This window comes from Romboutsia sedimentorum (assembly GCF_030131845.1).
GTDB lineage: Bacteria > Bacillota > Clostridia > Peptostreptococcales > Peptostreptococcaceae > Romboutsia_D > Romboutsia_D sedimentorum.
Genome location: NZ_JASKYM010000004.1, coordinates 173,014 through 230,684, shown reverse-complemented (window position 1 = coordinate 230,684; position 57,671 = coordinate 173,014). Strand labels below are relative to the sequence as shown.

At 26.7% G+C, this 57,671-nt stretch carries 57 protein-coding genes and 1 riboswitch (2 of these 58 only partly in view); of the genes, 47 read left to right on the top strand and 10 right to left on the bottom strand.

Going from position 1 to position 57,671, the window contains the following annotated elements; genetic code table 11:
• Positions 1–328: the 5' portion of a permease gene (locus QOZ84_RS10505; RefSeq protein ID WP_284132913.1), read on the bottom strand. 152 nt of this gene lie to the left of the window's left edge; 328 of the gene's 480 nt are visible here — the first part of the coding sequence; its start codon is at positions 326–328; the stop codon falls past the left edge of the window.
• A 157-nt stretch (positions 329–485) separates the two neighbouring features.
• On the opposite strand from QOZ84_RS10505, the gene QOZ84_RS10500 reads away from it, so the two are divergent.
• Both QOZ84_RS10500 and nagE read left to right on the top strand, forming a co-directional pair.
• Positions 486–713 (top strand): hypothetical protein, encoded by a 228-nt coding sequence (locus QOZ84_RS10500; protein WP_284132912.1) that lies wholly within the window; start codon positions 486–488, stop codon positions 711–713.
• Between the two features lie 196 nt (positions 714–909).
• Positions 910–2,340 (top strand): N-acetylglucosamine-specific PTS transporter subunit IIBC, encoded by a 1,431-nt coding sequence (nagE, locus tag QOZ84_RS10495; RefSeq protein WP_284132911.1) that lies wholly within the window; start codon positions 910–912, stop codon positions 2,338–2,340.
• A gap of 38 nt (positions 2,341–2,378) precedes the next feature.
• On the opposite strand, the gene QOZ84_RS10490 is transcribed toward nagE, so the two are convergent.
• A complete protein-coding gene (locus QOZ84_RS10490; RefSeq protein ID WP_284132910.1) occupies positions 2,379–3,611 on the bottom strand; it encodes an LL-diaminopimelate aminotransferase in 1,233 nt (410 codons plus the stop codon).
• Positions 3,612–3,820: 209 nt separating this feature from the next.
• On the opposite strand from QOZ84_RS10490, the gene QOZ84_RS10485 reads away from it, so the two are divergent.
• Positions 3,821–4,675, top strand: coding sequence for a DUF4438 domain-containing protein (locus QOZ84_RS10485; RefSeq protein WP_284132909.1), 855 nt, complete (start codon positions 3,821–3,823; stop codon positions 4,673–4,675).
• Positions 4,676–4,795: 120 nt separating this feature from the next.
• Here QOZ84_RS10485 and QOZ84_RS10480 read toward each other — a convergent pair whose 3' ends face one another.
• Complete coding sequence (locus tag QOZ84_RS10480; protein WP_284132908.1) at positions 4,796–5,971, bottom strand: DEAD/DEAH box helicase; 1,176 nt, start codon at positions 5,969–5,971, stop codon at positions 4,796–4,798.
• Positions 5,972–6,161: 190 nt separating this feature from the next.
• On the opposite strand from QOZ84_RS10480, the gene QOZ84_RS10475 reads away from it, so the two are divergent.
• The 6 genes from QOZ84_RS10475 to QOZ84_RS10450 all read left to right on the top strand — a co-directional run bounded on the left by QOZ84_RS10475 (position 6,162) and on the right by QOZ84_RS10450 (position 11,628).
• Positions 6,162–7,106 (top strand): L-lactate dehydrogenase, encoded by a 945-nt coding sequence (locus QOZ84_RS10475; RefSeq protein ID WP_284132907.1) that lies wholly within the window; start codon positions 6,162–6,164, stop codon positions 7,104–7,106.
• A gap of 245 nt (positions 7,107–7,351) precedes the next feature.
• Positions 7,352–8,167 (top strand): ZIP family metal transporter, encoded by an 816-nt coding sequence (locus QOZ84_RS10470; RefSeq protein WP_284132906.1) that lies wholly within the window; start codon positions 7,352–7,354, stop codon positions 8,165–8,167.
• Between the two features lie 65 nt (positions 8,168–8,232).
• Positions 8,233–8,405, top strand: a riboswitch (cobalamin riboswitch).
• Between the two features lie 160 nt (positions 8,406–8,565).
• Positions 8,566–9,471 (top strand): ABC transporter substrate-binding protein, encoded by a 906-nt coding sequence (locus QOZ84_RS10465; RefSeq protein ID WP_331496559.1) that lies wholly within the window; start codon positions 8,566–8,568, stop codon positions 9,469–9,471.
• A gap of 105 nt (positions 9,472–9,576) precedes the next feature.
• Positions 9,577–9,708 (top strand): hypothetical protein, encoded by a 132-nt coding sequence (locus QOZ84_RS10460; protein ID WP_284132905.1) that lies wholly within the window; start codon positions 9,577–9,579, stop codon positions 9,706–9,708.
• 218 nt (positions 9,709–9,926) lie between these two features.
• The gene (locus QOZ84_RS10455; RefSeq protein WP_284132904.1) at positions 9,927–11,000 is read left to right on the top strand and encodes a lysylphosphatidylglycerol synthase transmembrane domain-containing protein; all 1,074 of its coding nucleotides are present in this window, start codon (positions 9,927–9,929) and stop codon (positions 10,998–11,000) included.
• 10 nt (positions 11,001–11,010) lie between these two features.
• Positions 11,011–11,628, top strand: a complete 618-nt coding sequence (locus QOZ84_RS10450; protein WP_284132903.1) for a methyltransferase — start codon at positions 11,011–11,013, stop codon at positions 11,626–11,628.
• 81 nt (positions 11,629–11,709) lie between these two features.
• Here the strand turns inward: QOZ84_RS10450 and QOZ84_RS10445 are convergent, their stop codons facing one another.
• A complete protein-coding gene (locus QOZ84_RS10445) occupies positions 11,710–12,264 on the bottom strand; it encodes a CD3072 family TudS-related putative desulfidase (protein ID WP_284132902.1) in 555 nt (184 codons plus the stop codon).
• A 188-nt stretch (positions 12,265–12,452) separates the two neighbouring features.
• Here QOZ84_RS10445 and QOZ84_RS10440 point away from each other — a divergent pair, with 188 nt between their 5' ends.
• Positions 12,453–13,031: a CD3073 family putative ECF transporter S component gene (locus tag QOZ84_RS10440; RefSeq protein WP_284132901.1), complete on the top strand. Its 579-nt coding sequence runs from the start codon at positions 12,453–12,455 to the stop codon at positions 13,029–13,031.
• 71 nt (positions 13,032–13,102) lie between these two features.
• Here the strand turns inward: QOZ84_RS10440 and QOZ84_RS10435 are convergent, their stop codons facing one another.
• Both QOZ84_RS10435 and QOZ84_RS10430 read right to left on the bottom strand, forming a co-directional pair.
• Complete coding sequence (locus QOZ84_RS10435) at positions 13,103–14,032, bottom strand: SpoIVB peptidase S55 domain-containing protein (RefSeq protein ID WP_284132900.1); 930 nt, start codon at positions 14,030–14,032, stop codon at positions 13,103–13,105.
• Between the two features lie 251 nt (positions 14,033–14,283).
• Entirely contained in the window at positions 14,284–14,496 is a 213-nt protein-coding gene (locus tag QOZ84_RS10430) for a cold-shock protein (protein WP_284132899.1), read from the bottom strand.
• A 152-nt stretch (positions 14,497–14,648) separates the two neighbouring features.
• Here QOZ84_RS10430 and QOZ84_RS10425 point away from each other — a divergent pair, with 152 nt between their 5' ends.
• From QOZ84_RS10425 to QOZ84_RS10395, 7 genes are all read left to right on the top strand, one after another.
• A complete protein-coding gene (locus tag QOZ84_RS10425; RefSeq protein WP_284132898.1) occupies positions 14,649–14,903 on the top strand; it encodes a hypothetical protein in 255 nt (84 codons plus the stop codon).
• 173 nt (positions 14,904–15,076) lie between these two features.
• Positions 15,077–16,606, top strand: coding sequence for an alanine/glycine:cation symporter family protein (locus tag QOZ84_RS10420; protein ID WP_284132897.1), 1,530 nt, complete (start codon positions 15,077–15,079; stop codon positions 16,604–16,606).
• 231 nt (positions 16,607–16,837) lie between these two features.
• Positions 16,838–17,335: an RNA polymerase sigma factor gene (locus QOZ84_RS10415; RefSeq protein ID WP_284132896.1), complete on the top strand. Its 498-nt coding sequence runs from the start codon at positions 16,838–16,840 to the stop codon at positions 17,333–17,335.
• A gap of 10 nt (positions 17,336–17,345) precedes the next feature.
• Positions 17,346–18,206 carry an anti-sigma-V factor RsiV gene (gene rsiV, locus QOZ84_RS10410; RefSeq protein WP_284132895.1) on the top strand — a complete coding sequence of 287 codons (861 nt, stop codon included), beginning with the start codon at positions 17,346–17,348 and terminating at the stop codon, positions 18,204–18,206.
• Between the two features lie 315 nt (positions 18,207–18,521).
• Entirely contained in the window at positions 18,522–18,839 is a 318-nt protein-coding gene (gene trxA, locus QOZ84_RS10405) for a thioredoxin (protein ID WP_284132932.1), read from the top strand.
• A 154-nt stretch (positions 18,840–18,993) separates the two neighbouring features.
• Positions 18,994–19,215, top strand: coding sequence for a hypothetical protein (locus QOZ84_RS10400; RefSeq protein WP_284132894.1), 222 nt, complete (start codon positions 18,994–18,996; stop codon positions 19,213–19,215).
• 181 nt (positions 19,216–19,396) lie between these two features.
• Positions 19,397–20,416, top strand: coding sequence for an aldehyde ferredoxin oxidoreductase N-terminal domain-containing protein (locus QOZ84_RS10395; protein ID WP_284132893.1), 1,020 nt, complete (start codon positions 19,397–19,399; stop codon positions 20,414–20,416).
• Between the two features lie 86 nt (positions 20,417–20,502).
• Here the strand turns inward: QOZ84_RS10395 and QOZ84_RS10390 are convergent, their stop codons facing one another.
• Complete coding sequence (locus QOZ84_RS10390; protein ID WP_284132892.1) at positions 20,503–21,021, bottom strand: hypothetical protein; 519 nt, start codon at positions 21,019–21,021, stop codon at positions 20,503–20,505.
• A gap of 292 nt (positions 21,022–21,313) precedes the next feature.
• Here QOZ84_RS10390 and QOZ84_RS10385 point away from each other — a divergent pair, with 292 nt between their 5' ends.
• The 6 genes from QOZ84_RS10385 to mobA all read left to right on the top strand — a co-directional run bounded on the left by QOZ84_RS10385 (position 21,314) and on the right by mobA (position 28,288).
• Positions 21,314–21,475 (top strand): hypothetical protein, encoded by a 162-nt coding sequence (locus tag QOZ84_RS10385; protein WP_284132891.1) that lies wholly within the window; start codon positions 21,314–21,316, stop codon positions 21,473–21,475.
• A gap of 123 nt (positions 21,476–21,598) precedes the next feature.
• Positions 21,599–22,231: an endonuclease/exonuclease/phosphatase family protein gene (locus QOZ84_RS10380; protein ID WP_284132890.1), complete on the top strand. Its 633-nt coding sequence runs from the start codon at positions 21,599–21,601 to the stop codon at positions 22,229–22,231.
• A gap of 93 nt (positions 22,232–22,324) precedes the next feature.
• Complete coding sequence (locus QOZ84_RS10375; protein ID WP_284132889.1) at positions 22,325–23,566, top strand: VanW family protein; 1,242 nt, start codon at positions 22,325–22,327, stop codon at positions 23,564–23,566.
• A 151-nt stretch (positions 23,567–23,717) separates the two neighbouring features.
• Complete coding sequence (locus tag QOZ84_RS10370) at positions 23,718–24,692, top strand: hypothetical protein (protein ID WP_284132888.1); 975 nt, start codon at positions 23,718–23,720, stop codon at positions 24,690–24,692.
• A 203-nt stretch (positions 24,693–24,895) separates the two neighbouring features.
• Entirely contained in the window at positions 24,896–27,586 is a 2,691-nt protein-coding gene (fdhF, locus tag QOZ84_RS10365; protein WP_284132887.1) for a formate dehydrogenase subunit alpha, read from the top strand.
• 84 nt (positions 27,587–27,670) lie between these two features.
• Entirely contained in the window at positions 27,671–28,288 is a 618-nt protein-coding gene (gene mobA, locus QOZ84_RS10360) for a molybdenum cofactor guanylyltransferase (RefSeq protein WP_284132886.1), read from the top strand.
• 45 nt (positions 28,289–28,333) lie between these two features.
• Here mobA and QOZ84_RS10355 read toward each other — a convergent pair whose 3' ends face one another.
• The 3 genes from QOZ84_RS10355 to QOZ84_RS10345 form a co-directional block, all read right to left on the bottom strand.
• Positions 28,334–30,097 carry a DHHW family protein gene (locus tag QOZ84_RS10355; RefSeq protein ID WP_284132885.1) on the bottom strand — a complete coding sequence of 588 codons (1,764 nt, stop codon included), beginning with the start codon at positions 30,095–30,097 and terminating at the stop codon, positions 28,334–28,336.
• A gap of 49 nt (positions 30,098–30,146) precedes the next feature.
• Complete coding sequence (locus QOZ84_RS10350; RefSeq protein WP_284132884.1) at positions 30,147–30,920, bottom strand: GDSL-type esterase/lipase family protein; 774 nt, start codon at positions 30,918–30,920, stop codon at positions 30,147–30,149.
• 262 nt (positions 30,921–31,182) lie between these two features.
• Positions 31,183–31,383, bottom strand: a complete 201-nt coding sequence (locus QOZ84_RS10345; protein ID WP_026900796.1) for a cold-shock protein — start codon at positions 31,381–31,383, stop codon at positions 31,183–31,185.
• Between the two features lie 263 nt (positions 31,384–31,646).
• On the opposite strand from QOZ84_RS10345, the gene QOZ84_RS10340 reads away from it, so the two are divergent.
• The 24 genes from QOZ84_RS10340 to QOZ84_RS10225 form a co-directional block, all read left to right on the top strand.
• The gene (locus tag QOZ84_RS10340; RefSeq protein WP_284132883.1) at positions 31,647–32,237 is read left to right on the top strand and encodes a hypothetical protein; all 591 of its coding nucleotides are present in this window, start codon (positions 31,647–31,649) and stop codon (positions 32,235–32,237) included.
• A 121-nt stretch (positions 32,238–32,358) separates the two neighbouring features.
• Complete coding sequence (locus QOZ84_RS10335) at positions 32,359–35,133, top strand: PAS domain-containing sensor histidine kinase (RefSeq protein ID WP_284132882.1); 2,775 nt, start codon at positions 32,359–32,361, stop codon at positions 35,131–35,133.
• Between the two features lie 377 nt (positions 35,134–35,510).
• Entirely contained in the window at positions 35,511–36,935 is a 1,425-nt protein-coding gene (locus tag QOZ84_RS10330) for an oxaloacetate decarboxylase subunit alpha (protein ID WP_284132881.1), read from the top strand.
• Positions 36,936–36,953: 18 nt separating this feature from the next.
• Positions 36,954–37,241, top strand: a complete 288-nt coding sequence (locus tag QOZ84_RS10325) for an OadG family protein (RefSeq protein ID WP_284132880.1) — start codon at positions 36,954–36,956, stop codon at positions 37,239–37,241.
• Positions 37,242–37,300: 59 nt separating this feature from the next.
• Positions 37,301–37,645, top strand: coding sequence for a biotin/lipoyl-containing protein (locus QOZ84_RS10320; protein ID WP_284132879.1), 345 nt, complete (start codon positions 37,301–37,303; stop codon positions 37,643–37,645).
• A 36-nt stretch (positions 37,646–37,681) separates the two neighbouring features.
• Positions 37,682–38,812, top strand: coding sequence for a sodium ion-translocating decarboxylase subunit beta (locus tag QOZ84_RS10315; RefSeq protein WP_331496557.1), 1,131 nt, complete (start codon positions 37,682–37,684; stop codon positions 38,810–38,812).
• Positions 38,813–38,907: 95 nt separating this feature from the next.
• Positions 38,908–39,861, top strand: a complete 954-nt coding sequence (gene nadA, locus QOZ84_RS10310) for a quinolinate synthase NadA (protein WP_331496556.1) — start codon at positions 38,908–38,910, stop codon at positions 39,859–39,861.
• A 4-nt stretch (positions 39,862–39,865) separates the two neighbouring features.
• Positions 39,866–41,170 (top strand): L-aspartate oxidase, encoded by a 1,305-nt coding sequence (locus QOZ84_RS10305; RefSeq protein ID WP_284132878.1) that lies wholly within the window; start codon positions 39,866–39,868, stop codon positions 41,168–41,170.
• A complete protein-coding gene (nadC, locus tag QOZ84_RS10300) occupies positions 41,148–41,987 on the top strand; it encodes a carboxylating nicotinate-nucleotide diphosphorylase (RefSeq protein ID WP_284132877.1) in 840 nt (279 codons plus the stop codon). The genes QOZ84_RS10305 and nadC overlap by 23 nt, the downstream gene beginning before the upstream one ends.
• Positions 41,988–42,216: 229 nt before the next feature.
• Positions 42,217–42,918, top strand: coding sequence for a ferric reductase-like transmembrane domain-containing protein (locus tag QOZ84_RS10295; protein ID WP_284132876.1), 702 nt, complete (start codon positions 42,217–42,219; stop codon positions 42,916–42,918).
• Between the two features lie 247 nt (positions 42,919–43,165).
• Positions 43,166–43,483, top strand: coding sequence for a hypothetical protein (locus QOZ84_RS10290; protein WP_284132875.1), 318 nt, complete (start codon positions 43,166–43,168; stop codon positions 43,481–43,483).
• 25 nt (positions 43,484–43,508) lie between these two features.
• Positions 43,509–44,033, top strand: coding sequence for a DUF2815 family protein (locus QOZ84_RS10285; RefSeq protein WP_284132874.1), 525 nt, complete (start codon positions 43,509–43,511; stop codon positions 44,031–44,033).
• Positions 44,030–45,943: a DNA polymerase gene (locus tag QOZ84_RS10280; protein ID WP_284132873.1), complete on the top strand. Its 1,914-nt coding sequence runs from the start codon at positions 44,030–44,032 to the stop codon at positions 45,941–45,943. Before QOZ84_RS10285 ends, QOZ84_RS10280 begins: the two co-directional genes overlap by 4 nt.
• 76 nt (positions 45,944–46,019) lie before the next feature.
• Complete coding sequence (locus tag QOZ84_RS10275; RefSeq protein ID WP_284132872.1) at positions 46,020–46,238, top strand: hypothetical protein; 219 nt, start codon at positions 46,020–46,022, stop codon at positions 46,236–46,238.
• Between the two features lie 76 nt (positions 46,239–46,314).
• Complete coding sequence (locus tag QOZ84_RS10270; protein ID WP_284132871.1) at positions 46,315–47,838, top strand: virulence-associated E family protein; 1,524 nt, start codon at positions 46,315–46,317, stop codon at positions 47,836–47,838.
• 679 nt (positions 47,839–48,517) lie between these two features.
• Entirely contained in the window at positions 48,518–49,360 is an 843-nt protein-coding gene (locus QOZ84_RS10265) for a DUF5677 domain-containing protein (protein ID WP_284132870.1), read from the top strand.
• Positions 49,361–49,426: 66 nt separating this feature from the next.
• Positions 49,427–49,657 (top strand): NUMOD4 domain-containing protein, encoded by a 231-nt coding sequence (locus QOZ84_RS10260; protein ID WP_284132869.1) that lies wholly within the window; start codon positions 49,427–49,429, stop codon positions 49,655–49,657.
• Entirely contained in the window at positions 49,624–50,640 is a 1,017-nt protein-coding gene (locus tag QOZ84_RS10255) for an HNH endonuclease (protein ID WP_284132868.1), read from the top strand. Before QOZ84_RS10260 ends, QOZ84_RS10255 begins: the two co-directional genes overlap by 34 nt.
• Positions 50,641–50,927: 287 nt before the next feature.
• On the top strand, positions 50,928–52,631 hold the full coding sequence (locus QOZ84_RS10250; RefSeq protein WP_284132867.1) for a hypothetical protein: 1,704 nt from the start codon (positions 50,928–50,930) through the stop codon (positions 52,629–52,631).
• Positions 52,631–53,161 carry an ABC-three component system middle component 1 gene (locus tag QOZ84_RS10245; protein ID WP_284132866.1) on the top strand — a complete coding sequence of 177 codons (531 nt, stop codon included), beginning with the start codon at positions 52,631–52,633 and terminating at the stop codon, positions 53,159–53,161. The genes QOZ84_RS10250 and QOZ84_RS10245 overlap by 1 nt, the downstream gene beginning before the upstream one ends.
• Positions 53,151–55,841 (top strand): AAA family ATPase, encoded by a 2,691-nt coding sequence (locus QOZ84_RS10240; RefSeq protein ID WP_284132865.1) that lies wholly within the window; start codon positions 53,151–53,153, stop codon positions 55,839–55,841. The genes QOZ84_RS10245 and QOZ84_RS10240 overlap by 11 nt, the downstream gene beginning before the upstream one ends.
• 343 nt (positions 55,842–56,184) lie before the next feature.
• On the top strand, positions 56,185–56,460 hold the full coding sequence (locus QOZ84_RS10235; protein ID WP_284132864.1) for a hypothetical protein: 276 nt from the start codon (positions 56,185–56,187) through the stop codon (positions 56,458–56,460).
• Between the two features lie 134 nt (positions 56,461–56,594).
• Positions 56,595–56,975, top strand: a complete 381-nt coding sequence (locus QOZ84_RS10230) for a hypothetical protein (RefSeq protein ID WP_284132863.1) — start codon at positions 56,595–56,597, stop codon at positions 56,973–56,975.
• Positions 56,976–57,398: 423 nt separating this feature from the next.
• On the top strand, positions 57,399–57,671 hold the 5' portion of the coding sequence (locus tag QOZ84_RS10225) for a hypothetical protein (RefSeq protein ID WP_284132862.1). Its footprint extends 24 nt past the window's final position; the window shows 273 of its 297 coding nt (coding positions 1–273); the start codon lies at positions 57,399–57,401; the stop codon falls past the right edge of the window.

Genomic DNA, 57,671 nt, shown 5'->3' with positions numbered 1-57,671 from the left:
AAACTTGAGCTATTCCTGCACCACTTCTTAGTAAAGAATCTCCTGTAGAAAAGGCTACGAAAGTTGGCATCATAGTAATAGAACCTACGATAGATGATAAGAGTATTCCTAAAAAATTAGATTCTGGTCCAATGAGTTTTGATATAATAATAGGATTTACAACACAAAGAACAATGCTAATTATAATCATTATAAAAAGAAATTGAGGCATTATATTTTCAAAGGACTTTAAACCATTTTTAATACCTATTTTAGTTTTTTCTTTATCTTTAAAAAATGAAATTATAATAACTATAATACAAATACTATAAATAATATAAGATGTCATCAAATCCCCCCTTGATTAATAACATAATATGAAAAATGACTAGTATTAGTTAATTTAAAATATTTATATTAAAAAATTGTATTATATTAAAAAATTATAAATATTTTTAAATGATTTGGTAAAAGATAAGATATATAATTTTTAAGGAGGAAAAAATATGAGTCTTATAAAAAAAGAAATGGAAAGCTTAAAGGATGATTTACAAAAAGGAATGAAAAAAGCAGAATTTGTAATGAAAGATACAGTAGAGGATATAAAAGATGATGCACAAGGTATAAAAGCAGGTATGGAAATAAAAAAAGATGAGATGGTGGAAGAATACGAGAAAAAGAAATTCTCTAAAGAATTAGAAAATCAAATGAAAAAAGAACAACAATTTAAATAAATAGTAACTAAGTAACCCTATATAATCAAAAAATTATTATATAGGGTTATTTTTTATAAAAATACAAAAAAATGAATAAAAGATATTGCAAAAGAAAACGTTTTTTGATAATATATTGGTATAGACCAAAATGGTATAGACCAAAGAGTTTATAAAGCATTTAAAAATGAAATATATAACAAAGGGAGGAAATTATATGATTAAATTTTTACAACGAATAGGTAAGTCACTTGTATTACCTATAGCAGCACTACCTATAGCCGGAATAATGCTTAGATTAGGACAGAAAGACGTAATAGACGCATTAAAACCTCTATTACCTTTTATGGGAACGATATTACCATTCTTTGGTGCAGCAGGTAGTGCATTATTTGATAACCTACCTTTATTATTTGCACTAGGAGTTGCAGTTGGATTATCTGATGATCAAAACGGAGCTTCAGCTTTAGCGGGTGTAGTGTCTTATTTAACATTAACTAATGTTACAGCTAAGTATTGGGAGATAAACATTGCTAAGAATATAGCTGAAACATTAAACATATCATTCTTAGGTGGTATATTAGCAGGTATAATTGGGGGATTAGCTTACAATAAATTTAGAAAAACTAAATTACCTGAGTTCTTAGCATTCTTTGGAGGAAGAAGAGCAGTACCTATAATGGCAGGTCTTATATCAGTAGTAGTAGCAATACCTCTTGCTATGGTTTGGCCAAGTATACAAGGCGGACTTTCAACTGTATCTGCAGGAATAGCAGGAATGGGTGCCCTAGGAGCAGCATTATATGGATTCTTTAATCGTTTATTATTACCAATGGGCCTACACCATGTTTTCAATTCATTCTTCTGGTTCCAATTAGGAGAGTTCAATGGCAAAGCTGGAGATTTACATAGATTCTTTGCAGGAGATCCAACAGCAGGGCATTTTATGGCAGGATTTTTCCCAATAATGATGTTTGGTTTGCCAGCAGTAGCTCTTGCAATATATTTTGCAGCTAAAAAAGAAAATAAAAAAGCAGTAGCAGGTATGCTTATTTCTCTTGCTCTTACATCATTTATAACAGGCGTTACAGAACCACTAGAATTCTTATTTATATTCTTATCACCGGTATTATTAGTAGCTCATGCTATACTTACAGCAATATCAATGTTTGTAACAGATGCATTAGGAGTACTTCATGGCTTTACATTCTCAGCAGGTGCGATAGACTACTTTATGAACTTTAATTTAGCTACTAAACCAGCATTGATATTGTTAATAGGCTTAGGAATAGGCGTGGCATATTTCTTCGTATTTTATATATTGATAGTCAAATTAAATCTACCTACTCCAGGTAGAGAAGATGATGAAGAGTTTATGGCAAATAATATATCTGTAGCATCTTCAGATGAAGAACTTGCTAGACAATATATAGAAGGTTTAGGTGGAGCAGAAAATATAGTTAAGGTAGATAACTGTGCTACTCGCTTAAGATTAGATGTTTTAGATAGTGATAAATTAAATGAAAAAGTATTAAAATCTATAGGAGCAAAAGGTGTTGTTAGATTAAACAAAACTAGTGCCCAAGTTATAGTTGGAACAAACGTAGAATTTGTTTGTGATGGAATTAAAAGTATTATTAATAAATAGCAAAAATGGTGTGTAATTTTTTACACACCATTTTTTCATTAAAACTCTAAATTTAATTTTAAAAATCTATTTTTCAACTCATTCATTATAGTTATTTCATCATCTAGAGTAGCTGCATCATATGTTGCAGAAAATCTTAAAAAGCTTCCACAATCATCCCAAGGTACTGTTGATACCATTGCTTTAGAAAGAATATATAAGGACGCTTCTTGTGCATTTTCAAACTTAATTTCACCCTTAACTCCCTTAGGAATAGGTACATATATATAAAATCCACCCTTAGGTTTTTTAGCATCAAAACCTATATCCCTTAAAGTACTCTCCATTAATTCTAACCTTCTAGAATATCTTTCACAATTTATGTTTACTAGATTGTAATTATCAAGTGCATAAGCACCTGCTAATTGAATAGGTCTAAATTGACCAGAGTCAGCATGAGATTTTGCACTAGCGTAGAGTTTAATAACTTCCTCACTTCCAACTAAAAAAGCAAGTCTCCATCCAGTCATGTTAAAAGATTTAGAAAGTGAATGAATTTCAACACAAACATCCATTGCACCATCAATACTTAAAATACTAAGAGGCTTATAACCATCATAAGTTAAATTACCATAGGCTGCATCACATACTACTAATATATTGTTTTTTTTCGCAAACTTAACGACAGACTCATAAAATTCAATAGTTGCAACTTGTCCAGTTGGGTTATTTGGATAATTCAAATACAACAATTTAGCTTTTTTTAGTATGTCAGTAGGTATACTTAAAAGATCAGGGTAGAAATTATTTTCTATACAAAGTGGTAAGTCATAAACTTGACCCCCTAAAAACTTAGTATAAGTTGCAAGTGTAGGGTAGTTAGGTTGTGGCATTAAACATATGTCCCCAGGATTTATAAAACACAAAGGTAGTATTGATAAAATTGATTTAGAACCAATTCCATGCATTATATTATCTTTATTAATATTATTTAAATTATATACATTACTTAGATATCTACATGCAGATTCTTTAAACTCATCTATTCCATTATCTGCATAAAGCCTATTTTCTTTTTTTCTAGCCTCTTTATTTAAAACATCAACAATTGACAAATCAGCCATTTGATCAGGTTCGCCTACTCCCATATCAATAAGCTTTATATTAGGGTTTTTTAATTTTACTTCTTTAGTTAATTTTTTTATTTTTTCAAATTTGTATAGTTTTTTATCTCCTTCAAAAAAAGAGGAACCACCTAATCTGCTAGAAACTAAATTGTCCAAAAACTTCATTAAAATCCCTCCAAAAAGATTAGTATGCTATATTGTATTAAAAAAGTAGATGATTCGATACAAAATATATAGAAATTTAAGTAGATATTTATATTTTGTTAAAATCTTTAAATCAAGTAAACAATAATAAGATATATGTGGTGTTGCTAATGAATCCAACTTACAATACAATTAATTTTAATAAAGATAGTTTAGGGAGGAATACATTTATGATAAAAACTAACAAAGAAAAAGTAGTGAAATGGTCTGCACAAGGAAAAATACACCATCCAACAGGAGGAAATTATAGAATAAGTCATAATGGGGAGCCTATGATACTTCCAGCAACAGGAGGTATTTCATATAATGTAGCAATAGGAGATTGTGCGTTTGGATGGGAAGGAGATCATGTAGAACCTGGAGTATCTATTAGAAATGAGAATAGTTCAGAAAATGCGGCTTTAATGACATTTGCATGTATAGGAAATGAAGCAAAAATAATATCAGGAGATGCAAAGGGCAAAAAGGGATATGTAACTGGTATGCATGGAGGAATTGACCATGTATTAATTCATTTTGAAAAAGATATATTAGAAGATTTAGCAATTGATGATAAAATACTTATAAAAGCATACGGTCAAGGTCTAAAGTTAGTAGAAAATGAAAATATACGTATAATGAATATAGACCCAGATTTATTTGAAAAGTTAAATATAAAAGAAGAAGAAGGCAAATTAAAAGTAAATGTTGTAGGAAAAGTACCAGCATACTTAATGGGTTCTGGGATTGGCTCAAAGAGTGCAGCAACAGATGGTGACTATGACATAATGACAGCTGATATGCAAGAAATAAAAAGATTAGGATTAGATAAATTGAAGTTTGGTGATTTGGTATTATTACAAGACTGTGATAATACATATGGAATTGGATATTTAAAAGGTTCAGTTAGTATTGGAGTTATAGTACATAGTGACTGTATAAAATCAGGACATGGACCTGGAGTTACTGTTATAATGACGACTAAAGAAAGTATTATAGAGGGTGTAATAGATGAAAATGCTAATATATCAAACTATATAAAATAATCAATTTTAAAGTTAATAATAAAAACTAGTTTTTAAAGTTAATAATAAAGATTAGTATAACAAAAAGAGCTATTTATATAAAATAGCTCTTTTTTATTTGATAATATATTTTAAAATTTATTATTTTTGTTTTTTATTGTTAGCACCTTGAGAACTTACGAAGTCTACAAGTTTACCTTCTTTTAATTCTTTAGCTTTTATGCTTATATTAAATTCTCTTTTATAGTCTCTTATTGTAGCTAAATTTTGACTTGTAACTATAGAAATAGTATCACCTTTTCTATTTCCTCTAGCAGTTCTACCACTTCTGTGGATATATTCATTTTTACTCTTTGGGAAATCTAAGTTAAATACATGAGTTATATCTACTATATCTAACCCTCTAGCTGATAAATCTGTAGAAACTAATATCTTAGCTTTTCCTATTTTAAAAGCATTTAAAGCATTTTTTCTATCTTCTTTAGCCATTTTACCAAATATACCAACAGCTTTATAATCGTGGTGGTTTAATTTAGAAGTTATAATTTCTATACTGTCTTCATCATTAACAAATATTATAGCTCTTTTAGGATTAGTAGCAGCTATAGATTTTCTAAGTAATGTGAATTTTTCTCTTTGCTCTCCGTATAAATACATATGGTCTATGTTAGGGTTTATAACTAATTCACTTTTAGTTTTTATTATTTGAGGCTCTTTCATAATAGAATTACATATATCTATTGTATTATCATTTAAACTAGCTGAAAAACCTAAAACTTGTCTGTCTCTTAATGTAGTTTTTATTATACTTTTAACTGTAGATACATTGTTTCCACTAAGTAAACTATCAACTTCATCTAATATTATAGTTTTTATGTTATGAGCTTTTAATTTCTTTTGTTGTATTAAATCTAAAACTCTTCCGCAAGTTCCAACAACTATATGAGGCTTTATAGCTTTAATATTTTTTATTTGTTTTTGAATGTTTACTTCACCTATTAAAGAAAAAGCAGTTACATCCATATTTGAATTTGTAGATAATATTTTAGCTTGTTCTACTATTTGCATTACTAATTCATGTGTAGGTGCAAGTACTAAAACTTGAGTTTCTCTTTTAGTAGAATCTATTTTTTCAAACATAGGTAATAAGTAAGCTAGTGTCTTTCCACTTCCTGTTTGTGCGTTAACTAATAAGTCTTTGTGCTCTAGTATTTTTGGTATTGCTAAAGTTTGAACCTCTGTAGGTTCGTTTATGTCTTGTTTTTTAAGTCCATCTATTGTATTAATATTTAAATTTAATTCGTTAAATGTTGTCATTTATTATCTCCTTTTTTTATATAATGATAAATTAGTGCATTTTTTATTATACACTTAATATTGAAATTTTAACAGAAAACAATTCAAATTTGAAAGCAAAACTTAAATATATGATAATAATTTAAGTTTATAGATTTAAAAATTGGGAAAATTAATATAAAAGGGAAATATCAAAATTGGAGGAACAATAATGAAAAAAAATAAAGTAGCAATAGTAGGTACAGGTATGGTTGGAATGAGTTACGCTTATTCTATGTTAAATCAGGGAACTTGTGAAGAACTAGTATTAATAGATTTAAATAAAAAAAAGGCGGAAGGAGAAGCTATAGATTTAAATCATGGGCTTAGTTTTGCACCTAGAAAAATGAAGATAACAGCAGGGGAGTATAGTGATTGTAGTGACGCATATATTGTATGTATAACAGCAGGTGCTACTCAAGTAGAAGGAGAAACTAGACTTGATTTATTACATAAAAACACTAAAATAATGAAATCTATTATTAATGAAATAAAAAAATCAGGATTTAGTGGAATACTATTAGTAGCAACAAATCCTGTCGATATAATGACATATGTTTGTTGGAAGTTATCGGGATATGAAAAGTCTAAAGTAATAGGATCGGGAACAACTCTAGACTCAGCAAGACTTAGATATACACTAGGTGAAAGGTTAGATGTAAATCCAAAGGATATAAATAGCTATGTAATGGGTGAGCATGGAGATTCTCAATTTGTAGCATGGAGCTATGCTCTTTCTGGAGTACAGCCAATATATCAAATAGCATCTAGAAATAATAGTAAAATAGATTTTGATGATTTAGAACAAATAGAAGATGAAGTAAGAAACATAGCCTATAAAATAATTGAGTGTAAAAAGTCTACTTACTATGGAATAGGTATGGCACTAACTAAAATAACCACAGCTATACTTGAAAATGAAAATAGTGTATTAACAGTATCATCTTATTTAAATGGAGAATACAACCAAAATGATGTTTATATAGCTGTTCCAAGTATAGTAAACAAAGATGGTGTAAGAGAAGTAATACATTTGGCACTTGAAAATACTGAAAAAACTAAGTTAAACAATTCTATAAGAATAATGAAAGAAAATATAAATAAGTTAGATATATAGTCTAAAACAAAGAAAGTCCTTTATTTAAGGAGCTTTTTTATTACAAAATATATTAATTATTATAATAAGGTAAAATAAAATTAAAATATAGAATGCATAGCCCATTAATTTAGATAAATAAAAATCTACTGTACATATGATTAAATTATATAGTAGATTTTTTTGCTATAGATAGTAACCTAAAGTTATTTATGTGAATATATTTATTATACAGACAACAATATTAAATATATGGGAGGGTCATTATGGATTGGTTTTTGGGATTATCGCCGGTAATACAGGCACTTATAGCGACAATTTTTACATGGGCAATAACAGCTTTAGGGGCAGCTGTAGTGTTATTTTTTAAAACAATAAATAGAAAAGTACTAGATTGTATGTTAGGGTTTGGAGCAGGTGTTATGATAGCTGCAAGTTTTTGGTCACTATTAAACCCTGCGATACAATTATGCGAAGATATAGGAGTTAGATATGCATGGTTTGCACCAGCAATGGGGTTTTTAGCAGGAGGGCTATTTATTGTAGTATCTGAAAAGTTTTTAGATAAGTTTTATTTTACTAAATGGAAAGATAAAAAAGATTACGAAAAAGGGGCAGACTCTGTAAAAAGAAGTTTGTTATTAGTTGCAGCAGTTACTATTCATAACATACCAGAGGGGCTTGCAGTTGGAGTTGCATTTGGTGGAGTAGTAGCAGGTGTAGATGGAGCTACTGTGCTTTCAGCAATGTTACTTGCACTAGGGATAGGGCTTCAAAACTTTCCAGAAGGTGCAGCCGTATCACTTCCTTTAAGAAGAGAAGGATATAGTAGACAAAAATCATTTTTGTGCGGGCAGGCATCTGGAATGGTTGAGCCAATAGCAGGTGTGCTAGGAGCATTTGCGGCAATGACAATGAGAAGTATGTTACCATTTTTACTAGCATTTGCAGCAGGTGCTATGATTTCAGTTGTATCATCAGAACTTATACCAGAGAGTGCAAGTGAAAATAAAAACTTGGCCACTATAGGAGTTATACTAGGATTTATGGTAATGATGATAATGGATGTAGCATTAGGTTAAAAAATATTATAATTTTATTGCATATCAAATTATAATAAGTTATCATAATGGTAAGATATAATTTAATAAAATAATAAGTATTAGGTGTCGATTAGACTTAATAGGGAATTAGATGTAAATTCTAAGCTACCCCAGTAACCGTAAAACTGACGAAATCTTAAAAACCACTGAGTAATTGGGAAGGTAGGAGAGTAGAATGAAGTTGAGCCGGGATACCTGCCAATAACTTAAAGCAGATATCTTCTGAGGGTTGGATATAGCGCTAAATAATAGATAATTATAAGCATACTCTTAGAGTATGCTTTTCTGATTTAAAAAGGGGGATTAGAATCTATCAAATTAAATAAGGGCGCTAAGAATAAAAAATAAAAGAAATTATAAATAGGAGAATAATACAAATGAAAAAAATAACATCAATATTAGCTATAATATTAGTAGCTATGTTAGGAATAGCTGGTTGTAGCCCAAAAGAAAAGATTATAAACGATAGGGAAGGAAATGAAGTAAAACTTCCAACTAAAATGGATAGAATAATATCAACAGCACCTTCAAATACAGAAGTGTTAGTAGAATTAGGATTAGCAGATAAATTAGTTGGAGTAGATACATATTCAGGTGATATAGAAGGTATAAATAAAGATATAGCAAAAATAGACTTCTTAAAACCAGATGCAGAAGCAATAATAGCTCTAGACCCAGATATAATAATAGCATCAGGACACAATAAAACTGGAAGTAGTGAAGATCCATTCAAACTTATAAAAGAAGCTGGAATAAGCGTTGTTTACATACCAAGTAGCGAAAGTATTCAAGGAATATATGATGATACAATGTTTATAGCAGATATTACAGATAAGAAAAAAGAAGGTCAAAAAATAGTAGATGATATGAAAAAACAAATACAAGAAATAAAAGCTATAGGAGACACTATAACTGACAAAAAGAAAGTGTACTTTGAGATAGCACCTGCACCAGGTTTATATAGTTTTGGAAATTCAACTTTCTTAAATGAAATGGTAGAACTTGTTGGAGCTGAAAATATATTTAAAGATCAAAAATCATGGATAAGCCCAAGTGAAGAAGCGATAATAGATGCTAACCCTGATGTAATATTGACAAATGTTGATTATGTAAAAAATTCATTAGAATCAATAAAAAGCCGTAAAGGTTGGGAAAATATAAATGCAGTAAAAAATAATAATGTATTTTTAATAGATAAAAATGCATCATCTCGCCCATCTCAACATGCAGTTAAAGCATTAAAAGAAATGGCAACTGCTATTTACCCTGACAAATTCAAATAAGAATTATAAAAAACTGGTAGCTTTTAGCTGCCAATTTTTTTATGAAAAAGATAGATTAATAGGAAAATGTGAACTGTTGATGTTAAGTATAATAGAAAAATTTATTTGTTTAGAAAATTAGGAATACCATTTATAATAGCAAGTAAAGATTATACAAAAATTATAGTAGATAAGAATATGGTGAAAATTATAGAAGTAGATGCTATAAAAGAAATAAGTGAAATAAGTATGAAATAAGTATAAGAATATTAAATTTAATTTTTACTTACGAGAAAATAGTCAAAAGTATTGCACAGAAGTTATAAAATAGTATATGATGTAATAATGGTTAATAAAAAAGTGTTTTATAAAAAAACTTAAAGAAATAAATTTTTTGAGCATGGATTTTAAAATTATATTTATGAAAAAATTTAAAAAATAATTTATCATGTGCTATAAAAAATAGGAGAAGATTTATGACAAAAATAACTAAGAAGAAAAAAGCTTTTGTACAATATGGATTTTTATTGTTTCTAATATGCCTTACAACTTACTTAGTATCGACGACTTTAGATATTACATTGATACCTCATATACTAGAAATAGTTAATAAAAAATATATAATGCTTGGAGTTATTTTAATGATGATTTATATATTATTTGAATCATTAATAATTCATATAATAATAAACTCAATCCAAAAGACTAAGATGAAATTTATAGGATTTAAAATAGCCACAATGGGACTTTATTATAATTTAGTCACACCCTTTGCATCAGGTAGCCAACCAATACAGGTATATAGTCTAACAAAGTACAATATAAGTATTAGTAAATCGATAGCTATAATAACTAATAAAACTGTGCTATTTCAAACCGTAGTAACTATTTATGGTGGATACTTTATAGCAACAAATATGGAACTTTTAAAATCAGAAATGCCTTCTATAATGTTACTAATGAGTGCAGGAATATGTATGAACATAATGTTATTATTTACAGGGATTTTAGTTGTATTTAGCCCAAATAAAATAAAATTTGTTGTTGATTTTATAATAGACATACTAGCTAGATTTAAGATGTTTAAGGGAATAAAAAATAAAAAATATACTATAAACATATATATAGATGAATATAGCCAATCTATAAGATTATTTATAAAAGATAAAAAAGCTTTAATTTTAAGTTTAGCGTTAACTGTAATACAACTTAGCGCCTTTTTTAGCGTCGCATATTGTGTGTACAAAGCATTTAATTTAACTGAATTGGGTTATTTTGATATATTAACACTTCAAGTGTTTTTATATATGGCAGTATCACCAGTACCAACTCCAGGTAATATAGGTGCTAATGAAATCGCATTTTTAACTATATTTGCAAATGTATTTCCAAAGGAAATTATGGGATATGCAGTATTTTTATATGGAACATTTATATATTACTTTATGGTAGTAGTTTGTGGTTCGTTTACAGTAAATACTCATTATCAAATTGGAAAATACAAAAAAAGAATATTAGAGATAAAACAAAAGAGTAAGATTAGTATTTAAAGGAGCAATAATGCAAGCACAGACATATGAAAAATTATTAAATATAAACACAAGTGGAGAAGAGTTGTGGAGTGAAAAGATAAATCATTATCATCCATATCAGGCTACGTCATATCAAGCCTTAGAGTTATTATTCAAAAACTACAAAATCAAAGAAGAGGATTATGTAGTTGATTTTGGATGTGGAAAAGGAAGACTTAATTTTTATATAAATTATATATTTAAATGTAGTGTAGTGGGAGTAGAGATGGATGAGAACTACTACCATGATTGCCTTTATAATAAGCAAACTTATTTAGAAAAACACAAAAGAAGAAGTAGTAATAAAATAAACTTTAAATGCTGCTTTGCACAAGATTATAAAATAGATAAGTTAGAAAATAAATTTTATTTTTTTAATCCTTTTTCTGTAGTAATATTTAGAAAAATTATAGATAACATATTAAATTCTTTTTATGAAAATCAAAGAGATATTGAATTGGTTTTATATTATCCAAGTGAAGATTATATATATTATTTAGAAAATGAAACACAATTTGTTATAAAAGACGAAGTAATACTAAATGATTTATATAATAAAGATAGCCAAGAAAGATTTTTAATTTATCAATTATCATATATAAAATAAATGGGAGTGTAGATAGATTTGTGTAAAAACAAATTTACCTACACTCTTTTTAGTATTTAAAACTGGTGAATTTGGAATAATTTAAATATTAAGATTATTTAATATATCATTTATACTTTCTTGTAAAGTACTTTCATCAAGACATAGTATAGGGATGTTTAGATTGTTACTTTCAAGCATACTTACAAGCTGCTTCATAAATACACCCATCTCATCAATGCACTTAACATCACTTAATTTCTCATCTAAATTAGTACAGTTACTTAGCTCACCAGACCATAGAGAAGAAGAACAAGTTTTTTTATATCCACAGCTAGGACTTCCCTCTATTGATATTAAACCTTTTATGTTGTATCCATTTTTAATATAGTTATCAAATTGCATAATATATGGTTCTAACATATTTTTACATTGAGTTTTGTAAAATGGGTTATCAAATTGCTCTTTAGTGTGTCCCCATCTTTTAATACCATAAATCATCATTTCAGGGCAAGGTAATTGGACTATACCTATACCATTATCAATTAGTTTTTTAGTGAAATCTAGGGCACCTCTATATTCTGATAAACCCTCGACCTTTGAATTACAATTTAATATACAATGGCAAACTACAACTATATTTTTATCTCTTTTCATATTATCCATCCTTAGTTTTAAAGTTATAAAACAATTATACAATGTAAATTGATTTATAACTTATAGAATGTATCTATGTGATTGAAGTGTAATATATATATTTAATATTTTAAAAATATATATTATTGATGTACAATCATAGAGGAATTACTAAAAAGACAATCTTAATTGACAAAAAAGGAGATTTTATGAAAACTAAAATATTAACATTTAGTGCTATGTGCATAGTTGTGAATATAGTATTTGGTATGTTTGTAGATATGTTAAATATACCATTTTTATTTTTAGACACAGTAGGAACAATTTTAGGAGCAGTGACTCTAGGCCCGCTTTGGGGAGCCTTAATAGGAGGATGTACTAATCTTGTATTAGGTGTAATAACTGGACCTACAAATATTCCTTTTGCCTTAGTAAATATAGTATTAGGACTTGTAGTAGGATATGTAGCAAAGAAAAAAGAATTTGGGTATAAAGAAGCTGTAATAGTAGGTATTATGCTAGCTGTGATATGTCCACTTGTAGGAACTCCGATATCTGTTTTAATGTTTGGGGGAATAAGTGGTAGTGGAGCTGACTTATTGGTTGGATTTTTTATGAAAACAGGTCAAAGTATATTTACATCAGCGTTTATTCCTAGAATTATCAGCAATATAGTAGATAAGCCACTTTCTTGTATAATGGTAGTATTTTTCTTAAAATCAATGCCAAAAGGATTTATACAAGGATTTAGGGATAGTTCTAAAATTAAATCTTTAAAAGGCTTATAAAAAGCTAATTTAGCATTATATATTTAATAAAAAAACGTCCAGATATTTGGGCGTTTTTTGTTAGATTTATTTTAGTTTAAGTTAATACCTAACATACTGTGAATATTAGATATATGACCTTCTTTTGGATTTGAAATATTAGTAGACCTTACACCGCCTACAATTTTATTGTTTTGAATAACTGGGGAACCGCTCATGCCTCTTACGATTCCACCTCTAAACTTTATCAAAGACTTGTCTAATACTTTAATAGAAGATAAATCTTTATTAACTTTTGTTATTTTTATTTTGTGTAATTTAGGTTCACTAGTTATAGAATCACTACATAAAATATATGCGATACCAACTTTAGGTTTTGATATAGATAAAGCCTCATTTGGATTATATTTAAAATTATTATAATTTCCTTTAACACCAAACTCACTAACACTAGTAATCTCACCTAAGAACCCACCAATATCATTTGCAACTAAAAATCCAATATCATCTTTAGAAGATTTTTGTTGTTGTATAAAATTAGTTTTATATATATCTATTTTTTTAAAACCAACATTATCTTTAACGCAACCTAATTCGTGAGCAAGACCTATGAATTTACCGTTTTTATCAACAGCTGTTATAGTACCTATAGCTCTAGAGACACAATCTAATTTATAAAGTCTTAACTCATCGGATGTCATAGACTTAGTTTTATGTTTACCACTTCTGATAAACTCTACTTTGATTTTTTCATTTTCTATTTTCATAACATTTCTCATATCTTCTAAATTACATACTTTTCCTTTTGATTTAGAAGTTATAGATAATAAAACATCTTCATTTTTTAGAGTTTTACAAGTTTTGCTTAAAACATCTTCAACAACGGGGAAATTCAAATAAGATTGCATATAAATAACTTCTCCAGCTGGTGTTAGTTTAATTTCATCATCACAAAATGCCACGCAAGTACTGAGGCACATGGTTAATGTCAATACAAAAAATAATTTTTTGAAATACCCCATGATGTTTTCTCCTTTGTTGACTAAATTTTTATTATTGTATGAAGAATTCTATCATATATACATTAAACAGATAAAAAAGTGTTAAGATAAACTATTAAAAACTTATAAAAATTTAGCAAAATAAGTGAAGAAAACAAAATAGATTATATGATGGGATAAAAGAACTTACTAAAGAGGATTTTTATAACTAATAACATGATTTCTATATAACACAAAAATCATATTATTAGTTAAGCAAATCTTTTTAAATATTAGTTGAATTTTTGAACATTAATAGCAGATGGACCTCTATCAGCCTCAACCGTATCGAAAGTAACTTCTTGTCCTTGATGTAAGTCCTTATTATGTCCTTCCTCTTTTATGTGAGAAAAGTGTACAAAAATATCTTCACCGCTATCAGAAGTTATAAATCCATAACCTCTATCACAATCAAACCATTTAACTACTCCATTATAATTAGCCATATAAATAATACTCCTTTTAAACATATATTTAAAAATATCAATATATTTTCTAATATAGTATTTGCATATATTTAAATATTAATAATACTATTTCTGTTATTATAACTAGTGATATAATAAAAGAAACTAAAATAACTAATATAGGAGAAAATATGAAATATTCAAAAGAGCAAATGGAATTAATGGAAGCTAAGATAATAGATTTATTAAAAGAAAATGGCGAAATGAGATTTGGGAAAATAGCAAAATCACTAATACACTCTGGTATGGCAGAATCTAGTTTTATAGTAGGTGTGATATTAGAAAGTGGATGTAAGGAACACAAAAACTGTAAAGACAAAGACTTATTTACAAGTCCAAAAACAGGAATGTGGAGATTATCAGATAGTATAGAATTAACTAAATAAATTGTATGAAGATATAGATAAACTTACTTTTAAGTAAATTTATCTATATTTTTTTGTTTTATAAAATTATCTAAATATAAAAATGAATTTGAAACTTTGGTTAATAATCCTATTTTCAAATCATACAATATATAAAATATGTTTTATATGAGTATAAAGGGGGAGGAGTTTGTTTGGAACAATTATTTAGCAGTGTAAATAGTTTTTTTGACTTCATAGTGCCTATATCAGATTTTATGTGGAATTTCCCCACGAATTTCAAGTGGTATGCTAATATACCTATTTTAGGGAACTTCGCATTTTCTATATTACTACTTGTTGGAACTGGAATTTATTTTACTTTTAAAACAAAATTTGTACAAGTAAGACGGTTTAAAACAGGGCTTAAGACTATTATCAAAAAAAAATCAGGGGATGTTGGAGTTAGCCCTTTTGCAGCATTTTTATTAAGTTCAGCCATGAGAATAGGTCCAGGAAATATTATAGGTGTAACCTATGCCGTATCTGTAGGCGGTCCAGGGGCTATATTTTGGATGTGGGTATCAGCTTTCTTTGGAATGTCTATAGCATTTTCAGAAGCGGTTCTTGCTCAATTATTTAAAGAAAGAAAAGATAAGGAATTTGTAGGTGGTCTTCCATTTTACGGAAGAAAAATATTTGGAAATAGATATTGGGTAGGAGTATTACTTTCAACGATATTTATAATTTATGCATTGTTTAATCTGCCAGGTCAAACATTTAATTTGTACACATCTTTAGGTTCTGTTGCAGAAAATTTAACAGGTCAAACATTTGGCAGACAGTCAATAGTTTATTATGTAATAGGTATAGCAATAATACTTTCAGTAGCTTTAACAGTATTTAAAGGTTTAAGAGGAGTTACTAGAGTAACTGATAAATTAGTTCCTATAATGGCAATTGTATACGCAGGGATAATAATAACGTTAATATGTATAAATTTCAAATTAATACCATATTTCTTTGTATCAGTATTTAAAGGAGCATTTACACCTGAGGCAATATTTGGAGGTGGCTTTGGTATTTGTTTAGCTCAAGGAGTTAAAAGAGGCTTAATGTCTAATGAGGCAGGTCAAGGTACTATAACTATGGCAGCTGCTATATCTGAAAATGATCATCCATGTGAACAAGGATTTATACAAGCAATAGGTGTATTTTTAGATACTATGATAATTTGTACAATGACAGGATTTGTAATAGTTATGGCAAGTGTATGGAATGGGGACGCTGGAGTTGTATGGGACGTTATAAAAGAGTCTAAACTATCAATATATACAGCATCAGTAGCTTATTTAGTTCCAGGTGTTTCACTAGATAATGCAGTGAACTCAATATTATCATTATGTTATGCTATGTTTGCATTTACAACATTAATAGGCCTTGTATTGTTTGCAGAAATATCAGTAAACTGCATAACAAGAGATAAAAAAGCTATAATGGCTATAAGAGGATTAGGTGCAATAGTATTTGTTCCATTTGGAGTGTTGTCGGTACTTGCGGGGTTAGAACTTGGAAATGTATGGTACATATCTGATATGGTAAATATAATGGTTGTATTTTCAAATGTTCCGATATTAATAGTTGGAAGGCATATAATTTTAAAAACTCTAAATCACTATGAACACTCTAATGGTGAAAAATTTGTATCAAAAGATATTGGAATAGAAACAGAATACTGGAAATGATAAATGGCACTAAAAATTTAAAAAATATTGTACTAAATTAAAAATAATGATATATTAAATAATTATAAATAATGTTTTATTACTTTAAAAAAATAAAGGAGTATCTCAAAATGAATTAATCATTGTAGAGTTACTCCTTTTTAGTGTAAAAATTTACTATTTGAATTATAAAACTTTTTATCAACTACATACGTCTATATATGTGTAAGAAAAAAGGAGGACCCTAGACATATGAAATTACTGAACTTGGGTAAAAAAATAAAAGAAAAAACTTTTAAAAATTATATAATAGAAAACAAAAATTCATTTTATAGGATTGCATATAAATATGTAAGAAATGAACAAGATGCACTAGATATAGTCCAAGAATCTATATTAAAAGGTTTATCCAAAATTGATAAGTTAGAAAATGTAGATTGTATTAAGCCTTGGTTTTATACAATACTTATCAATACATCCATAGATTATACAAGGAAAAGTAAAAAATATACTCAAATTGTAGAAAAGATATCAACTGATACATATATAGACCGTGATATTGAAACAGATATAGATATACAAATGGCACTAGATAATTTACCCAAAGAATATAAAACAGTAGTTATGTTAAGGTATTTTGAAGATATGAAAATATCTGACATAGCAAAAACATTAGATGAAAATATAAACACTGTTAAGACAAGGCTTTATAAAGCCTTGAAATTATTGAAAATAGAAATAGATGAATAAGGAGGAGCTTATGAACGACAAAGAAAAATTGCAAAAGCTAAAAGAAAACTATAATAATATTGAAATACCTTGTGAATTAGAAGGTATAGTAAACGATGCTATATATAATAAGAAAGATGATAATAAAGTAAGTTTAATAAAAAGTTTGTCATTAGTAGTATCTATTGTGGCAGTATTTGTAGGTAGTGTAAATATGAGTCCATTAGTTGCTAATGCATTAGATAATATACCTGTAATAGGTAAATTGGTAAAAGTGGTAAAACTTTCTAATTATAGCTTGGATAAAAATGGATTAGAAGTATCTGTAGATGTAGCTAAGGTAGAGGGATTAAAAGATAAAAAATTAGAAAAAGACTTAAATGAAGAACTAGAAAAAGAAGCTAAAGCTTTGTATCAACAATATGTAGAACAATCAAAAACACTAGAAAAAAATAATAAACGAGGTCATCAAATGCTAAGATCATCATATGAAGTTAAAGCAAATAATGAAGATATACTGTCATTGGTTGTTTCTAACTATGAAGTTCAGGGTTCTTCTGATACAACTAGAAAATTCTATAATATAAACAAAAAAAGTGAGGAGTCAATAACACTTAAAAGTATGTTTGAAAATGTAGATTATATAAATATCATAAGTGAAAATATAAAGTCTCAAATGGAAAAGCAAATGAAATTAGATTCTGATATTTTTTATTGGATAAATACTGGGCAAGATGATGATTTTAAAACTATAAAGGAAAATCAAGGATTTTATATAAATGAAAAAAATGAGTTAGTAATATGTTTTGATAAATATGAAGTAGGGCCAGGTTCTATGGGAGCAGTTGATTTTACAATACCAAATGAAGTTTTAAAACTAAATTTAAATTAAGACAAACGGAAAGGCACCTATCAAAGATAGGTGCCTTTATTTGGGCTAGCGTATATTTATGCGCGATGCATAAATGCCACTAAAATCATTATAATACAAAATAAAGTTTATGTAAATAGTAAATTATAAAAAAAAGAGAAAAAAATATAAAAAACAATTAAAATATAGAAAAATAAGGTAATAACAAGTATTATAGTAATATAAAATAAAGAGAAATAAAAAAAATTAAAATGTAAATAATAAAAATAAGATAAAATATATGAAAGGGAGAGACTATTCAAGTTTGTTTTGAATAGCAAAAATAAAATGGAAAATATTATTAAAATATTAAATGCAGAAGAATTTAATTCTACTATAGAAAATGGAAGTGGAGTAGCTGTAGTAGACTTTTTTGCAACATGGTGTGCTCCTTGCAAAATGTTAGCGCCAGTATTTCAACAAGCAAGTGATGAAATGGGATCTAGTGCAAACTTTGTAAAAGTAGATATAGATCAAACTATGGATATAGCAAGAAAGTATAATGTAAGTACAGTTCCAACAGTTATGATATTTAAAGATGGAAAACCTGTAGAGATATTAGTTGGATTTATGCCAAAGGAAAGTTTAATATCAAAGGTTAATAATCATTTATAAAAATTATAGTATGATGATTTAATTAATATTATTAAATTTAAAGGCTAGGAAAATATCCTAGTCTTTTTGATGTAACAATATAAAATATAGATCATAAAATAGATGAAAGGGTAGCAATAAAAATAAATATAGTAATTAAGGAGGTAAAATATAGATGGGAAAAAAAGCTGAAAAAGTAGTTAAAAAAGTAACTGACCCAGTAGAAAAAGTAGGAAAAGAAGTAGTAAATGGAGTAGGAAATGTTGCAAAAGAAGCAATACAAGGAACATTAAATGTAGGTAAAGAAGCGGTAAAAACTGGATATAATGTAGGTAAAGAAACTGTAAATACTGGTAAATCAGTAGGTAAGGCTGTTAAGAAAAGTACTAAAAAGTAGTTTGATGTAGAACAAAAACACCTTAGTTATAAAAATATCAACTAAGGTGTTTTTTATTTATTTAAATAATGCATAACGATAGTAAACGATTTCTTAATTGAAATATAAATTAAATACATTGAAAAAATAGCAAAAAAAAAATATATTTGGTGATATAATATAGATTGAGGAGGGAATGCTGATGAAAAAAATACTGTACATAAATCTTAATGATAGGAAAGCAAGAACAATCAATCAGTACGACAAGTGTAGAATCAATTTAAATGCTGATAATTTAGTATTTGAAGCGCCACCTTTAGCTGGATATGGAATTGTAGGATTAAATAGATTAAGTGTGTATGATAAAAATTCATTGTCAACAAGTGGAAGTCATTTTGCACATTTTATGAAATGTAATGGATACGACTATTTAGTATTTGAGGGAGAAAGTGATATTCCTGTATATGTGTATATAGACAAAGAAAACATAAGCATAAATGATGCTACTCATTTGTCTGAAGCAGATTTTTTAAGCACACAAAAAATACTTAAAAAAGAATTACATGTTAATAAAATAGAGATTGCATTTGTAGGGATAGCGGGGATGAATAAAATAGACTTTGCAAAAATTATGCTTAGAAATAACAAGTCTTGTGGAAGCGATGGTCTTGGTAAATTAATGGCTAATAAAAATTTAAAAGCTATAGTGCTTAGACATCAAGAAAATTTAATACCCTATGATAGTGAAACATTTAAAAAGTATAATCAAATTATTGCAAACAGAATAACTAGTGATAATAAAAAAGATTGGTATGATGAAAATAATAACTGTTACGGATGTTGCTTAAATTGTAAAAACACTGTAGTAGATAAAATAAAAAAATATGGATTTACTATAGCAGAGTCTGAAAATATAAACAAAATATCTAATTTTTACGGAATGGACAGCATAACTTTAGCTAGAGGAATAAATAAGTATAAAAATGATTTTGACACCGAAATAATAGATTTGCACCATTTTGTACAAAATATAATAAATAATTATGATTATTACAAACCTTTATTTATAAATGAAAACAAAAGAATAAATGAACTAAGCAAAAATAGTGATGATGAAGAAAAACTAGGATTTTGCAAAATATTATTAGAAAAGAACATTTTAACTGATAAAGAAAAAAAAACTTTAATAAAATCTATATTGGGCTTAAGTATGGCTATATAAGATTTTATTACCTGGATATAATTTATAGCAAAGCTATTATCTATAAATTAAATAAAAATAGAGCTAAGAAAAACTTAGCTCTATTTTTATTTAATGTATTCAGTTCCGTCTATAAGTAAAGAATAAGGTTTATTCTCTTTTAAAATCATATCAAAATCTTTATTTTCTTTTTTCTTTAAAGAAATATTTCCCTCAGCATAAACAGATTCTCCATTTTTATGCATACTATCAGTAGCTACCTTGTCTTTGGAACCTAAAGTTAATATATGTCTAATCTCATTTTCTACTATCTTAGAATAAGATGAAAATTCAGAATTGGATAATGAGGAACTTGAGGAATTAAATCTAGGCTTATTTCTTAATAAATTATTATCTATAAATGAAAGTAGAAAAAAAAACATAACCAAGAGTAAAATTATTAAAAGAGGTTTATTGTTTTTTATAAGTTTGATGCTCTTTTCTTTCTTCTTCTTATATTTAGGATACGGAATGACTTTAGAAGAAGTACTAGAATTATTATTTTTAATCTTATACTTTGAAGTTTGTTTTTTCTCATCATATTCCTTCTGTTTGAATATAATCGTTTTATTTGCCGTAGTTTTCATATATTTACCTCCTTTAACTTATATACTTTGCTCTATACCATAATAGTAATACTATTAGTGCCAATATACAATAAAAGTAAAACATAATAATCTTACAAAAATAAATAAATTTCTTCAATTTGTAACAAAACAAAAATTAGTTAACGTTTACTTAATATAAATACCTTCTTACTTTAAGTGTTAATATATAAACTAAGTAAATGTCATATAGTATAAAAAAAAATAAAACAGTAATAATTCTAATAAAAGGAAAATATAATAAAATATAAAAACTTTAAAAGGAGTGTTACTAATGATTAATAAAACTAGAAAAATACAAGATATAACTTTAGTTAATTTAATAGATGGTGAAGTGACTTTAAGAGAGTTAGATGAAATATATAGAAAAATGGGATTTGCATTTGTTGGAAATAAAGGAAAGTTTACTAAAATAAAAAAGGAAATCAAACATTAATAAAATGTATAAATATAATAAAACACTTTCAAGAGATAACCTAGCTTAGTAAAGCAATTATATACTGAGCTGGGTTTTTTGAATATAATGATAAACTAAGTTAATTTTATGGAGGTCAGTAAAATGAAAATGATAACATATAATATTCATAAAGGAATGGATAGTAATGATAAAATTACATTATCAAAGATAAGTAAATATTTAATACAATCAGATTGTGATGTTATCTGTTTACAAGAAGTACTTTATCCTCAATTTGCAAAATTAAAACTAGAATTAAATATGGATGGGGTATTTGCAGCTAATGTAGCTACATCATTTATGATGTATGGAGTTTGTACTTTTTCTAAATGTGAAATTGAAGATCATAGCCATGTTTTCTTAACTAGTTTAAAAGAACAAAGGGGCTTTTTATATACAAATATATTTTCAGATTGTGGGAAAATAAATGTTATCAATACCCACTTAGGTTTAGATTGTGATGAAAGGAAAAAGCAAATAAGTGAAATCCTAGATTACACAAATGATTTAGATGGTAGGAGTGTAATATGTGGAGATATGAATGAAAAAAATATAGGTATAAATACTTTTTATGATGCAGCAGTTTTTACACATAATCATAAACTATGTACTTTTGAAAAAACTGATGCAAGGATAGATTATATATTCGCAGATAAACTAGTAACTATAGATAATTACTGTGTAGATTTCGTAAAATATTCAGACCATTTTCCGGTTAAATGCAATCTAAGGTAAAATGTAACAATAAAGTTACATATCCCCTATAAAACTTGTTTTAAAAAAATTAATCCCCTATAATTTAGATAGTCTTGAAAATGAGGTGGGGGAATGAGTAAAAAAATATCAAAAAAAAATGGTATCATTTGTGCTGTAATAATAATATTTGCTCTATGTCTTATGGTTAGTCATTTTAACCAAACATACATATATAGTAATAATATAGCAAAAAATATATTTATAGAAAATGTAGATGTATCACAAATGAATAAAAAACAAGCTATAGAAGCGGTTAAAAATAGCTATAGCCCAAAGAGCATACATCTTTCATATGAAGGAAAGAAACATGAAATATCGCCAGAAGATATTGACTTAAAGTACGATGTAGAAAAAGCGGTAGAAGAAGCTTATAACTATACAAAAACAGACAAGTACTTTGAGAATATAAAAAGATATTTTTCTCTTAAAAATAATAAAAAAGATATGAAAATTAAGACTTCTTACAATGAAGCAAAGCTTAGTGAATCTATACAAAAGATATCTAAAGCAGTTGATGTAGATATGGTAAATGCTAAGGTATATGTAAGTGGAGGATCAATTGGTCATAAGCCATCTGTAACTGGAAAACAATTAGATGTAGGGAATACTTTAGAGAGCGTTATAAAAGCTGTAGGTGATAAAGACTATAGTGAGATAGCTTTAAAAGTAAATGTAAAAGAGCCAGAGGTAAAAACAAAAGATGCACAAAGTGTAGATACTTTACTTGGTCAATTTACAACAAAGTTTTCAACAAATTCATCAGCTAGGACTCATAATATAAGAACTGCAGCTAATAAAAGTAGTAATGTATTATTAATGCCAGGTGAGGAGTATTCATACAATAATTTAACGGGAATGAGAAATAGATCAAATGGATACAAAGATGCACCTGTTATAATAAGAGGTAAATTAGAAGATGGTCTTGGTGGGGGAGTTTGCCAGGTATCAACTACATTATATAATGCTGTTTTAAGTTCAGGAATGGATTTAGTTTCAATAACTAATCATTCAGTAGCATCAAGTTATGTACCACTTGGTAGAGATGCCATGGTAAATGATGGAGGAACAGATTTTAAATTTAAAAATCCATACCCACATCCTGTATATGTAAAAAACTGGGTTGGAAATGGAACTGTAACTTGTGCAATATATGGAAGTTCACAAGATAACCCAAATGTAGATATCGTTGTAGATACATTTAAAGAAGGCGGCTTAGATGCAGCTAATACATATAGAATATTTAAAAACTCTAATGGAGAAGTAATAAAAAAAGAACACGTAGATAAAAGTGTATATAGAAAACTTAAAAGATAAAAAAATGACTACTATAAAATTAGATAATATCTAATGATATAGTAGTTTTTTTATTTGAATGTTTTTAAAAAGACTTTAAACTTTAATTATATTTACCCAAATTAATCAATATACTATTTAAGAGAATGTTAACAGGAAAGGGGGGGAAATATTGAAAATTAAAAAAGTATTTATAGTTTTGAGCATTACAATATTAGTGGGGATAGGTGTAGTGTTTGAAAAAAGTAAAATAAATTCTGGAAAAATAGTAATGGGAGCAAATTACATAAAAGAAGTACATGAAGTAGATGATAAAGAAGTGGATAATGTTGATGAGGATTATAGTTTAGAAAAGTTTTTTAGACCATCAAAGTCACCAATTTTAAATGACAAAATAGAAAAATCTTTATATGATAGTTATGGAAAAAACCAAAATGAAATAAATTTACCAAAAGAACTTTTAAAAACACCTAATGATACTATCCTAAATTACTTTAGTGTACTAAGAGACGCTGCAAATCCACTAGATGAAACTAATACAGGTTGTGGTACTATGGGAGATGCTAGGGGTCCATATCCAGTAGCTTATAATTTTTTATCAAATTCTTATAAAGAAAGACTTACATATAAAAAATACTTAAAATCATTTGAAAATAAATTACATATAAATCTAGTTAAATTAAATGAAGTAGTACCAGATAAAGATAGACCAAATGATTTAAAGTACTTTGTGGAAATAGAAGTAATAGAAGGAAGTAAAGAAAAGAAAGGACTATTTGCATATTACTATGGATATATTTATTTAGATGAAGAAGATGGCGTATATAAAATTAAAGATATGAATTATACTCCAGAAAATTATTTATGTGCACCTTATCATGGGTGGTCATACGATGCAAAATCTTTTGTAGAAATAGAATATGGAGATTGGTGTTCTTTGATAAAAGGTGATGTAGTTGTAGAAAGTGATGGTTATGAGAAAAAGGCATATTTTAAAGACAAAGATAATAACGAGTACTATGTACTTTTTTATACATTAACTAATGGCACTGATATAAAGATAGCCGATTATAAAAAAAATCAAGATGGAAAATGGGAAGTAATATATATTGAACCTAAAAACTGCTTAGATAAAAATAAAAATTAATTGAACTATCGAAATAACGTATTTAAGAAGGAATAATACTATTAAAAGTCGAAACTATAAAATAGTTAACTTAAAAATTATTGATAAATAATTTGTAATACCAAGAGGGCTAAATACAGGTTTAGGTAAATTACTTATTTGGCCCTTATTAGTTTGTCACAGTTATGCAATAAGCTAAAAAAATTGTTATAGGGGGGAAAACGTTGATAAATATAACAATAAACAATAATAAGCTTTCTGTAGAAAAAGGAACCACTATATTTTCAGCTTGTAAAAGTATCGGAATAGAGTTGCCAAACTTTTGCAATGATGAAAGGTTAAATCCTAGTGGGCTTTGTAGAATGTGTATAGTTGAAATCCAGGGGGCAAAAAACTTAGAAGTAGCTTGTGGTACTTTTGTAAGAGAAGGTATGCAAATATACACAAATAGCCCTAAAGTAAGAAATGCAAGACGTGAAATACTAGAACTTATGGTATCAGACCATCCTCTAGAATGTACAACATGTGCAAGAGGAGGCTCTTGTAAGTTACAAGATTATGCAAGTATGTATTTACATAATTTCAAACCTAAGTATGAAAATACTTCTAAAAAATTACCAATAGACGATAGCAATCCTTTTTATTATTATGACCCAAACAAATGTATATTGTGTAAAAAATGTGTAAGAGTATGTGATGAACTTCAAGAAGTAAGTGCAATAGCGGCTATAGAGCGAGGTTATGACACAGAAATAACACCATTTTTTAAAGAAAAATTAAATGATAGTAGTTGTGTATCTTGTGGAAATTGTGTTTCGGTTTGTCCAGTAGGAGCTTTAGTTCCTAAAGACGCAATGTTTTACAATACTAAAAAAGTAAAGACAACTTGTTCATATTGTGGAGTAGGATGTCAGTTAGAACTATCTGTTAAAGATGGTCAAGTAGTAGGAAGTCAACCATTAGAAAATAAAGTTAATGATGGATTATTATGTGTAAAAGGTAAATTTGGATATAAATTTATAAATCATAAAGACAGATTAAAAAGTCCATTGATAAAAAAAGATGGAAAGTTTGAAGAGGTAAGTTGGGAAGAAGCATATGAATATATAGCTAAAAATTATGACAGAATTAAAAATAAATTTGGTGAAGATTCAATGGCAGGATTATCTTCTGCAAGATGTAGTAATGAAGAAAATTACTTATTCCAAAAGATGATAAGAGGAGTCTTTAAAACCAACAATGTAGACCACTGCGCTCGACTCTGACATTCCTCAACAGTTGCAGGTCTTGCAACTACACTTGGAAGTGGTGCTATGACAAATAGCATAGAAGAAGTAAAGGATTTAAAATCTGTATTTGTAATTGGTTCAAATACAACAGAAAATCATCCAGTAATAGGAATAAAAATAAAGCAAGCTGTAAGAAAAGGTGCAAAGCTAATAGTAGCAGATCCTAGAAGAATAGAACTAGCAGATCGTGCAGATGTATTCTTACAAATAAACCCAGGAACTAATGTTGCTCTTTTAAATACTCTGATGAATGTAATAATAAATCAAAACCTTCAAGATATGGACTATATAAAAGAAAGAACAGAAAACTACGATGCATTAGTAGAGCTAGTAAAAGATTATACACCAGAAGAAGGAGCAAAAATCTGTGGTGTAGATAAAGAGGATATAATAAAAGCTGCAAAGATTTATGCACAGACTAAAGATAGTGCGATATTTTATTCAATGGGTATAACTCAACATTCAAAGGGAACTCAAAATGTAATGAGTATATCAAATTTAGCACTTCTTTGTGGTAACATAGGAAATGAATTTGGTGGTGTTAATCCACTTAGGGGACAAAACAATGTTCAAGGTGCTTGTGATATGGGAGCACTACCTAATGTGTTTACAGGATATCAAAGTGTAATTAATGAAGAGTTTGTATCTAAATTTGAAAGAGCTTGGAATACTAAATTACCTACAAAAGTAGGATTAACAGTTCCAGAAATAACTCATGAAATTGGTGAAGATAAAATAAAATTATTATATATAATGGGAGAAAACCCAATGATATCTGACCCTGATATAAACCATATTACAAAAGCTTTTGAAACTCTAGATTTTTTAGTAGTTCAAGATATATTCTTAACTGAAACTGCACAAATGGCAGATGTAGTATTACCAGCGGCATCTTTTGCAGAAAAAGATGGTACATTTACTAATACAGATAGAAGAATTCAAAGAATAAGAAAAGCAATAGAACCTGTAGGAAATTCTAAACCAGATTGGGTTATACTTATGGAAGTTATGAATAAATTAGGCTATGATAAAAAATATGAAAGCCCTAAAGAAATAATGGATGAAATAAGTAGCTTAACTCCTTCATATGGTGGAATAAACTATGATAGAATAGAAGAAAACGGAATACAGTGGCCTTGTCCAAATGTAGACCACCCAGGAACTAAAATACTCCACGTAGACAAGTTTGCAAAAGGAAGAGCAACATTTGTACCATGTGATTATGTTTTAAGTTTTGAGGGGCTTAGCGAGGATTATCCATATACACTTGTAAATGGAAGAATGCTTTATCACTATCACACAAGAACTATGACAGGAAAAGTAGATGGGTTAAATGAAAAAGCACCACATTCATACATAGAAGTAAACCCTATAACTGCTAAAAAGCTGCAATTTGAGGATAATGAAAAAATAAAAGTTTCTTCAAAACGTGGAGAAATAGAAACATTCGTTAAGATAACAGATATAGTAGATGAAGATGTATTCTTTATGCCTTTCCATTTTGCAGATGGGGCAGCGAACTACCTTACAAATACAACTCTTGATAGTATAAGTAAGGTTCCTGATTTAAAAGTTTGTGCTATACAAGTTGAAAAGATTAAAGTATTAGAAGTATCAAATGCATAGAATGTTAATATTGTAAAATAAATTTAAAAATAAGGATATAAACACTTTAGTTTATATCCTTATTAAAAGTTAGGATGTAGATGAATGGACAATTTTAAAAGCGCAGTAATTCTAGCTGGTGGTAAAAGTTCTAGAATGAAATTTGATAAGCAATGTTTGGTTATAAACGAGAAAAAGCTTATATTTGAGATATGTGAAAGATTAGAAAAGCATTTTGAAGATATAACAATAGTAAGCAATAAAAAAGAGTACTACAAAGATTGTAAGTATAAAGTAGTAAGTGATGAAATTAAAGATGTAGGTCCACTAGGAGGTATGGCAGTAGGACTAGGGGAAAGTATAAGTGAGTATGTTTATTTTATAGCTTGTGATATGCCACATATTGATGATAAGTATATAAAATATATGAAAAGCAAGATAGAAAAAGATATCGAAAATAATGTTGGATTTGATATGTACATATGCAATGTTGGAGGGAATACACAGTTTTTCCAAGGATTTTATAAAAAAGATTTAGAAGATTGTATAAACAACTATTTAATTTATGGAAGTAGAAGATCAATAAAGAGTTTTTGTGAACAAAGTAATAAAAAAATTAAGATTATAGAAGAAGATGAGTTTAAGAAACAAAATTTTAAAGAAGATATATTTATAAATTTAAATACACAAGTCGATTTGAACTTATATAAAAATAATTTATAAAAAAACTGGATTTTAAGTCCAGTTTTTTTATTGTAAATTAAGTTTTTATTTATTAAGAAGCTTAGCTAAAGAATTATCACAGAAGAATGTATTTGCATTATATAAAAATAAAATATCGCTAAATTTACCATTATCTATAAGTTTAGATAAATCACCCTTGTAATACATAGGATCAATAACAACTATCTTACTATAATTGTCAGTTAAAAAAGGTACAAAAGTATTAGCATAAGAATCCTTTATTAAAAGAAGTTGTCTTTGAGTGTTAGTAGTAGTATTTATTTCAACTATTGGATGATTGCCATCTAAAAAGACATCGTATTTATTTTCAGCATTTAAATTTTGTGTATTATATAAAGAAGTTGTTTTCTTTTTATTATCTAAATAATCTACAACAACGCTACTTTTGTTGCCCTCTGGGATATAGATATCTATATCATCTCTTTGATTAAATCTAAGTCCACTTTCCAAAGATAGTGAACCATTAAAATCGTTACTTACTTTTTTTATATCGTAGTAAGCATTACTATCTAATTGCATTTTTTCGCTAATTTTAAAGAATGAAGTATAAGCTCCTAGAGTTGTTAGATGATTATCTGTCTTATAGTATATATACTTATCCTTAGCGTCATTTAAAGCTTTATATGTATCAATATACTTTATGTTTTTATTTAAAGAAGAACTTAAATTTTTAAGATACTTTTCTTGATCTTTAGAAGGTGCGAATTTAGGTAATTTGTTTTTTAAAATACTTGCAGAAGTAGGCATTACGCAAATATAAGTTTTTGTATCTTTGTGTTTATTAGAAAAATCATTTAAAGATTTTATAGTATTATTAATAGTTTTATCGTCACTTGGAGCGAAGTTTTTCAAAAGATATCCATCAGCACCTAAATAAACATTATTAATATCTTTTTTTCCAAGCAATAAATCAGTAGATGTTTTTACATATGTAAAAAAGTTTTCTTTGTGATTATAGTTATCACTAACTAAATAAGATACTGATAAAAACAATATAAGCACATTTAATAATATAGTAGACGTATTACTTTGTAATTTATTAAATCTTTTACTTAAATATGGAGTAGCACATAGAGTTAATATTACAAATGATATAATATTTGTATATAAATAATAGATTGAAGCACTATCTATTATAGAATTTCCTGACATAAAAAACATCACTTTAAGATATTGACCTACCATAGATAAATTATCTAAACTAAACAATACCCATCCAATCATTACAATAAGCATTGTATATATATGAGCTACAAAATTTGGGAGATTATCTAGTTTTTCTTTTAGGTAGAATTTTTCAATTAATAAAATTACTGAAAAATAGATTCCCCAAAGTAAAAAGTTCCATATACCACCACTAAAAAAAGCTATTAATATCCAAACAATAAAGAAATCTATAAATTGATTTTTTAGATAGTGTTTATTACCTTCAAATGATATATAAATATATTTTCTAAAATAATCTCCAAGAGATAGATTCCATCTTTTAAAAAACTCTGTAATACTTTTAGACATGTATGGATAATCAAAGCTTTCTAAAAGATTAAGACCAAACATCTTTGAAATACCAATCGCCATATCGTAGTATCCACTAAAATTAAAGTATATCTTAAATGTAAAAGCTATTATTCCAATCCAAGCTGTAAGTACTGATAAATTTGAAGTATTTAAAGAAGATATAGTAGTCCACAAAAGACCTATATTATTAGCAAGTAGTACTTTCTTAGCTAAACCAATTAGAAATTTCTTAGAACCTTCTGTAAAATTATTTATATTATTAAAAGTCATATCAAAAACCTCTTTTTCTATTTTATATATATTTAAAAATTATTTAAAATTACAAATTCGCAGATTGCTTTAAGCTATTTAGCCATGCAGGGTAGAAGATAGGTTTTAAGTGCATCCCGTCATTAGCATAAAGACTTTCGTTGTCTTTTAATAAATTTGTAGTATCAATAAAAGTTATATTTAAATCTTTACACATTACTTTTAAAGACTTATTGTATTTATCAACGTTATTATAAACAGATTTTTTATTGCTTTCTTTAATAGGTAATACAGAATTAACAAATATTTTGCTTTTAGGTAATGTTTTTTTTATTGAATTTATTAAAGAAGTATAGTCCTTTATAAATGAAGGTATATCTTCTTGATAAATTAATAAATCATTCATGCCATATAAAGTGAAAACATTAGATGGGTTTAAATTAGAAAGATTATTCATATTAGATTTGGCATTTTTTAAATTAGAGCCTCTAGAACAAATAACAGATGTAGAACTTAGCATGTTATATGTTATTAATCCTTCAGCTTGAGAATCTCCCATAACAACACAATTTTTAAAGATATTCTTGTAATCTATCTTTCTTGAGTTTTTATCTAAGCCGTAGTAGGATGATTGAACCTTATTTATTTCCTTTTGAATTTTATCTAAGTTACTTTTCTCTAAATTATTAATAATAGATATATTATTAGTAATTTCTTCGTTTTCTTTATTAGTGATGTCTCTTTTAGTTGAATTACTTGTCAAAGAATATGTAGCGATAGCTGGTACAAATATAAGACACATCATTAATATTAGAAGAACGAAGCTATTAGATTTTTTTTTCATTTGACAGCTCCCCTTTGAAATATAAAATTTAGATTGAAATATAGCAATCTAGGACTATATATTATATTATAGTTAAAAATATATAATACTTAAAATCCAAAATATAAAGATTACAAAATATTAACATATAACTAAATATTAACATATAAATGGAATTAATGTTGAGTTGATATAGGATTGATAAAAGATATGTTTTATTGCACAACAAAAAAAAGAGCATAAGCTCTTTTCTTTGAAATAAAAATATATATATTAAATATAATTATATTCTATTTACGTTTTCAGCTTGAGGTCCTCTAGCTCCTTGAGTTATCTCAAAGCTAACCTTTTCGCCTTCTTCTAAAGTTTTGTATCCGTCACCTTGTATAGCTGAGAAATGTACGAAAACATCTTCTCCACCGTCTACTGATATGAATCCAAATCCTTTTTCACTGTTAAACCATTTTACTATTCCGTTTTTCATTAGAAAAAACCTCCGTGTATTTAAAAAATCCAGACTTAATAACTAAGTCTGCTCTATAAGTATAATCCAAAAAAAAAATAAAATCAAGGATAAATTAAAAAAATATTGAAAAATATTAAAAAAATACAAATATGTAATAATATTACATATTTTTTACTTGTAAAAAAAGAATATGTTTTCCTAAAAATTAAAATTAAGCATAATAAAAGTAATTTTACAGATAATAGTATAGTCAAGTATTATTATTTATATAGGAGGAAGTCATGAAATTTAAAAGAGCAATAACATTAAGTTTATCATTAGCTATAGCTATGGGAGCAGTAGCATGTACTAAAAAAGAAGTAACACAACCACCAACAACACCACCAAAAACAGAAAGTACTTCTTTAGATCCAAATTATGTAAAAAAATATTCTAAATCATATGAAGATTATATCGTTGGTATAAAAGATTACCAAATATATTCAACTCCTGAGAGTATAAACGAATATTATAAAACTAATGAATATCCAGGAAATGAAGTGCATTTAACTAATATAAAAAATGCATACAAAGAAAGTAAAACAAAAATACAATCATTCATAGATGTATTAAAAAATGATGCAAAAACAAAAGATACAGAACTTGAAAAAATGAATAATGAATTAATAGCAGAAGGTGAACAGGCTATAAAAAATATAGATGCTAGAATGGCAAAATTAGATAAACTTCCAGCAGATGCTATTGATAAGCCAAAAGAAGAATTCATGAAACTTGTAGATGAAACAATAGTTATAAAAGACGAAACTCAAAGTAAATTTAAACAATTCCTTGATAATATGAATGAAAAACTAGGAATAACTAATAAAAAATAGAATTAAGAAAAAAAAGAACATATTAATATGTTCTTTTTTTTCTTTAAATTCATAAAATGACAAATTTTTCTTATTTGAAGTGATATTATAGGTATATATTATTAGAAAAGTGGGGAATTTTATGTTTTTTAAAAGTATTAGCCTGCATAATCGAAATCAAAGAATTATAACTCTTACAAGAGAGTACAACATACCTATAATTATAAATTTAATATTTATAATTATAGGTATATTGGATATAAAGCATTATCTTATTGCTATAAACTTGTCTAGGATGACACTATTATGGATATTTTTATATACAATATCTCATAATTTTGAATTAGAAGATATGAATTTTTCTAAAATGATAGCAATGAGCAATATTATACTTATAGTCATGTGTGGTTTAAGTTTAATTGAAATTTGTGAATTTAAAATACATACTTGTTTATTTTCTATTACTTTTATGAATGTATGTAATTTTTTATATTTTCAATATGAACAAAAAAACAAACAAATATTAAGAGATAGTATGATTTTTTATTTTATAACAATTTTGGTATTATATTTACTTTATCAAAAAGTAGGAGCGGATAATATAATTTATATTTTAGCCATATTTAATATAATAATGGCATCTTATAACTTATTTTTTTATAATGAAAAAAGACTACCGCACTACAAAATAATAAAAAATTTATCTGTTTACAACTTTATTATAAGCATAACAATAATTGTGATTATATTTTACAAAGATATTTTTGATATGAAATTTTTAGGTGATTTATTATTATTACTTTTTTTCAATCACACATATTGTGGATATAAATACACTATAAAAAAAGTAGTAAATAACCCTTATTTTGAATTGAAATCTAAAAATGAAAAATTAAATTTTAACTCACAACAATTAAATAAGCTTAATGAAATAATCAATAAAGAAATTTCAATTAAAAATCAAATAAAAAAATACATTACTCAAAGAAAAGAATTATTAAATCAATCATTAGATAATGTGCCTAGTATGTGGATTATTATAGATTGTAATTTAAATATAATTTATAAAAATAATGAATTTATGAAAGTTTTAGGAACAGGCGTACGTAGTTTTACAGAAATATTAAACCTAATTGCTAAGACTGATGAAGAAATATTATATTATCTAGAGTGCTTAGAAGATAAAAAAAATATTGATGATAAAATAGTATTTTTAAGTAAAATTCCTTATTTGCTTAATATAAAATATAATGATTTTGATGATACTTACTTGATAAGTCTAAATGACATTGAACATGAATTTAATATGGAAAAAGAACTTAAAGATAAAAAGGATGAATATGAAAACATAGTAAATAATATACCATGTCCAATAATGATAAGAAATGTTGAATCCAATTTAGATCAAACTAAAATAATAAGCATAAATAAAGCATTTGAAAACTTATTTGGGTATAGAGCAGATGAAGTAGAAAATATAAATTCAATAGATTATTATAAAAAATTTAATATAGATTTTTTTGATAGTAAAAGATATAGGAAATTAGATATGCCTATTGAAGAAAAAATAAGGCTTATAGACAATGAAAGCCATAGTAACTACATTATGAATTGTATAATGACAGATAAAAATAAAAATAAACATAATTTAGAGGTAAATATAGAAAATTACCAAGAAAATTTAAATTCAAATAAATTAAAATTATTAACTTTTACAGATAAAACAGAAGAGGTAAGTATATACCAACAAATACAAAAGCAAAATCAAGTATATTGCAAGATATTAAACTCCATTCCAGAAGGGATAATAGTAAAATCGCTTGATGATGATGGGATTGTATACGCTAATAAAAAATTTAAAAAAATATTTAAGATACAGGATAGAGTAAAGAAAACTTTAATACGAAAGTATAATGATAGACTAGAAACTAAGTATCTATATAACCTAAATAATAATGATTTAAATAAAACAATATATATGGTAAATGAAGAAAAAGTAATAAAAGAATTAAAGGTTAGAGCCCATACATGGAAAATAGAAAATTCAAAGTATAGAGTTAAAATAGTTGAAGATTTAGCACAACAAAGACAATATGAAAAAATGAGAACAATATTAATGGAACAAAGAAAATACGACAAGCTTAAGATGGAATTTTACGCTAATATATCTCATGAGCTAAAAACGCCTTTAAACAACATATATAGTTCTACACAACTTATTGAAAATTTTAATAAAAATAATAAAATAAAAGATACTAATGGACAGCTTAGTTATCATGTGAAAATAGTAAAACAGAATATGTTTAGGTTAATGAGATTAATTGACAATATAATAAATATAGCACAAGTTAAATCAGAGGTATATAAATTAAAATCAGTGAATTTTGATATTGTATATTTGGTAGAAGAAATAGTTATGTCAATAAATTCTTATGCACAGTCAAGAAACTTAAATTTAATATTTGATACTAATGAGGAATATTTATTAGTAGGGCTAGATCCTGAGGCGATAGAGAGAATAGTTCTTAATCTATTATCAAATGCTATAAAATTTACTGAAACTAAAGGTGAAATATTGGTAGGGGTCTATAAAATAAAAAATAAAGTTCAAATAAAAGTTACGGACAATGGTGTAGGAATAGATGAAGATAAGCTAACTGATATATTTGATAGATTTAAACAAATAGAAAATGGAAAAATCAACAATGAGTTTGGAAGCGGTATTGGTCTTTACTTATCAAAGTCATTGGTTAAAATTCAGGATGGAACTATAAATATAAAGAGTAAAATAAATGTAGGGACAGAGGTTACTATAGAATTCCCAATAAAAGAAGTTATTGAAGAAGATGAAGATATAATAGAATATGGTGGAAATATAGAAAAATTCAAAATAGAGTTTTTTGATATATACAAATAAGAAAATAAAGTTATAATATATTAAGAAAATGCTATAGTCGATATTACGGGCTATAGCATTTATTTTTTTATAAACATTGAAGATATTTGTAATATATAGGTGTTGTATTTTATACAAATATAAGTAAATGTGACTAAAAATATAAAAAATTGAAATAAATATAAAAAATACTATAAAAATTAGAAGGGTATTTAAATGATTTATAGAATTAATTAAATGAAAAAGGTAAAAATAGATTAATTTTTTAGGTGAATCAATTACAAGTGTTAAATAAGTATGATTGTAGACAATAAATTATCAATCAACTAATTTATAAAAATTAGCTATGTTTATTGCCAAATAAGAAAAGTTAATTTCAAAAGGGGAGTGAGATTTAGATGAACAAATTGAAAATAACTGAAACTGCACTAAGAGATGGTCATCAATCTTTAATTGCAACTAGGTTAACTACAGATGAAATAATACCTATACTTAAAACTATGGATGAAGTAGGGTATTATTCATTAGAGGTATGGGGGGGAGCTACATTTGATGCGTGCATACGTTTTCTAAATGAAGATCCTTGGGAAAGATTAAGACTTATGAGAAAAAATGTTAAAAATACTAAACTTCAAATGCTTTTAAGAGGTCAAAACTTACTTGGATATAGAAACTATGCAGATGATACTGTTGATAAATTTATAGAATTATCTATAAAAAATGGTATTGATATAATAAGAGTATTTGATGCTTTAAATGATGTTAGAAACATAGAAGCTTCAATGAAGGCTATTAAGAAATATAATGGTCACTGTCAGTGTGCAATCTCTTATACAACTAGTGATGTTCATACTACAGAGTACTATTTAAATTTAATAAAAACTATGGAAAGTATGGGTGCTGATTCTATATGTATAAAAGATATGGCTGGGGTTTTAACACCATATAATGCATATGACTTAGTTAAGAGTATAAAAGAAATAACAAATTTACCAATAGAATTACATACTCACTGTACAAGTGGTATAGCCGATATGATATATATGAAAGCTGTAGAAGCCGGAGTTGATATAATAGATACTGCAATTTCACCATTTAGTGGAGGAACTTCTCAACCACCAACTGAATCATTAGCTGTAACTTTTGCAGGAATGGAGAGAAATCCAGGATTAAATATGGACAAACTATTAGAAGTAGCAGATTACTTCAAACCAATAAGAGATAAATATATGAATGAGGGAATATTAAATCCAAAAGTATTATTAACAGATCCACAAACATTAAAATACTTAGTTCCAGGTGGAATGCTTTCAAACTTATTATCTCAACTAAAGCAACAAAATGCATCTGATAGATATGAAGAAGTTTTAAAAGAAGTACCTAGAGTTAGAAGTGACCTAGGATATCCACCACTTGTAACACCTATGAGTCAGATGGTTGGAACACAAGCATTATTTAATGTATTAAGTGGAGAAAGATACAAATTAATACCAAAAGAAATAAAAGATTATGTAAGAGGTAATTATGGAAAATCTCCAGCTGTAATAAGTGAAAAAATAAGAAAAAAAATAATTGGAGATGAAAAAGTAATAACTGTTAGACCAGCAGATTTAATAGAACCTGAATTTGAAGATATGAAAAAAGAAGCAGGGAACTTAGCAAAATGTGATGAAGATGTATTAACATATGCACTTTTCCCACAAGTAGCTCCAAAGTTTTTAGAAGAAAAATATAATAAACATAAAATTAAAGAAGACGCTAAAACAAATATAATAGAAAAAAAATCAGAAAACGAAATAAAATATATAAACGTAACTATGTAGAAAATAGGTGATAATATTATGGGAAATGAAATAACAATAGGTGAAGCTTTATCTATAACTGTAATAAGTATGAGTATTGTATTTTTAACTTTATTTGCAATTTCACTTGTATTAAGTTCGTTTAAAACTATCTTTAAGGAAAAAGTAGAAAATGAATCTAAAAAAGGTGGAGATAAAGAATTAGCATTAACTCATGAAGAAGATGAAGAAGAAAAAGTAGTAGTAGCACTGGCAGCATCAATAATGGCAGGGGAAGGAATACTAAATCCAAATCTTAGAATAAAAAGTATAACTAGAATAAAGTAGATATAAATTTAAAAAAAAGATACATAAAAATATAGTATATAAAGAAAAGGGGATTTAAAATGAACGCTAAAAAATACCATATAACATTAAATGGAAAAGTATATGAAGTAGAAATAGAAGAAGTATCAAGTACAAATCAAGCAGTAAAACAAGAAATAAAGCAAGAAATAAAGCCAACACCTAGTCAAAATAGTGAAAGTATAACAGCACCAATGCCTGGAACTATAATAAATGTATTAGTTAAAAAAGGACAAGCAGTTAAAAAAGGAGAAGTAGTGGCAATACTTGAAGCTATGAAAATGGAAAATGAGATAGTTGCACCAGTTGATGGAGTAGTTGAAGCTATAAGCGTAGATAAAGGACAAAATGTAAATCTCGGAGATGATTTATTAGAGATAGCATAAAAAATAGCGAAACGAAAGTTTTAGGGGGAATTTAACATGGGAGAAACGATAATTCAATTTATCACAGAATCAGGATTTGCAATGATGACTTATAAAGAAGCTATAATGATAGCTATAGCTTGTATATTTTTATATTTAGCTATAAAAAAAGGATATGAACCTTATTTATTAATACCAATATCAGTAGGTATGCTACTTGCAAACATGCCAGGTGCAGATTTGATGAAACCAGAAAATGCACAAGTTACTGGAGGACTTTTCTATTATTTATATCAAGGAGTTAAGCTTGGGATATTCCCACCTTTAATATTCTTATGTATAGGAGCTAGTACTGACTTTGGACCAATGATTGCAAACCCAAAAACTATGTTACTTGGGGCTGCTGCTCAGTTTGGAATATTCTTTGCATTCTTAGGAGCAATATTCTTAGGATTTAGTGGACCTGAAGCTGCATCAATCGGAATAATAGGTGGAGCAGATGGACCAACAGCAATACAATTAACAGGTAAACTAGCACCACACTTATTAGGAACTATAGCACTAGCAGCATATTCTTATATGGCGTTAGTTCCAGTTATTCAACCACCAATAATAAGATTATTAACAACTAAAGAAGAGCGTAATATAAAGATGGAACAATTAAGACCAGTTTCACAAAAAGAAAAGATAATATTCCCAATAGTTTCAATGATAATTGTTATAGGATTATTACCAACAGCAGCTCCTCTTATAGGAATGCTTATGTTTGGTAACTTATTAAAAGAATCAAAAGCTGTGCCTAAGTTAGTAGAAACAGCACAAAATTCATTGATGTACATAATTACAATAATGCTAGGACTTACAGTAGGGGCTACAGCTAATGCAGATACTTTCTTAACAGTACAAACTTTAGGTATAACTGCAATGGGACTTGTAGCATTCTCAGTAGGGACTGCATCAGGAGTTTTATTTGGTAAATTAATGTGTAAGTTAACTGGAGGAAAAGTAAACCCAATGATAGGTGCGGCTGGAGTATCGGCAGTTCCAATGTCAGCTAGAGTTGTTCAAAAGGTTGGGAGAGAAGAAAACCCAAGTAATTTCTTACTTATGCATGCGATGGGACCAAATGTAGCAGGAGTTATAGGCTCAGCAGTAGTTGCTGGTATACTTCTTAAATTCTTTGCTTAAAATTAATAATATTAGAATATGCACTTAGTAGATAAAACTACTAGGTGCATTTTTTTATTAAAAATGCTACAATATCATTACAGGTGTAAAGACACATGTATATAAATGAACTTTACAATAAAGAAAGTGGTGTAATTATGGATCAAACTTTAATAAACAAAATACAAAAATTAAAAAAAGAAAAGAATGCAATAATACTGGCTCATTATTATCAACCAGCAAATATACAACAAATAGCTGACTTTGTAGGGGACTCTTATTATTTAAGTGAAATAGCAAGAGATAGCAAAGAAGATGTTGTAGTAATATGCGGAGTAAAGTTTATGGCAGAAAGTGCCAAGATATTATCTCCTCAAAAGACTATACTAATGCCAATATTAAATGCAGGATGTAAAATGGCTGATATGGTAGATGAAGAAGGAATAATAAAATTAAAAGAAAAATACAAAGATGCATACACTGTATGTTATATAAATTCAACTGCAAAAGTAAAATCTCATTGTGATGTAGCAGTAACTTCATCAAGTGCAATAGATATATTAAAAAACATAGAAAGTAATCAAATAATATTTTTGCCTGATAAGAATTTAGGAAGCTATATATCAGAATTTTTCAAAGAAAAAGAGTTTATACTTTGGGAAGGATATTGCAAGTATCACAATGATATAAAAAAAGAAGATGTATTAAAGTTAAAAAAAGAACACAAAGATGCAAAAATATTAGTACATCCAGAGTGTACTAAAGAAATAAGAAGTCTTGGTGATTACATAGGAAGTACAACTGGAATAATAAATTACGCTACAGAAAGTGAAGATAAAGACTTTATAATATGCACAGAAGAAGGCGTATTATATGAATTAAACAAAAGAAATCCAAACAAAAACTTCTTTATACCAGGTGGCAAAATTTCTTGTACAGACATGAAAAAAACAACGCTACAAAGTTTATATGATACCCTATTAAATATGGAAAATGAAGTAATAGTAGATGAAAAAGTAGCCAAAGGTGCTTTAACTTGCTTAGATAATATGCACTCTTTAGCAAAGTAGAGATATGAACAAAATAGTAGATGTATTAATTATAGGGTCGGGGGTATCTGGTATATACACTAGCTTAAATTTAAAAGATGATATAGATGTTTTATTAATAAGTAAAGGGAAATCACATGATACTAACACTAATTTAGCTCAAGGTGGAATATCAACGGCAAGAAATGAAGAAGATATAAAATTGTTTATAGAGGACACTTTAAAAGCAGGAAAATATAAAAATGATTTAAGTGCAGTAAAAATACTAACAAAAGAATCTATAGACAATATAAAAAATCTTATAAAATTAGGAGTTAATTTTGATAAATGTGATGATGAATTAATATACACTAGAGAAGGTGCTCACAGCGTAAATAGAATAGTACATACAAAAGATAATACAGGCGAAAGTGTTCAAAAGGCACTTATTAATGAATTAAAACAAAGAAAAAATATAACTGTTTATGAAGATACTTATTTTGCAGATATAATAAGTGAAAACAATAAATGCATGGGAGCAATAATTATAAAAGACAATAAGCAAATAAATGTATATGCTAAATGTGTAGTATTAGCAAGTGGTGGGATAGGTGGAGTATTTAAAAATTCTACAAATCAAAAGATATTAAATGGAGATTCAATAGCAGTATCTTTAAAAAATAATATAAAACTAGAAAATCTAAATTACATACAAATACATCCAACAGCTTTTTATGAACAAAACTCAAATCAAAAAAGATTTCTAATATCAGAAGCTGTAAGAGGTGAAGGTGGGATACTTTTAAATTCAGACAATAAAAGGTTTGTAGATGAATTATTACCAAGAGATATAGTTTCAAAAGCTATATATGAACAAATAAAAAAAAGTAAAGTGCCCTATGTAAATTTGGATATAACTTTTATGAAAAAAGACTACATAATGAAGAGATTCCCATTTATATATGAAGAATGTTTAAAAAGAGGAATTGATATTAGCAAAGAATATATAAAAGTATCTCCTGCTCAACACTATTTTATGGGAGGAATAAAAGTAGATTTGTATTCAAAAACTTCTATGGAAAATTTATATGCAGTAGGTGAAACTAGCTGTACTGGAGTGCATGGTAAAAATAGATTAGCAAGTAATTCACTATTAGAGGGATTAGTATTTTCAAAGAGATGTGCAAATAACATAAATGATTTTATACATAATATAGATATTAAAATTATAGATACAAATATAATAACAACAAATTTACAAACCCTAATAAATAAAAATAGAGAGATGGTTATAAATATTATAAAAGAAAAGTGTGGGGATTATTACGATGAATTACTTGACTGTAGATAAAATAATAAAAGAAGCTTTAATAGAAGACGTACCAAATGAAGATATAAGCACAAACGCTATAATAAGTGAAGATAGCTTATCTAGTATAGAGTTGTTGTGTAAAGAAGAAGGCATAATAGCTGGACTAAAGGTTTTTAAAAGGGTATATGAAATACTTGGAAATGTTGAAGTGATTTTATACAAAAAAGATGGTGATAAAATATATCCAAAAGATAAACTAGCTTTCTTAAAAGGTAGCACAAGAAATATTTTATTAGGTGAGAGAGTATCCCTTAATTTAATACAAAGAATGAGTGGAATAGCTACTTTGACAAACTTGTTTGTAAGTGAGTTAGAAAATAGTAATACTAAATTATTAGATACTAGAAAAACAACACCAACTTTAAGAATACTAGAAAAATATGCAGTAAAAGTAGGTGGAGGTGATAACCATAGATTTAACTTATCTGATGGTATAATGCTAAAAGACAATCATATAAGTGCATGTGGTACAATAGAAAAAGCAGTAGATATTGCAAGGGAAAATATCTCCTTTGTTAGAAAAATTGAAGTAGAAACTGAAAATTTAGATATGGTAAAAGAAGCTATAAAAGCTAATGTTGATATTATAATGCTTGATAATATGGATTTAGAAATGGCAAAGGAAGCTGTAAAAATTATAAATAAAAAAGCTATAACTGAGTTTTCTGGGAATGTATCATTACAAAATATAAAAAAAATAGCACAAATAGGTGTAGATTATGTTTCCGTTGGAGCAATAACTCATTCTTTTAAAGTGCTAGATTTAAGCATGAAAAACTTAAATAGAATAAACTAGAGTACGAGCAATAAGGCTATGAATACTAATTCATAGCCTTATTTTTATATAAAATTATTCTATTTAAATTAATTATCGTAAGATTTAAGAATGGAATTGAACAAATATTTAGAATTAATTGATATTGAAAATTAATATCAATTAGTATTGACAATATGAAATTAATGGAATACAATAAAAATGAAATTCATTATCAATAAAAAATAAATAGATTGAAAGGAGACTTATAATGAGATTAGTATATTCATTATTATTCGTAGTTGCATTTGCACTACTTTTTACATCAAGTATAAAAAAGCATTCTAAATTTTATTACTCTATAGCTACAGCAATAGCTGGTATAACTATAGCTTATGAAATTTATAAGTTAATAACAGACACAAAGTTGCAAGGATTTATAGGGGCACTTGAAAAAGCCTTTATGAAAGGTAATGTTTCAATAGGATTTTTAATACTAGTGATGTTTGCAGGAGCATTATATCCTAAATGGAAAATAACAAAGAAATTATTAAGCATAAGAGCAGAAGCGGCCATATTATCATGCATTCTTTTAATTCCACATTGTGTTATGTATTTTGTTGGTTTTATTATGCATATAGACCAAATATTATCATACAAGCCTTTACCAATACTTTATATATCATACGTAATTATAGGATTAATAGCATTTATAATAATGATACCACTGTTCATAACATCATTTAAAAAAGTTAGAGCTAAGATGACAAATAAAGAATGGAAAAAGCTACAAAGATGGGCTTATCCATTTTACTTCTTAACTTACGTACATATAGTAATTGCGCTTCTTAATGATGATAAGGTTGATATGATGAAGTTAGGTATATACACAGTACTTTTTGTAGGGTACTTTATATTAAAATTAATAAAAATTTCGAATTCAAAGAAAAAGAAGCATATAGGAGCAATGTAGAAGATAGAATAAATAACATGTATTTAGAATTAGATAAGCTAAATAAAAAAATAATGTGAAAAGATATAAACTTTCAGACTATGATTACTAAATCATAGTCTTTTTTTAGTTTAAAAAATAAAAATTATAAAATAAAAAAGAACGTATGTTTCTAAAAAGATGTTGACTTATCGAACGTTAAATAATATCATTATAGTAAACGAAGCACTAATAAAAACTTAAAAAATATATAAAAGGGGGAAGTAATATGGAAATAAAAATAGATATAAACTTAAATCTACAAAATATAAATCAGATAATAGATAAGCTCTCAGGTCTAATCAACAAAAACATACCAAACACATCAATAGAGGATAAATCTGATTTTAAATCTTTAAATAATAAAAGCATAGAAAATCTAAGTATTGATGATATAAGAAATAAAATATCAAGTTTATCTCAAATAGGAAAAGTATCAAAAGCAAAAGAAATACTATCAAAATACAACGCTACTAAAGTATCACAGATAAACAATCAAGACTATGAAAAAATATACAATGAGCTAAACTACGAATTAAGTAACTAATCTAAATAAAGTCAAAGGGGAGAATATGAAAGTTATAACAGGAAAAATTAGAATGAACTATACAAACTTATTTACACCAAAGAAGTTAGAAGAAAGCGACGAACTAAGATACTCACTATCAATACTAATACCAAAACATGATATAGAAACAATAGAAAAGATTAATGAATCAATATTTAATGCAAAGCAAAAAGGATTAACTATATGGAAAGAAGTATCAGATGAAATAAAAACACCTCTAAGGGATGGGGATTTAGAAAAAGGTGATAATCAAATATACAAAAATCACTACTTCTTAAATGCAACTAGCAAATATAAACCAGGAATAGTTGATAAATCATTAAATGAAGTAAAAAACCAATCAGAAATTTATGCAGGATGCTATGGAAGAGTTAGTATAAACTTCTATCCGTTTTATAAAAATGGTATATGTGGAATAGGATGCGGTATAAACAATGTACAAAAGATAAGTGATGGGGACTTAATAATAACAAACTCAAGACCAGAAGATGATTTTAGCATAATATTAGATGAGGATATATTATCATGATAATGAGTATAGATATAGAAACTAAAAGTAGTATAGGCCTTACCAAATGTGGGGTATATGCTTATAGTGAGGACAAAGACTTTGAAATACTACTTCTTGCCTATGCGTTTGATGATGAAGAAGTAAGTGTAGTAGACTTAGCAAATAATCATCCATTATCGAGTAGCATAAAGGATGCTATTTTAAACCCAAACATAATAAAATATGCTTTTAATGCAAACTTTGAAAGAGTATGTTTAAGTAAATATCTTAATACTAAATTAGAAATAAAAAGCTTTAGATGTAGTCAAGCTATGGCACTTAGACTTGGACTAGCACATGGGCTACAAAATGTAGGTGAAATACTAGATTTAGAAATTAAAAAAGATAAAGTAGGCAAATCATTAATAAAATATTTTAACACTAATAAGCCAAGTGATGACTTAGTTAAATGGGAACAATTTAAAAACTACTGCAAAACGGACGTTATAGTAGAAAGAGATATAAGAAAAAAGCTAGATAAATATGAAATAACAAACTTTGAAAAACAACTATATACACTAGACCAAAAGATAAATGATAGAGGAGTTTTTATAGATACTGATTTAATAGACAAAGCAATAGATCTAAATTTATATAACGAAAAAATATTAAAAGATAAACTAAAAGATTTAACCAATATAGATAATATAAAAAGCCCAGCCCAAGTAAAAAAGTATCTAAAAGATAAACATGATATACAACTAAATAGCTTATCTAAAGAAAATGTAGAAAAACTCATAAAATCAAGCACAAACCAACAACTAAAAGAAATACTAATCCTAAGACAATCATTAAACAAAACATCCATAAAAAAATATGAAGCTATGAAAAGAACTATAACAAAAGACAAAACCATAAAAGGATTGTTCCAATACTATGGAGCAAACAAAACGGGAAGATGGTCAGGTAGACTTGTTCAAGTTCAAAATCTACCACAAACAAATTTAAGTAATATTGATTTACCAAGAAATATACTAAAGCAATATAAAACAGAAGATGCACATGAATTATTGGAAATATTATATGATAACACAGGAAATATACTTTCAAATCTTATAAGGACATCATTTGTACCAAAACAAAATAAAAAGCTAATAATATCAGACTTTAGTGCAATAGAAGCAAGGGTACTAGCATATATTGCAAATGAAAAATGGAGAATCAACGTATTTAACTCACATGGGAAAATCTATGAAGCTAGTGCAGCTAAAATGTTTAAAGTAGATATAGACAAAATAACTAAAGATAGCCCACTAAGGCAAAAAGGTAAAATAGCAGAACTAGCACTTGGATATCAAGGAAGTGTAAATGCACTTTTGTCTATGGGTGCAGACAAGATGGGACTAAGCAATATAGAAATGCAAAACTTAGTTAGAAACTTTAGAAGTTCTAATACTAATATAGTGAACTTTTGGAAAAATATAGACATGGTAAGTATAAACGCCATAAAGCATAAAAAGAACATAAAACTAGGTTTTGTAGAATTTATATATGACCCAGACTATTTGTTTATAAAATTGCCATCAAATAGATCTCTTGCATATTACAAACCACAAATAGAAATAGATAAAAACTTCAATAAGGAAATAATCACATATAAAAGTATAAATCAAACAACAAAGAAATTTGAAAAAAACTACACTTACGGGGGTAAGCTCACAGAAAATATAGTACAAGCAATAGCACGGGATATATTAGCCACAAAAATGCTAGAACTAGACGAAAAAGGCTTTGACATAATAATGCACATACACGATGAAGTTGTACTAGAAGTTGATGAAAGTGTAAATATAGAGGATATAGATGAAATAATGGAGAGGGAAATACCATACCTAAAAGGACTTAATTTAAAAGCAGATACACAAATAAGTTATTATTACAAGAAATAAAATCAAATTCTAAAAGGTTTTCCCGGGGAATAAAACAAAATATTAAGAAAATTTAAAAATAAAACGGGGGATAAGGATGCTAAATATAGCAATTTGTAAAAATAGGAAAGATAAAGTATATAAAAATCAGGAAATATCATTTGAAAATCTTATAGAAAAACTAAAAACAACAACATATACAAAAGAAACTTATAAAGAATACTTAAATCTCCCAAAAGAACACCAAGATAATATAAAAGATGTAGAATTTAGATTTATACATATAAAGAAGGCTCATCTTATGGAGGACTTATAGTATATGAAGATTGTTTGTTTGCATACTCACATCATAGCACTGATCCTTGTTGTAATAAATTATGTAATGCTTTGACTTGGTTAAAAATCATAAATTTAAAGAATTAGAAGAAGAAAAAGCCTTTGAAAATATGGTAGAGATAGTATCAAAAGATACAAACGTCATAAAAACCTTAGGAGAGGAAAGCCTTAAAATTGCTGTATCTGAATTTAGCATACCTGAGAATGAATCTAAAAACACTGTTACAGATGTTGATAAACAAAACGAAACGAATATATGGGTAACAAAACTTGAAGTAAATAAAAAAGGGATATATACAAGCACTATAGATAACATAGTTTTGATAATGGAAAATGATGAAAACTTAAAAGGAAAAATAGCTTTAAATGAGTTCTCTCACCAAATAGTCATAAAAAAGAACTTACCTTGGAGGATAATTAAAAATCAACAATCTGGAGATAGTTGGTGTGATAATGACGATAGTAATCTTAGACACTATATAGAAAGAGTATATAAGATAAAATCTCAACAAGCTGTATATGATGGCATAAGTGTAGTAGCTAATAAAAACTCATATCACCCTATAAAAGAATATCTAAAATCTGTAAAATGGGACGGTATAAAAAGAGTTGATAATCTATTTGTAGATTATTTAGGAGCTAAAAAAAGTAAATACACAACAGCAGTAACTAGAAAAATTTTAGTAGCTGCTGTTAGTCGTATATTTAATCCAGGAGTTAAATTTGATAATATGGTTGTATTTGTAGGAAAGCAAGGACTTGGAAAAAGTCACTTTCTTGATTTGATAGGTAAGGACTGGTACTCAGACTCTATAAATACCGTAGTAGGAAAAGAAGCTTATGAACAATTGCAAGAAGCGTGGATAGTTGAGATGGCAGAACTATCAGCAACTAAAAAAGCAGAAGCAGAAAGTGTAAAACACTTCATATCTAAAAGAGAAGATGTGTATAGAGTTGCTTATGGAAGACGAGTTGAAAAGTTTAAAAGACAATGCGTGTTCTTTGGTACTACTAATGACGATGAGTTTTTAAAAGATAAAACAGGTAATAGAAGGTTTTGGCCTGTCAAAATCGGAGTAAATAAGATAGAAAAATCTATATTTAAAATGCTAAATGATTATGAAATAGATAATATATGGGCAGAAGTTGTTAAAATTTATAAAAATGGAGAAAGTTTGATACTTGATGAACAAGAAGCTAGTATGGCTATTAGATGCCAAGAACAACATCTAGAGGTAAGTCCTAAGGAAGGTATGATTAGGGAGTACTTGGAGATGTTACTTCCACATGGTTGGGATAAGATGGACATTGCTGCTAGGAGGATGTATGTTCAAGGCGGAGAATTTACTTCTTTTGAAGAATGTAGTATAAAGAGGGAGAGAGTTTGTGCTATGGAGATTTGGGTTGAACTGTTTAGTGGTGATGCTAAGGCGCTTACTCCTTTTAGTGCTCGTGAGATTAATGATATTTTGAGAAATGTTGAAGGATGGAAACCTTATGACAAGGGTACTGGGAAGCTTAGATTTGATAGTATTTATGGATATCAAAGGGCTTTTGTAGTAAGTGAGGTAAAAAAGTGATGTATATAGTTAGGTAAAGTATGTCTATTTAGAATTTAAATATGTCTTTATAGTGTAGAGAAATGTGTTTTAAGGATATATGTGTTTGAGATGAATTAAGTTGGTTGATGTGAAAGATTTAAAAAGTATGTCTATATGTTTTTTTAGAAACTATTAGACATATGTATAGGCACACCTATGGATATGCATGAAATTTAGATTTATCAATGTGTTGGGTAGTGTGATGTCTTATATGTCTTTTGGATTTATATTAAATAGATATTTGAAAGTAGTTTATAAAAATACTATATAGGTGTGTGGATATATGTGATAAGGAGTGAGTTTGATGGGGAGATTTTAGGGAGTTGGCTGGAAGGTTTGGGATTAGTGAGATGCAGGTGAAGAATGTTGCGAAATTTAATTCCAATTAATGGAAATGAATTACTTGTGTAGAATTGATAAGAATGATATCATATTATGTAGAAAAGAAATGTTTTATAATATGCAAGGATGAGAAAAACAAAACTGTATAAGTGAAATATATTAGTATGAGATAGATATGAAAGTGGATATAATCAAGGAATATTTTAGGCAGGGGTTCGACTCGTTTAGTCTCCAACATTGAAATCCACTAAAAACACATTGATAATTTTGTCAATGTGTTTTTTTATATTAAATAACATTATAAGGGAGAATTAGTATGAAGGAACAATATACAAGAGATATGGATAAATTGATATCTAAATTCATTAGAATATCTAAAAAATTCATTGACACTTCTGCATTTAGTTATGGAATCGCGGACTTAATCATATATAATAAAGTTACAAATAAATTTACATATGATTATGAATACTTTGCATTAACAAAAAGTACAAAAACATTAGAATCTATAAGGCAACTTATACGTATAGAAAAATTTGAGGATTCAATTATATTAACAAGGAGTATATTTGAGAATTACCTTAGTTGTAGGTACTTAAATCAAAATGAGAACAAAATAAAAGAATTTATATTTAATCCTTTAGGTTTAGCATTGGCTTATTACAACTTAGACAATAAAGGGAATGTATTTAATAGAAATAAAGAAAAAATAGGAACTATTGAGAATCCAACTAAATTTAGATTAGGAAAAGATAGAAATTATTATTATAAATATTATGATTTTTTATCTAGATTTACGCATTGTAATTTTGGAGTTATGGATTGTTACTATGATATTGAAAAACCAAATGGTATGTTTTACTATGATAAAATTAATTATGATATTCATTCGAGGCTATTTATAATATTTACATTCACTAAACTGTTTGAACATATAGTAACTGTTGAAGGTGAGGAGTTTAAAGATATAGCAACAGAAAAGCAATGTTATGCTTTAGTAGAAGAGTCTTTAAAATTTCAAGAAGAGATATTTACATATTTAATAGACCATCATTGTGATTCTAAAGAAATTTATAAATTTTCAGATAAGAGAATGAAAGAAATGCTAAAAGAGATGAGAAAATCTTTAAAAGAGGAATTAGGTAATATTAAAAAATAAACTATTTAATAAAATAAAATAAAAAATATAAAGTTAAAGAATTAGTATACTCAATAAGGGGTAATTATGGAAAATGAAATATGGAAAGATGTAAAAGAATATGAAGCTGTATTGCAAGTATCTGATTTAGGTAATGCTAGGACTAAAGATAGATATGTAATTAATTCAAATGGAGTAAAAATATTTAGAAAAGGAATTAATAAAAAAGCAAAATTAACACATGGTTATTATCAAATTCAGCTAAATCAGAAAGGTAAAAATATATGTTTCATGTTGCATCGATTAATAATCGATTAATAGCAGAAACATTTATTGAAAACCCTAATAAATTACCATTAGTAAATCATATAGATGGGAATAAATTAAATAATAAAATAGCAAATTTAGAATGGACAACTTATTCAGATAATGTTAAACATGCATATGAAGAAAATCTTAATACAGAGTGGAAGAACAGACGAAAGCCAGTTAATCAATTCTCATTAGAAAAGAAATTTATTGCTGAATTTGAAAGTGCAAGAGATGCATCAAGAAAAACAGGAGTAAGATTATCAGGTATAGTTAATGTTTGTAATAAAGTTCATAAGTCAGCAGGTGGATTCTATTGGAAATGGTTATATTCAGAGGATATAATAAAAAGAAACAATAGTCAGTATAATCTAGATGATTTAGACAATGAAGAATGGAAATATATAAATGATACTAATGAAATGTATGTGATAAGTAATATGGGAAGATTAAAAAGTATAAGATGGAATAAATTACTCAAACCATCATTAGATAAAAAAAGTGGATATATGAAGTGTGGAATTAAATGCACTGATAAAAAAAGATATTTTTTAATGCATAGATTGGTTTCAATTCATTTTATTGATAATCCAAATAATTATAGAATTGTAAATCATAAAAATGGTGATAAAATTGATAATAGAGTTTTAAACTTGGAATGGGTTAATGATAGTCAGAATCAGAAACATCAACACAATAAATTAAATTTATATGCTAGAAATAAAAGTGCCGATAAGAGTAAAAAAAGCGTGATTATTTTTAATAAAGAAGGTCAATTGTTAGAGAATTTTAGCTCTACAGTAGAAGCTAGTCTATACTTAAATGTTTATAGAACATATGTAGCAAATCATTGTATAGGATTAAATTCTAAAAGTGTAAAAGGATATGTATTATGTTATGAACAAGATTATGAAAATAATTTGAAATATATAGATATAGATGAATGGTATGAATGGAAAAAAAATAAATATTTACAACATAGACATAAATAGTGGGTATGATTGTTGCGAATCATCTCCGCCATTCAAATCCATGAAAATGTATTGATTGAAAAATCAATACATTTTTTATTTTAATCACTAGAATATATAATAATGAACCGTACCACAAGTAACGGAGCACGGTTTTGAAGAGAAATAATATATATGTATGACCATGAATACCTTATTTTTTATAATTTATTTTGAATTATAAGAAAAAATAATAAAATAAGACAATAAATAACATTGTATATATAATAAATATAGGATTAGTTTTAGAAAGGGGTCAAATTATAAATATGGAAGAGCAAATTTTAAACGTATTTAGTTATGATAAAGAATATATGGATTCAGATAATTATGTAGAAAGAGAGAAATTTATAAGTGATAAATTAGATAATAAGAGTAATGAAGAAATAACAACACTATTAAATGATACAATAAAAAATTTGATAGATACGCCTGTAAGTGAAAGGGGAGGGCTTGTAGCTATAACAGGATTTTATTATCAAATGCTAGCAGTAATAGATTATTTTATACAGATGAAGCAAGGCAAGTGGAATTGTGTGGCGGTAGAATTACATGATGATATTGTTGCTGTTAAAGATAATAATATAAGATTTATACAAGTAAAAACTAGTAATAATTTGATTTGTCAAATATCAAAGAGTCCAGCATCTAGTATATACCTTAGAACTAAAAAAGGTTTAAAATTGAAACATAATATTAAAGAGATACAAGTTAGGGTAAGTAATAACTGGATTGATAAATTAATATTAAAATCTAAAAATTTCAAAAAGAAAGATGGATTTTTTACTGAATTTGAACTATTAACTAATTATATTATATCTAATAGTCCTGAAATAAAGATAGATAAATACATAGGAAGAGATAATTCTAAAAAAATAAACTCTAATGATGATATTTATAAGATTTTAAAGGAAGATTCTTATGTAACAGGTGATACTTCAAATGAGCGAATAAAAGTACAATATGAAGATATGTGTGGTGAAAGTTTAAAAGAATTATTGTCTAGATTTGCTATTGAATCTAAACAAAATTCTTTAAATAATATAGATCAATATTTAAATAGCATATGCCAAATGATAGGTACTGAAATAGGAGGGGCATATGTAAGCTATGAAGATATAAATTGGATTATAGGGGAGTTATTTGCTCGATGTAATATAAATGCAAAAAATAGAAGTCTAGTTATAACAAAAAATGAAGTTGAATCATTATTTCTAGATATACAGTCGAGAGCTATGATAGCTGCGACTCAATTGGCTGAAGAGCACGGAACGAAAAATATTGTAGAATCAGTATATGAAACAATACATAATGATTATAAGAATACTAAGCATTATAAGTTTATTGAAATGAAGATATTAGAATATAAACAATATCTTATAAATTGGATTAACAACAATGGAGGAATCAATAAAATCATAAATAGATATATAACAGGGAATGAAATTAGTAATAAACATATTGGAATGGGAAAAAGAGATAAAGAAAATATAATAGAAGAGTTAATACTTATGCCAATTATACTAATTATAGTACATAATAAAGAGATATTATACTCTAATAATAGGACATTACTTACAAAGGAAATAGATAGTTTTGAAAATAATAAAATATCTTTATTAAGAGTTGGTAAAGGACGGGTTAAATCTAAAATAGTAAATATAAAGGCAATATTAAGTGATTTAGGAGCTAATGATATATTAAAACTATCTATGGCAAAAGAATTAAATATAATATTACAAGGATATTCAGATAGTACATTTTCATCAATACAAAAATTACAAATAGACACATCACTAGATTGCAGTGAATTAATAGAAGAAGATACATCTATCAATAAGGTGTACCAAGCTATTTCCTTAATACCAGGAGGAAGTATGAGAGAGTGGTTAGAAGTACAACTTGAAGAAGATATATGGGATGAAAATGAATTAAAATCATTATGGGATGATATGATGAAGGGGGAATTATAGTGATTGTTAGAAAAATAGATAGCATACTAAGAGAAAATAAATTCAAAATAGTAGAAGAAAAAAAAATAAAGAGTTTAGATTTGATATACTATAAAAATAATCATATTAATGTATTTTTAGGGAATCAAGACTATTCTACGATTGGGTTCGAAGAAATTAATAACTTAGCATATCATTTAAGGGAAGTTTTAATTGATAGTGATATTAACTTATACAATTCATATCTTATATACTGCATAGATAATGGTGGAATCAAAGAAGAAGAAATTATTCTATTAGAGAGAAATAGTAAATATTTAAGAAAATATATTATAAGACAAATTGAAGATATGGATAGACTATTTTTTTTAAATAATGCATCTAATAAAGTAGATATTGATATAAATAAAATTCCAAAAATAAATGAAGATATGAAACAAATAATAAATAAAATGGTATATGATGAAAAAATATCAAAATTAGATTCAAAGAAAATAGACTTAATAGTAAACAATATATTAGAGAATCTAGGAGATAATTATGAAAATTAAAACTGTGAACATATTAAATTTTAAAAACTTTGAAGGAAGTCATACATTTAATCTAAATGAAAATATAAATATACTTTATGCAGAAAATGGTTTTGGGAAAAGTACTTTTTTTGATGCTTTGGAATGGTGCCTTACAGGAGAAATTAATAGATTTAATGAATATGATGAATTTAATGATGAAGATATAATAAATTATAATGTAAATGAATATATACATAATTGTTCTGTTAAAATTGAATTTTCAAATGGTTCTATAGAAAGATGTTTTAATGTAGAGAACTTAATAAAAAAAGGAAAAACACAAGTAAAAGTTAATTATAGAGATGAAAAAGGAAGAATAATTAAATTAAATGGTAAAAAAAACATAAATCATTTAATTAAAAATAAAGATTGTTTGGGTGTAAATAGTCTAACGAATATAAAGCAGACTCATATTTTATCTCAAGACCAAATTACCAACTTTATTAATTCAGAAAATCCTAAGGACAGATATCAAAGTTTATTATCTATAATGGGAATTGAAAATAAAATACTTATAGATAATCTAAAAAATATAAATAAAAAACTAAATCAGAATGTTAGTGAATTACAGGATAAAGTACTAGAATATAAAAATAAACAACAATATATTTTAGATAAAAAGAAAATTATTGATAAAGATTTATTAATTAAGAGAATAAGCAATTTAAATTTATTAGAAATAAAAGCCAAGGAAATTATAGAATTAATAAGAAAAAATGAGACTATATTTATAGAAGAAATTTATTTAGATAATAATATTAAAGATAAGCTAAAATTAGAAATTATAAAATACAAAGAACAACTATTAATGATAGATAAAATAGAAGTAAACAAGTATAAAAATATAAGAAATTTTAAAAAAGATAATGATGAAACTATAGAAAAACTTAGTGACTTGAAATATAAAATGAAAACTAGCATTTTAAATAAGTCAAAATTAGAAAAGAATATATCTGAAATATCAAAAAAAGAAAAACAATTTAAAAATATAGTTAAAATAAAAGGAGATATAAAAAGTAAAGTAAATGAAATAGAGAAGATAAAAATATCGATTGAAGATATTAAAAATTATAATATTTTAAATAAAGAATTAGAAAAAATATCGTATGCTATAAAACACAAACCAGAAATTGAAAAAAATGAAAAAATCATAAAAAAACTTATAGATGAAAAAAATAAGCTACATAAAGAAATAGAACAAATAATAGAATATCAAGATTGTGATAAGAAAATAGTTACTGATATTGAAAAAAGTTTATCTAAAAGTAGTACTAATCATTTAGTAGATATGATTGACAGTTTAGAAAAAATAAAAATATCTTTTATAAGTAAAGAGAACATTAATACTTGTCCTGTTTGTAGTTCAAATATACAAAATATTGATATTATAAATGAAATAGATAAAAATATAAATGGGTACAAAGAAATAGCATTTAAATTAGAAGGAATGTCTAAAGAATTAATATTATCGAGAGAATCACTATTAGAAAAAATAAATTTATCTAATAGGAATTTAAAACAATTAAAAAAGAAATTAAATACATATACTGATAATATTGAAGACTTGACTATAAAAATAAAAAATATAGCAGAGAGTAGATTATATGAAAAAGAATTAATTAATGCTGATATTAAAGTAATTAGATTAACTGAGGCCTACAAAAAAACTAAAATAGAAGATATAAATAAATATAAAAAGTTAAAAAAAGAGATTGAAGATTTAGAAGAGATATATAAGGAAGATTTAGAATTAATAAATGATGAAAGTGAAAATATAGGTGATATATTAGAAAAGCTTAAGTTAAATTTAGTTGATGAAAATAAAGAAATTTTAGAAATGAAAGAATTAGAAGAGAGGTTAGAGCTAACATTAAAGAGTAATAATGAAATTGTATATAGACTAGATAAATCAATATTAGATAAAAAGTTTGATAAAGATATTAATGAACTTAAAGTGGAGTTAGACGCACAAATAAAGTATCTAGAAAACAAAGTTAAAGAGATTGAAGAAATTTACATAACTTTGGAATCTTACTCATTTAACATAGATAGAGACAGAGAAATAAAAGAATTAAAAAAAGTTGAAGAATCATATAGTAAAAAGGCAAGCTTGATTATAGAAAAGTCAGAAAATATAAAATCATATATATATGATTTAAACACATACTCTAAAGAATGTATAGAAAAGTATCTAAATAATAGTGAATCACCAGTTAAAAAATACTATAACTATTTAAATCCTATGCCTAATAAACAATCTTTACATTTCAATACAAGTAATGAAGAGGAAAAGTTATTAATTGAAATAAAGTATAATGAGAAGTCTATAACTAGACTAGCTAATAAAACTTTAAGTTCAGGGCAATTAAACGTTTTAGCATTATCAATATTTTTAGCTATGAATGAACACCAAAAAATGAATGACTTGAATATGATAGCAATTGATGACCCTATACAAAATATGGACGATATAAACCAGTTTTCAGTATGTGATATTTTAGGAAGTATACAGAAACAAATGATTTTCTCAACACACGATATAGAATTTTTAAAATTATTTCTGAAAAAAAATAGTTTTAAAAAAGGAAATATAACGATTTTTAACTTTAAAAGTCCATATTTGACATCTGATAAAGTTAAAATCATTGATAATAATTAATTAAATTGAGTAAATTATAATTTAAAATAATATAAAAATGTATGAATAAAGTAGGATATTGGATGAATAGAGACTATAAAATATTGAATATATAAAACTTCATATGATATTATATAAATGATAGTACAATTTAATTTGGATTTATAGGAAGAAAGAAGATTTAATAGGCTTTTTACTTTAAACTTATAATGAAGAACGATAAAAATCAAAAAGGGATGAATATTAATTAAATAAAATACTTCAAGAACATGATGATAGTACAATGTATATTATTAAAAGAGATTATGACTCTGAAGATTGAGGTCAAAAATTAAAAATATTCATGAAATGGGAGGGAGTTATAATGAGAGTATATACAGATTTTGGACATCTAGAAGGAATAGGAGCAAGGCCATGGTTTAGTATAAGAGATAACAAATTATATACAGACTTTGGACATCCAGAAGGAATAGGAGCAAGACCATGGTTTAGTATAAGAGATAATAAATTATATACAGACTTTGGACATCCAGAAGGAATAGGAGCAAGGCCATGGTTTAGTATAAGAGATAATAAATTATATACAGACTTTGGACATCCGAAAGGAATAGGAGCAAGGCCGTGGTTTAGTATAAGATAAATTAGTATATAATCGTGGGTATCATCCCTGCGATTCGTCTCCACCATTAAAAAACACGAAAAAATATTGGCTAAATAGACAATATCTTTTCGTGGTTTTTATGTTGATGAATTTATAGAGAGGGTGGGTCTATAATGGAGACAGCAAGAAAGATTGTGGCTGTAGTTTTTAGATGTATAGATAAATTGAGTGATGATGAAATAGAAAGCCTTATAAATAGTGAATCTAAGCTTATATGTGTAAGTACAGAAAAGAAAGAGGCTATAGTTAAAAGTGTAGACAGTAATATTAAGAGAATATGTGAAAGTATAGAGAAAGTACGATTTAGAGATGAAGCTTATAAAATACTTAAAAAGCCTAATATAAGAAAAGATACTCTTATTAATATAGCTAAGTGTTTAGATGTACATATATTAAAGAGTTATACTAAAACAAAGATTATAGAATGTATTGTTGAGACTGTGGTTGGAACCAAGGTTGATAGAGAAGCTATAAGGGATATAGATATTAAATAGTTAGATTATTACAAAACTCTCTTAAATTATAGAGAATCTAGAGTATATGTAATTAGCTAAATAAGAATAAAATCAATATTTATATAGGTAAGAGGGATATAAAAAGTTATTAACGAAGAAGTAAAATACATTGGTTATTATTAGGATTCACATATTTTTTCTTATTCAATTTCAACACCGACAAAAGTATTTATAAGATAAAGACTAGCAATGTACTTTGATAAACACCATTTTGTATTAGTAAAAGGGTATCTAGTGAAAAATAGATGCTCTTTTTAGTATTCAAAAAAACATTTGTTTTAGCATACACCTTTAAAGAATCGTATTTACTCAACATATTAAATATAAATTTTATGATATAATTACAATGGAAATTTTTACATATTAGCTGTAAAGCATTACTAAAATTTAAAGGGGAATATTATGAAAAGTAAAAAAGGGATATTATGTACATGCCTATTATTAGGATTAACTTTATCAGGGTGTAGCAAAAAACAAGTAGATGTTAATGTGTTAGCAACGACAGACTTACATAGTCTAGTTCCAAAATCAATGGTAGAGTATGTAGATAACGAAAGAAAAAAAGATAAAAATTTATCGGTAGTTGATGCAGGAGATTTTTTTGATATTAAGGACCCAAAGATGAATAAGTGGTTTTTTGGAAATCAATTTTTGACTGGTGAGGAAGAAAATGAG

Bases quoted from the DNA above. Each gene is read 5' to 3' on its own strand.
- QOZ84_RS10500 (WP_284132912.1), top strand. From the start codon at position 486: ATGAGTCTTATAAAAAAAGAAATGGAAAGCTTAAAGGATGATTTACAA.
- nagE (WP_284132911.1), top strand. From the start codon at position 910: ATGATTAAATTTTTACAACGAATAGGTAAGTCACTTGTATTACCTATA.
- QOZ84_RS10490 (WP_284132910.1), bottom strand. From the start codon at position 3,611: ATGAAGTTTTTGGACAATTTAGTTTCTAGCAGATTAGGTGGTTCCTCT.
- QOZ84_RS10485 (WP_284132909.1), top strand. From the start codon at position 3,821: ATGATAAAAACTAACAAAGAAAAAGTAGTGAAATGGTCTGCACAAGGA.
- QOZ84_RS10480 (WP_284132908.1), bottom strand. From the start codon at position 5,971: ATGACAACATTTAACGAATTAAATTTAAATATTAATACAATAGATGGA.
- QOZ84_RS10475 (WP_284132907.1), top strand. From the start codon at position 6,162: ATGAAAAAAAATAAAGTAGCAATAGTAGGTACAGGTATGGTTGGAATG.
- QOZ84_RS10470 (WP_284132906.1), top strand. From the start codon at position 7,352: ATGGATTGGTTTTTGGGATTATCGCCGGTAATACAGGCACTTATAGCG.
- QOZ84_RS10465 (WP_331496559.1), top strand. From the start codon at position 8,566: ATGAAAAAAATAACATCAATATTAGCTATAATATTAGTAGCTATGTTA.
- QOZ84_RS10455 (WP_284132904.1), top strand. From the start codon at position 9,927: ATGACAAAAATAACTAAGAAGAAAAAAGCTTTTGTACAATATGGATTT.
- QOZ84_RS10450 (WP_284132903.1), top strand. From the start codon at position 11,011: ATGCAAGCACAGACATATGAAAAATTATTAAATATAAACACAAGTGGA.
- QOZ84_RS10445 (WP_284132902.1), bottom strand. From the start codon at position 12,264: ATGAAAAGAGATAAAAATATAGTTGTAGTTTGCCATTGTATATTAAAT.
- QOZ84_RS10440 (WP_284132901.1), top strand. From the start codon at position 12,453: ATGAAAACTAAAATATTAACATTTAGTGCTATGTGCATAGTTGTGAAT.
- QOZ84_RS10435 (WP_284132900.1), bottom strand. From the start codon at position 14,032: ATGGGGTATTTCAAAAAATTATTTTTTGTATTGACATTAACCATGTGC.
- QOZ84_RS10430 (WP_284132899.1), bottom strand. From the start codon at position 14,496: ATGGCTAATTATAATGGAGTAGTTAAATGGTTTGATTGTGATAGAGGT.
- QOZ84_RS10425 (WP_284132898.1), top strand. From the start codon at position 14,649: ATGAAATATTCAAAAGAGCAAATGGAATTAATGGAAGCTAAGATAATA.
- QOZ84_RS10415 (WP_284132896.1), top strand. From the start codon at position 16,838: ATGAAATTACTGAACTTGGGTAAAAAAATAAAAGAAAAAACTTTTAAA.
- rsiV (WP_284132895.1), top strand. From the start codon at position 17,346: ATGAACGACAAAGAAAAATTGCAAAAGCTAAAAGAAAACTATAATAAT.
- QOZ84_RS10400 (WP_284132894.1), top strand. From the start codon at position 18,994: ATGGGAAAAAAAGCTGAAAAAGTAGTTAAAAAAGTAACTGACCCAGTA.
- QOZ84_RS10395 (WP_284132893.1), top strand. From the start codon at position 19,397: ATGAAAAAAATACTGTACATAAATCTTAATGATAGGAAAGCAAGAACA.
- QOZ84_RS10390 (WP_284132892.1), bottom strand. From the start codon at position 21,021: ATGAAAACTACGGCAAATAAAACGATTATATTCAAACAGAAGGAATAT.
- QOZ84_RS10385 (WP_284132891.1), top strand. From the start codon at position 21,314: ATGATTAATAAAACTAGAAAAATACAAGATATAACTTTAGTTAATTTA.
- QOZ84_RS10380 (WP_284132890.1), top strand. From the start codon at position 21,599: ATGAAAATGATAACATATAATATTCATAAAGGAATGGATAGTAATGAT.
- QOZ84_RS10375 (WP_284132889.1), top strand. From the start codon at position 22,325: ATGAGTAAAAAAATATCAAAAAAAAATGGTATCATTTGTGCTGTAATA.
- mobA (WP_284132886.1), top strand. From the start codon at position 27,671: ATGGACAATTTTAAAAGCGCAGTAATTCTAGCTGGTGGTAAAAGTTCT.
- QOZ84_RS10355 (WP_284132885.1), bottom strand. From the start codon at position 30,097: ATGACTTTTAATAATATAAATAATTTTACAGAAGGTTCTAAGAAATTT.
- QOZ84_RS10350 (WP_284132884.1), bottom strand. From the start codon at position 30,920: ATGAAAAAAAAATCTAATAGCTTCGTTCTTCTAATATTAATGATGTGT.
- QOZ84_RS10345 (WP_026900796.1), bottom strand. From the start codon at position 31,383: ATGAAAAACGGAATAGTAAAATGGTTTAACAGTGAAAAAGGATTTGGA.
- QOZ84_RS10340 (WP_284132883.1), top strand. From the start codon at position 31,647: ATGAAATTTAAAAGAGCAATAACATTAAGTTTATCATTAGCTATAGCT.
- QOZ84_RS10335 (WP_284132882.1), top strand. From the start codon at position 32,359: ATGTTTTTTAAAAGTATTAGCCTGCATAATCGAAATCAAAGAATTATA.
- QOZ84_RS10330 (WP_284132881.1), top strand. From the start codon at position 35,511: ATGAACAAATTGAAAATAACTGAAACTGCACTAAGAGATGGTCATCAA.
- QOZ84_RS10325 (WP_284132880.1), top strand. From the start codon at position 36,954: ATGGGAAATGAAATAACAATAGGTGAAGCTTTATCTATAACTGTAATA.
- QOZ84_RS10320 (WP_284132879.1), top strand. From the start codon at position 37,301: ATGAACGCTAAAAAATACCATATAACATTAAATGGAAAAGTATATGAA.
- QOZ84_RS10315 (WP_331496557.1), top strand. From the start codon at position 37,682: ATGGGAGAAACGATAATTCAATTTATCACAGAATCAGGATTTGCAATG.
- nadA (WP_331496556.1), top strand. From the start codon at position 38,908: ATGTATATAAATGAACTTTACAATAAAGAAAGTGGTGTAATTATGGAT.
- QOZ84_RS10305 (WP_284132878.1), top strand. From the start codon at position 39,866: ATGAACAAAATAGTAGATGTATTAATTATAGGGTCGGGGGTATCTGGT.
- nadC (WP_284132877.1), top strand. From the start codon at position 41,148: ATGAATTACTTGACTGTAGATAAAATAATAAAAGAAGCTTTAATAGAA.
- QOZ84_RS10295 (WP_284132876.1), top strand. From the start codon at position 42,217: ATGAGATTAGTATATTCATTATTATTCGTAGTTGCATTTGCACTACTT.
- QOZ84_RS10290 (WP_284132875.1), top strand. From the start codon at position 43,166: ATGGAAATAAAAATAGATATAAACTTAAATCTACAAAATATAAATCAG.
- QOZ84_RS10285 (WP_284132874.1), top strand. From the start codon at position 43,509: ATGAAAGTTATAACAGGAAAAATTAGAATGAACTATACAAACTTATTT.
- QOZ84_RS10280 (WP_284132873.1), top strand. From the start codon at position 44,030: ATGATAATGAGTATAGATATAGAAACTAAAAGTAGTATAGGCCTTACC.
- QOZ84_RS10275 (WP_284132872.1), top strand. From the start codon at position 46,020: ATGCTAAATATAGCAATTTGTAAAAATAGGAAAGATAAAGTATATAAA.
- QOZ84_RS10265 (WP_284132870.1), top strand. From the start codon at position 48,518: ATGAAGGAACAATATACAAGAGATATGGATAAATTGATATCTAAATTC.
- QOZ84_RS10260 (WP_284132869.1), top strand. From the start codon at position 49,427: ATGGAAAATGAAATATGGAAAGATGTAAAAGAATATGAAGCTGTATTG.
- QOZ84_RS10255 (WP_284132868.1), top strand. From the start codon at position 49,624: ATGTTTCATGTTGCATCGATTAATAATCGATTAATAGCAGAAACATTT.
- QOZ84_RS10250 (WP_284132867.1), top strand. From the start codon at position 50,928: ATGGAAGAGCAAATTTTAAACGTATTTAGTTATGATAAAGAATATATG.
- QOZ84_RS10240 (WP_284132865.1), top strand. From the start codon at position 53,151: ATGAAAATTAAAACTGTGAACATATTAAATTTTAAAAACTTTGAAGGA.
- QOZ84_RS10235 (WP_284132864.1), top strand. From the start codon at position 56,185: ATGAGAGTATATACAGATTTTGGACATCTAGAAGGAATAGGAGCAAGG.
- QOZ84_RS10230 (WP_284132863.1), top strand. From the start codon at position 56,595: ATGGAGACAGCAAGAAAGATTGTGGCTGTAGTTTTTAGATGTATAGAT.